Genomic DNA, 55228 nt, shown 5'->3' on the forward strand with positions numbered 1-55228 from the left:
GGGCCGGTGCCTTCGCGGTCGGGCCGGCGGAATGCGCCGGGCCTGCCGGTGCGGTACGGCTTGCCGCCGCCGGAGGGCGGTCCGCCCTTGCCGGCTCCCGAGCCCTTGCGCCCGGCGCCGCCGCGTGATGGTGGTCTTGTGGTCATCGCGTGCTCGTAACACCCTCGCCTCTCTCGGCAAAGCGCCACGAGGACGGGATGTCAGGCCGCGCGGCGCCCCGCCTCGATGGTGAGGCCGGTCCCGACCGAGCCGAACGTGTCGCCGTCGACGATGCGGGCCTTCGGCACGCCCGCCACCAGCGCGGCGCGCACATGCGGCAGGCCGGTGGAGCCGCCGGTGAGGAACAGGGCGTCGATATCGTCGGCCTGCAATCCCGCCTGTTTCAGGCAGCGCCCGATCCGCTCGGCGATCCGGCGGGAAAGCTCCTCCGTCTGTGCCACGAGCGCGGCATGGTCGAGGTCGGCCGAGAGTCCCGGCTCGACCCAGCCGAGGGCGACCCCGCCATGGCCCGCATCCGAGGCCGCGATCTTGGCGCCCTCGACTTCCATCGCCAGGGAATGGCCGCGCTCGGCCTCCACCACCGTGTAGAGCCGCCCGATCAGGTCCGGCCGGCGCGCATCGCGGCGGACCTCCTCGATCTCGCGCAGGGTCTTGGCGTTGTAGAGCCGGTTGATGCTCGACCAGGTGGCGAGGTCGTGGAAATAGCCGCTCGGTACGTCGAGGTCGCCCCGGTTCATCGGGCTGCCGAGGCCGAACAGCGGCATCACCGTCCCGAGGCTGAGGCGCCGGTCGAAATCGGTGCCGCCGATGCGCACGCCGTCATTGGCCAGGATGTCGCCGGACCGATCCACCTTGGCATGGCGCTCGGGCGAGAGCCGCACGATGGAGAAATCCGAGGTGCCGCCGCCGATATCGGCGATGAGGGCGATCTCCTCTCCCCTCACCTGCTGCTCGTAATCGAGCGCCGCCGCGATGGGCTCGTACTGGAACGAGACGTGGCGGAAGCCGATGCTCCCGGCGATCTCGCGCAGGGCGTCCTCGGCCCGGGCATCGCCCGCGGGATCGCCGTCGACGAAATGGACCGGCCGGCCATGCACCACGGTGTCGATGCCCGTCCCCGCCTGCGCTTCGGCCCGTGCCTTCACGGCGGCGAGGTAGCGGGCGATGACGTCGCGAAAGCGGATCCGCTCGCGCCCGACCGGCGTCGTCTCCTCGAGCAGGGAGGAGCCGAGCACCGATTTCAGGCTCCGCATCAGCCGTCCCGGCGTGCCCTCGACATACTCGGCCATGGCCGCGCGGCCGACGAGGGCCGCCTGGCCGGGGGGAAAGAAGATCGCGCTCGGAATCGTGACGTGGTCGCCCTCCAGCCGCAGCAAGGCGGGCCGCCCCTCGGTGACGAGGCCGAGCGTTGTGTTGGACGTGCCGAAATCGAGGCCGCAGGCCGCCATGAAGGTCTCCGGACGAAGGTCCGCTGGAATGGGGGCCGCCGACCTACAGGCTGCGCCGCGCCGGGTCCACCGGTCTCAGCGTCCGGAATCGCCGGCCCGGCTCGCCTTCAACGCAGGGCTTGCGGCCATGAGGTCTTCCCTGAACTGCGTAATCGCCTTGTGCTGCAACTCGCCCATCTCCGAATGCGCGCTTGCGACCGCAATCAGCATGTCCACGAGTTGCAGGCGCTCGTCGGGCGTCAGCGTCTCGCGCAGGAGTGGGAGCAATTCACCTGCCAGCAGTGGGAATGGTCTGCGTGCCTGGGTGTAGCTCCAGGCAACCTCGTACATCGCCGATATCGCCTCGACTTCGAGGGGATCTCTCATGAATTCGAGAATTCGCGACTTCTCCGCCGCGGTCACGGGACTTCCGGTCCGAGCGACCTGTAGCATCAGCGTCACGGCTGCGAGCCGGACGTCACGCACGCGCTCGATCGGAATGCCGATCAGCTTCGCCAGTGGCGAACGCGCCCGGCGCACCATTTCGTCGACGTTCGTGTCGGAGCCGCGTTTGCCGCTGATGATCCAGACGAGAATGCCCGCCGCGAGCAGAAGGAGCGCCACGATCCACACGATACGAATCCATCAGAAATCTATCTCTGGTTGCGTATCATGATGGACTGCGATGACAGCTTGCAAGAACAAAGCTTGACCATATTGTCGAGAAGAGTGGCCGTTGGGCCTGGTTCAGCCGTCCCTGGGATAACCGTCGGCGCGGGTGGCGGAGAAAATATCCCGCTCCGAGCAGCGCACCGGTGGCGGCGACGAGAAGTTCGTCGGTCTCCGGGACGCCGTCACGGCTATGGACGCTGTCGCGCAGCCATCCGAGCAACGCAGTGAAATCGCCTTCGGCGAGGTCGGCGAAGGTGCCGGGCAGGCTATCGCAGGCGGTGCGGAAGGCTTGCGCAGCGGCCATGGCGCCGAGCGTGTAGGCCACCTCGATATCGCCGAGGATCGTTGCCGATTCGAGGTCGTAGCGCAGGAGGATATGGGCCGGATATGTGACTTTGTCGGCATCGACCCGGATCAGGCCCGGCCCGGCCCGCGTGCAGAGGCGGTGCAGGTTCCCGGCCTCCCAGCCGGCTCCCTCCCCGCCGAAGGCCTCGCGCAGGCGCGGGGCGAGGCAGACGCAGAACTCGGCCCAGCGGCAGGCCTGCATCTCGACCCGGAGCGACTGGCTCTCGTGCAGGCTCATTCTCCTGGCATTGCCTCCGGCTGATGGTGCCTCTCTTTCGAGCGAGCGGGCTCGGGGAGCGGTGTCTCGGACAGCACGCGTCGGGCGAGCAAGTCTCGGGGGCGCCGTAAGGAGCGATTCGTGATGTCGCCGCACGATCGAGTTCCGCGCGTCGGTCTCGGTGATGCAACGGGCATGGTGCGGATCCGGCATTTGAAGAACCCATGCGATCGAGAGCTTACGGGATGCTCGATCCCGACGTGATTTCGGAGCCGATCTTCGCTCGGCGCGATTGCCAGGGCTTTGCTTTCCAATTCAAATAATGATCCGCATAATTCAGTTGAATTATGCGATATAATGTAAAAAATCGCAACCACTTAAAGCGTAGTTAAGTATTGTTCGGTCAGATATCGATCGAGTGGATAGTCCTCGCAGTTTCCCGCCGCCGAGGGGGGCGCTCGCCGGCTGGAGCCTCCAGCGTGCCCGTTCGGCGCGCGTGATGTTCGCGATTGGGATGAGGTCGATGTCGGGTTGTCCGGTTTTCGGAAGGGCGCCAGCCGGGGCGGTGCGGCCGGTGGAGCCGCTTTCGTTCGAGCGCATGTTCGAGACGCTCCCGGTCGGTGCGATGACCTGCAATCTCGACACGTTCGAGATCGACTATGCCAATCCGTGCTCCATCGCCCTGCTCGAATCGATCCGCGACACGCTGGGCTTCGACCCGGTGGACATCGTCGGCACGTCCATCGACGTATTTCACAAGAATCCGGCCTATCAGCGCGGCCTGCTCTCCGACGCCGCCCAGCTCCCGCACAAGGCCCGCATCTGCTTCGGCACCGAGTGGCTCGACCTGCACATCCACGCCCTGCCCGATTCCACGGGGCGGGTCAGCCGCGCGCTGCTGGTCTGGGCCATCGCCACCGCGGAAGTCGCCAAGGAGCAGGAGGAATATCGCCTGCAGCGGATGATCGACGACATGCCGGTGGCGGTGATGACGGTGGATCCCGTCAGCTTCAACATCACCTACCTCAACGAGACATCAATGCGGACGCTCGGGCAGATCAAGGACCTGCTGCCGATCAGGCCGTCGGAACTCCTCGGCGCCTCGATCGACGTCTTCCATCGCCATCCGGAACACCAGCGAAAGCTCCTGTCCGATCCGGCCAACCTGCCCCACCGGGCCAGGATCAAGCTCGGGTCAGAGGTGCTGGATCTCCAAGTGACGGCGGTGACCGGAACGGACGGCGCCTATCTCGGACCGATGCTGACCTGGTCGGTCATCACACAGCAGGTCGCGGCCGAGGCGCGCATCCAGCAACTCGCGCATTTCGATACCCTGACGGCGCTCGCCAACCGCAACACGTTCCGCGAACACCTGAATGCCCGCCTGTCCTCCCCCGATTGCCGGCTCGGCCTGCTCTTCATCGATCTCGATGGCTTCAAGTTCGTCAACGATTCCAACGGGCATCTCGTGGGCGACATCCTTCTGAGCCGCGTGGCGGACCGCCTCCGCGCCCATTGCGTGCGCCCCGGAACTCTGGTCGCGCGCCTGGGCGGAGACGAATTCGCCATCCTGATCGCGGATGCGGGCGTGGCGGAGGCCTCGGCCCTCGCCGAGGATCTGATCCGCGAGATCGTGAGACCCTATCAGGTCGAGGTCGATCGGCGCCTCGAGATCGGCGCCTCGATCGGCGTCGCGGCGGCCCCCGAACATGGAACGGACTCGGAACTGCTCCTGTCCCGTGCGGACATGGCGCTCTATGCCGCCAAGGCGGCCGGCAAGAAGACGTTCCGGGTCTTCACACCCGACATGGAGTTCCGCCTGTACGAGCGCGTGCGCCTCGAAGGCAAGCTGCGCGAGGCCCTCACCGAAGGCAAGGGCCTGTTCCTGTTCTACCAGTCCATCACCGATATCGAGACGGGCCGCATCACGGCCCGCGAGGGCCTGATCCGCTGGTACCACGAGCGGCGGGGATGGATTTCGCCGGTCGAGTTCGTCCCGGTCGCCGAGGAAAGCGGCCTGATCGACGAACTCGGAATCTGGGTGCTCAACCGCGCCTGCCAGGACGCCGCCGGCTGGGACGACGACGTCCGCGTCGCGGTCAACGTCTCGGCCAAGCAGCTCGGCAAGGGCACCCTCGCCACGAACATCCTCACGGCGCTGGTGCGCGCCGGCCTGGAGCCGAGCCGGCTCGAGATCGAGATCACCGAAAGCGCTCTCCTGGCCGACGAACTCGATTGCCTCGCCGACCTGCGGCGCGTGCGCGACCTCGGGGTCCGTGTGGCGCTGGACGATTTCGGGACCGGGTTCTCCTCCCTGGCGCACCTGCGCTCGTTCCATTTCGACAAGATCAAGATCGACGGCTCCTTCGTGCAGGACGCCATCCAGCGCCCGGATTGCGCGGCGATCGTCGGGGTGCTGGCCGATCTCGGCAAACGGCTCGGCGTGACGACGGTGGCCGAGGGCGTCGAGACGCAGGCCCATCTCGACCTCGTCAGGGCCGAAGGCTGCCGGGAGGTCCAGGGCTACCTGCTCGGCCGACCCGCGCCCTCCTCCCGCGATGTCCCGCTCGTCGCTGCGCTGAACCGGTTGCAGATCCAGGTATCCGACGTGGCCTGAGCCTCTGCCCCGGCCGGTCACGTCACGTCGCGTCCTCGCGGCGCTCCTTGCGCAGACGCTCCCAATGGGCGAGGCGGTCGCCGTAGCGGGTCTCCATGCCCCGGTCGGTGGGCTCGTAGAAGTGCTGGCGGCCGAGCTGTTCCGGCCAGTAATCCTGGCCGGAGAATGCGTCCGGCTCGTCGTGATCGTAGCGGTAGCCCTCGCCGTAGCCGATCTTGCGCATCAGCTTGGTCGAGCCGTTGAGGATGGTGCGGGGCGGCGGCAGCGAACCATGCTCCTTCGCCACCCGCGTCGCCGCCTTGTAGGCGGTGTAGACCGCGTTCGATTTGGGGGCGCAGGCGAGGTAGACCGTGACCTGGGCGAGCGCGAGTTCGCCCTCGGGCGAGCCCAGGAAGTCGAACGCGTCCTTGGCGGCGGTGGCCACCACCAGGGCCTGAGGGTCGGCGAGCCCGATATCCTCCACCGCCATCCGCACGAGGCGTCGGGCGATGAACAGGCGGTCCTCGCCCCCGTCGAGCATGCGGCAGAGATAGTAGAGTGCCGCATCCGGGTCCGAACCGCGCACGGTCTTATGCAGGGCGCTGATGAGGTTGTAATGGCCTTCCTGGCTCTTGTCGTAGATCGGCGCCCGGCGCTGGACGATCTCCTGCAGGGTGGCGGCGTCGAAGATCTCGTCCCGCTTGGCCGAGCGCCACACCTCCTCGGCGAGGGTGAGGCAGGCGCGCCCGTCGCCATCGGCCATGCGCACGAGGACGCCGCGCGCCTCTTCGTCCAGCGGCAGCGGCCGTTCCGTCAATTCCTCGGCGCGGACCAGCAGCTTGGCGATGGAGGCGTCGTCGAGGGAGCGGAACAGCAGCACGCGAGCCCGCGACAGGAGGGCGGCGTTGAGCTCGAAGGACGGATTCTCGGTGGTGGCGCCGACGAGCGTCACCGTGCCGTCCTCCATCACGGGAAGGAAAGCGTCGAGCTGGGCCCGGTTGAAGCGGTGGATCTCGTCCACGAAGAGCAGCGTCCCCTGCCCCATCGTCCGGCGCTGGCGCGCCGCCTCGAAGACCTTCTTCAGGTCGGCGATGCCGGAGAAGATCGCCGAGATCTGCTCGAATTTCAGGTCGGTCTCGTGGGCGAGAAGACGGGCCACCGTGGTCTTGCCGGTGCCGGGCGGCCCCCAGAACACCAGGGAGCCGAAGGACTTGGAATTGAGGAGCCGGGTCAGCGAGCCGTCCGGCCCGGTCAGGTGCTCCTGACCGACCACCTCCGCGAGGGAGCGCGGGCGCAGCCGGTCGGCGAGCGGGCGCGGCGCATCGTTCTGCAGGCCGGCGGAGGCGAAGAGATCGGACATCGGCGCATGAAGACGCGGGGCGGCGCGGACCGCAACACCTCATATCGCGTCGTCACCCGCGGAATGGCCGATCCGGAATGGCTGATCCGCGCCCATCGCCGTTCACGGCAATATTCGGGATACAGGAACGGCGCAAAAGGCGCCCTATCTCCGAGAGGAGTTCCCTGAACCGGAGCCCTGCGCCATGTCCGATCGCCCCGGCCCCTATTCCCGCCCCGGCCTCTCGCGCCGCGCCGCCCTGCTCGGGCTGACCGCTTCGTCCACGGGCGCCCTCGCCGCGACCGGCACCGATCCGGGCCCGCCGCGCGGGCGCGGATCGCTCGATTCCGACACCTGCATCCTGACGCCGCAATCAATCGAGGGACCGTACTATCTCGATCCGCACCTCGTGCGCTCCGACATCACCGAGGGTCGCAGCGGCGTGCCGTTGCGCCTGCGCCTGCGGGTGCTCGATGCGGGGGCCTGTACGCCGATCCCGGGCGCCCGCGTCGATGTCTGGCATGCCGACGCGCAGGGGCTCTATTCCGGCTACCAGGGTCAGGGCGACACGCGAAGGATCTCCACATTGGGACAGACCTTCCTGCGCGGGACCCAGGCCAGCGACGCGAACGGCTGGGCGAGTTTCGAGACGATCTATCCCGGCTGGTATCCCGGCCGGGCGACCCATGTGCATTTCAAGGTCTTCCTCGACGAGCGCAATCTGGTGACCGGTCAGATGTATCTCGTCGAGGCGATCAACGAGTTCGTCTACGGCAACATCCCGGCCTACGGGAAGCGCCGGCAGCCGCGCGAGACCCTCAATGCCACGGACAGGATCGCCCTGGACGAAGACCCGCAGCGTCTCGCCTTCTGCGCCATCAAGGAGGAGCGCGACCGCTACGTGGCGACCCTGTCGGTGGGGGTCGACCGCCGGGCCTCGCGGCGTTCCGGCGGCCTCGGCCTCATCGCGGGGGCCGGGTTCCTTCTACCCGCGCCGGTCAGAAGCCTTCTGGGCTTCGACGCGACCCCGACCTTTGCGGACAGGGTCGACGCGCTCGCGCCGGGCGCCAGGGCCCGGCCATAGGCTCTCAGCCGCCGAACACCGAGGTCAGCACTTCGCCGCCGCGGTTGATCGAGACTTCCCACATGCCCTGGCTCGCCCGCGTCATGCGTTCGAGGTCCTTCGTGGTGGTCACCGGCGCGCCGTTGATCGCCACGATGACGTCGCCGATCTGAAGGCCGGCGCGGGCGGCGATGGAGCCTTCGTCGACGGACGAGACCGCGACCCCCTCGCTGGCGAAGTCTTTCTGCAGCTCTTCCGCCACGGCCGGCGAGGTGTTGACGAGGGTGGCGCCGAGGAAGGGCGAGCGGGTGCGCACCTTCAGCGCGTCGCGCGGGCGCGTCTCGGGAGCCGAGGCGAGCTTGATCGAGACCGTGGACCGGGTCGTGCCGCGCAGGATGCCGAACTTCGCGGTGCCGGTGATGCCCTTCAGGGCGAAGCGGTAGCCGAAGGCCTCCGGATCGTCGACGACCTTGTCGTCCACCGTGAGGATCAGGTCGCCGCGCTTGAGGCCAGCCTCCTCAGCGGGGCTCTTCGGCTGCAGGCTCGCCACCAGGACGCCGGTCGGGTGGTCGAGCCCCATACTCTCGGCGATGTCGGCCGACACGCTCTGCACCCGCGCGCCGAGCCAGGGCCGGCGCACGGTGGTGGCCCCGCCCTTGGCCGTCTCCACTACGGCGCGCACCATGCTGGTGGGGATGGCGAAGCCGATGCCGTGGCTTCCCCCCGATTGCGAGAAGATCGCGGTGTTGATGCCGACGAGCTGCCCCTGGAGATCCACCAGGGCGCCGCCGGAATTGCCAGGATTGATCGCCGCATCGGTCTGGATGAAGAACTGGTAGTCGGAGGAACCGACCTGGGTCCGTGCCAAAGCCGAGACGATGCCCTGCGTGACCGTCTGGCCGACGCCGAACGGGTTGCCGATGGCCATGACGAAGTCGCCCACTTCGAGGGCGTCCGAATCGCCCATGGGCATCGGCACGAGGCCGCCGGACGGGCTCTTGATCTTGATGACGGCGAGATCGGTGCGGGGATCGCGCAGCACGATGGTCGCCTCGAACTCGCGCCGATCCGAGAGCGAGACGCGGACCTCGTTCATGTTGTCGATGACGTGGTTGTTGGTGATGACGAGGCCGGATTCATCGACGATGACGCCGGAGCCCAGGGATTTCTGCGCCCGCTCGCCCGGCATCCCGCGTCCGCGCCCGGAGCCCTGCTCGCCGAAGAAGCGGCGCATGAACTCGTCCATGGCACTGCGGGAGGTGCCGCGCTGCTCCACATGCGAGGCGTAGACGTTCACCACCGAGGGCGCCGCCCGCTTCACCACGGGGGCGAAGGAGAGATGGACCTCGCCCTTCGAGGACGGCACGGTCTTCGCGGGCGGCTTGGCCGGCATGGTCGCGTCCGGCGTCTTCATCATCTGCGCCCGAGCGGTCGGCGAGACGGCGATCGTCGCTGTGACGAGGCAGGCGAGCAGCGGCTGACGGAACATCGCGATCTCCAAGATTGCGCGCGCAGACGGCAGGGCCGCTGCGGAATCCGGGATATCTAGACGGGCCGGGGCGCCGGCGCGAGGGGTGTTCAGCTCCGCCGAACCGTCGCGGCGATGCGCCCGGCCCGGCGGGCGAGGCTGGCGATGCAGCTCAGCGAGGCATCCGCCGCCCGCTGCATCTCGTTGACCTGGAGGCGGATGGCGTCGGCGGGATTCTTCGCGGACGACAGCGCACCCCAATGCGCGAAGGTGGCGAGGCTCTCGTTGCGGAGATAGGCCGCCAGCGTGTCGTTCGCGGCGGTGATCTCGCTCAGGGCGGAAACGGCGACGACGCGCTGCTGCTGGGGAGCGACGGCCTGTGCCGAAGCAATCGCGCTCTCGATCTCGGCCGGCAGGAGGGAATCCGGCTGCGCGGTGCTCTCGTCCGGCGCCTTTTCCGTGTGGACGGCGTCCCCATCCTGCGCCTCGGCAGCGATGGTCCCGACGGCGGAGACCGGAACAGCCACCACGTCCTCAAGAGCCTCCGCTTGCGGAAGAGCGGGTTCCGGCGAGTGCGCATCGTCCGGGACGGCGTCGGCACCGATGGTGGACACCTCGTCCGCGGCCTGTCCGGACAGCAGCGCTTCCTGCGATACGCTCTCCATCAGCGCTTCGCCTACAGACGGTTCGACGGTATCGAGGGTCGATGGCACCGCCGTCCCGTCGTCCCCGGCCTGCAGGATCGTATCCTGCAGCTCCGCTGCGGCGTCGACATCCAGCGGGGCGGGTTGGGGGGCATCCGTCATCGAGGCGCTCGCTTCATTTCCGGCTATCCGGGCCGGGCGGCCGGGTCTGGTTCTCTCGCGATCGATGGAGCGTCCTTGTCGGCGTGTGGCCATGATCCGCGTCCCCTTCGTCCAACCTCCGCCGCGCCCGGCCTGACCCGGGCGAGCACGGTCTCGTCCTCCGACCCGTCTCACGGGTCTCGGCCTACGTCTCACGTGATCCCGACACCGAGTCGGGCCGCGCGAGACGGGGCAACCGGATCAGACGCCTTTCGTGGCGGTCTGCGCAAGGGCACCGAGATCCTTGGCCTGGCCCTGGATCGTGGCGATCTGCTTGCGCAGGAACTCACTCTGCAGCTCGAAAGCTTCCTTCAGGTCGCGGGTGCGCACGAGTTTCTGGGCGAAATCGAAGGTGGAGCTCGCATTCTCCTGAACCTGGTCGAGGCTCTTGGCGAACACGGCCTGAATCGTCTCATGCGCCGTCTTCGACGAGGACTGGACCTGCTCGGCGGACTTCACGACGGTCCCGAGCAGGCTGCTCACGGCCGTCCGAGCCTGATCCACGCTCTTCTCCGCGAAATCGCGCAATTCGGTGGGGATCTCGAAGCTCGGGGCGTTCATGTCGTTCCTCACTGCTGGTTGATCGCGCGCGATATGACGCGCCGCACCATCGATATGTTGCAGTGCAATATATAAGTCAAGATCGACTTAGAGACAATCTTCGCGCAATAGCCCAGGCTCCGGGAAAGCCCGCGCAGCCATCCGGACAGGTTCCGGAAGAGAGACGAACAGTCTAAGCAAACAGGGAGATGCCGGTCAAACGCTCGCCGACAGTAATGACGATTCGGCATCTGTGTTATGTATTTCCTCCGTCGAAGTCCGCGTCGCCGAGCGCGAACCGCCAAGGTTTCCGGCGGCCGGCGTTGCTGCCGGCCGTCCCGCGTCTATGACGCGGAAACGCTCGACCGTCGGAGGGGAAGGTTCCGCGCGATGCCCTCGTAGAGCGTGATCAGCGCGGCGGCATGCGCGGCGATGGTCAACGGCGCCTGCCAGTAATGCGCATGGGCGGCGCGCCCCAGCGCCTCCGCCTTCGTCGCGTCGAGGCGCCGAAACGCCGCCGCGAGGGTGTCCCGCTCCGGCGCCACGACATAGCCGGTGATGCCGTCGATCACCTTCTCGGCGGCGCCCGAGCGGTCCGAGGCGATGACGGGAAGCCCCGATGCCAAGGCCTCGTAGATGGTGAGCGGGCCGGTCTCGAACCAACGGGACGGTGCGGCCAGCGCCCGTGCCCGTTGGAGGAGAAGGGTGGACACTTCCTCCGGCGTTCGCCATCCGAGCATTTCCACATGCGGCTGCGCCCGCAACTCCGCCTCAAGCGGGCCGGTGCCGATGAAGAGCGCCGGCATGCCCGCATCCCGCGCCGCGTCGGCGACGAGATCGGCGCCCTTCTCGCGGGTGAGGCGGCCTACATAGGCGATGGCCTGCGCGCCAGCCGGATCGGCCCGCGGACCTTCCCCGACACGCACCGGATTGTCGACGCGGTGATGGGTGACGGACAGCGAGCCGAGCTTTCCATCCATGCGATGGATGCTGGCATCGCAGACATGGATCACGTCGAGATGACGTTCGTGCAGGGCGACGCGCTGGGCGATGCTGCGGCCGATGCGGATCGCCTTGTGCAGGCGGCTCTTCGGATCGCAGGGAGCGGCGATGCAGGACGCGGAAAGCGGTGTCAGGCCGCACGGGCGATTCTCGTCGAAGCGGTAATAGACGCCGTTGGGACAGGACAGAAAGTAATCGTGCAGCGTCACCACCACCGGGATGCCGCTGTCGAAGAGGACCGGAAAGATGCTCGGCGACAGGCTGCGGGTCCATTGATGCAGATGGATGACATCCGCCGGGCGCGGCAGTGCACCGAGTCCGGCACGTAAACGGGTCGCCGAATCCCGGCTCCACACGCCCGACAAAGCCGCTTCCAGGGCCGCACGGTTCCAGATGTCGGCATTGCCGAGACAGATCCGCCGGATCCTGGGATGGTCGAGGAGCGGGTCCGCCGGTCCCGCAATGGCCTGGATGAAGGTGACGTCGATCCCGGCTTCGGCGAGGCCGTGCGCGGATTCCACCGCGACCTTCTCGGCACCCCCGCTCGCCACGGCGAATTCTGCGAGGATCACGATATGCATGGCGTGCCCGAAACCTTGGCCGGCCCATGAACGGGTGCCGTCCATGCCGGGGAAGGAACTCTAGCCTCCATCGCCTCACGTCCGGTAAACGCGGCCCGGATTCCGGCAAACCGCCTTCGGCCGGCGAAAGAAGGGATCGGGCGCCCTCTCCTCGCGTTGGTCTCCATGAATGTGCCGTCCCCTGCGGCGGTCAGGCGAACCCGAGGAGAGACGCCATGGCGGATACACCGCAGACACCCAAGCCCGAGGCCGATGACGAGCGCCCGATGGACCCGGCACGCACCGGCGACAAGAAGCACCCCGAGAACCATCAGGACGAGATGAGCGAGCGTCTGGATGAGGCGCTGGAGGAGACTTTCCCGTCCAGCGATCCGGTCTCGGTGAAGATCACGAAGTAGCAGGCCGCGCCGGCCGACACGAGAGGCGTCGAGATGCGAGGCATCCCGGCGCCTTTGTTCGTCCGACCGCCCGGCGATTGCGGTCAGCGCGGATCAGACCTCGCGCGAGACCATCATCTTCTTGATTTCCGCGATGGCCTTTGCCGGGTTCAGGCTCTTCGGACAGGCATTGGCGCAGTTCATGATCGTGTGGCAGCGATAGAGCCGGAACGGGTCGTGCAGGGCGTCGAGGCGCTCGCCGGTATTCTCGTCGCGGCTGTCGATGAGCCAGCGATAGGCCTGGAGCAGGGCGGCCGGACCGAGGAAGCGGTCGCCGTTCCACCAGTAGCTCGGGCAGGAGGTGGTGCAGCAGGCGCACAGGATGCATTCGTAGAGCCCGTCGAGCTGGGCGCGATCCTCGGGCGTCTGCTTCCACTCGCCTTCGGGCGCGGGCGTTTCGGTCTGGAGCCAGGGCTCCACAGACGCGTGCTGGGCGAAGAAGTTGGTGAGGTCCGGCACCAGATCCTTCAGCACCGGCATGTGCGGGAGCGGATAGATCCGCACCGCGCCGGTCTTCTTGCCCTTGGCCTGCTCCTGGCACTCGTCGATGCCCATGGTGCAGGCGAGCGCGTTCTGGCCCTCGATGTTCATGGCGCAGGAGCCGCAGATGCCCTCACGGCAGGAGCGGCGGAACACCAGGGTCGAATCGACCTTGGCCTTGATCCAGAGCAGCGCGTCGAGGACCATCGGCCCGCAATCGTCGCGGTCGACCTGATAGACGTCGACCCGCGGATTGGCGCCGTCATCCGGGTTCCAGCGATAGATCCGGAATTCCTGGAGGTTGTTGCCCCCGGTCGGCCGGGGCCAGGTCTTGCCCTCAGTGATCTTGGAGTTCTTGGGAAGGGCGAATTCAGCCATGAGAAGGGCCTACTCTTTCCGGGCGAAATCGAGGGCGCGCAACCGAAGCCGCTCCGCCTCTATGGTCAGGATCGCGCCGGAGAGCAGGTCAGCCTCCGCGCGGGCGAGGGCCTGGACGACCAGGGGGCCGATCCGGGCGGATAAGGTCGTGTCGGTGCGGAGCTGGACGACGCTCGGGCTGGACGCGCCCGACATCGCCAGCAAGGTCCCGAAATCGAGATCGTTGGTGAGAACGATCCGGTCCTCGGTCCGCGCCCATTCGACGATGGCGTCATCGGCAGCATCCACGGCGCCGACATTCGACCAGTGGACCGCGTCGTGACCGGCTGTTTGCAGGCAGCCGACCCAATCCATCGATAGGTTCATGTCGATCACGAACCTCACGCCGCCGGCTCGAGGTCAATCTCGCGTTCCTGCGCCAGCCATGCGCCGAAGCGCATGGCCTCGAGCACGTCGTCCCGTTCCAGATAGGGATAGGCCGAGAGCAACTCGTCGATACCGACGCCCGATCCGAGATTGGCCAGGATCATCCCCACCGTCACCCGCATTCCACGGATGCAGGCCTTGCCGCCCATGACGGACGGGTTGCGCGTGATCCGGGGGAATGCGTTCATGAATGCGAATTCCTCGATCTCAGAATCTCAATACACCCGCGCCTTCGGTTCGATATACTGGATCTCGTTCGACATCGTGTAGGTGTGGACCGGGCGGTAATCGATGTTCACCTGCTGCGAGGTCTCGTCGAGCCAAGACAGGGTGTGCTTCATCCACTCCTTGTCGTCGCGGTCGGGGAAGTCCTCGCGGGCGTGCGCCCCGCGGCTTTCCTTGCGGTTGGCGGCGGATTCCATGGTGACGACGGCCTGACCGATCAGGTTGTCGAATTCCAGGGTCTCTAGCAGGTCGGTGTTCCAGATCAGCGAGCGGTCGGTGATCTTGATGTCGGCCTCGCCCTGCCAGACCTTGTGGATCAGGGCCTTGCCCTCCTCCAGCACCTCGCCGGTGCGGAAGACGGCGCAGTTGTTCTGCATGGTCTTCTGCATCTCGGCGCGGAGTTCGGCCGTGGGCGTGCCGCCATCGGCGTAGCGGAAGCGGTCGAGGCGCCCGAGCGCCTTGTCCGCCGAGTCCTTCGGCAGGTCCATCTGGCGGGCGCCCGGCTCGACGATCTCGGCGCAGCGCAGGCCCGCCGCGCGGCCGAACACCACGAGGTCGATGAGCGAGTTCGAGCCGAGGCGGTTGGCGCCATGCACCGAGACGCAGGCCGCCTCGCCGAGCGCCATCAGGCCCGGCACCACCGTGTCGGGGTTGCCGTTCTTCAGGGTCAGCACCTCGCCGTGATAGTTCGTCGGGATGCCGCCCATGTTGTAATGGACCGTCGGCAGGACCGGGATCGGCTCCTTGGTGACGTCGACGCCCGCGAAGATCTTGGCCGATTCCGAGATGCCCGGCAGGCGCTGGTGCAGGATCGCCGGGTCGAGATGGTCGAGATGCAGGTAGATGTGGTCGCTGGTCTTGCCGACGCCGCGTCCGGCCCGGATCTCCATGGTCATGGAGCGCGAGACGACGTCGCGCGAGGCGAGGTCCTTGGCGCTGGGAGCGTAGCGCTCCATGAAGCGCTCGCCCTCGGAATTCGTCAGGTAGCCGCCCTCACCGCGCGCGCCCTCGGTGATGAGGCAGCCGGCGCCGTAGATGCCGGTGGGGTGGAACTGCACGAATTCCATGTCCTGCAGGGGCAGGCCGGCGCGCAGCACCATGGCGTTGCCGTCGCCGGTACAGGTATGGGCCGAGGTGGCCGAGAAGTACGAGCGTCCGTAGCCGCCGGTGGCGAGGATCGTCATCTGGGCGCGGAAGCGATGGATCTCGCCCGACGCCTGGTCGATGGCGATGACGCCGAGGCAGCGGCCCTCCTCGTCCATGATTAAGTCGAGGGCGAAGTATTCGATGAAGAAGTTGGTGTGGTTCTTCACCGCCTGCCCGTAGAGGGTGTGCAGCATGGCGTGGCCGGTACGGTCGGCGGCGGCGCAGGTGCGCTGGGCGGTGCCCTTGCCGTAATCGGTGGTCATGCCGCCGAACGGGCGCTGATAGATCTTGCCTTCCTCGGTACGCGAGAACGGCACGCCCCAATGCTCCAGTTCGTAGACGGCGGCAGGCGCGTTGCGCACGAGATACTCGATGGCGTCCTGGTCGCCGAGCCAGTCCGACCCCTTCACGGTGTCGTACATGTGCCAGCGCCAATCGTCCGGGCCCATGTTGCCGAGCGAGGCCGAGATGCCGCCCTGTGCCGCCACGGTATGCGAACGGGTGGGGAACACCTTCGAGATGCAGGCGGTGCGCAGGCCGGCCTGGGAGCAGCCCACGGTGGCGCGCAGGCCAGCGCCGCCGGCGCCGACGATCACGACGTCGAACGTGTGGTCGATGATGGAATAGGCGGGCGCGCCGTTGCCGTTGGTTCCGTTGGTGGCCATGGGCAGATCCTTCGGTTTCTTGGGTGCGATCAGACCAGCTTGCCGAGGCTCACGCGCAGGATCGCGTAGAGGCAGGCAACGGCGACGACGACCGCATAGGCATTGTTGGCGAACAGGCTGGCGAGCTTCAGTCCCTTGGAGTGGACGTAATCCTCGATGATCACCTGCATGCCGATCCTCATGTGGAGCGTGACCGAGATCACGGCGAGGATCAGGACGAGCGCCACGAGCGGGTGCGACAACAGCGCGACCGCTTCCGGGTAGGGGCGGTTGGCCATCATCGCGACGATGACGACGAAGCCGAGCATCAGCGGGGCGTTGGCGGCGGCGGTGAGGCGCTGCTGCCAGAAATGCCCGGCCCCGTGGCCGGAGGCACCGAGGCCCTTCACCCGGGCGCGCGGGGTCCGCATGGTCACGTTCGTGTTCTGACGGTTGTCTGCCATGGCGATCGCTCCTCAGCGCAGGACGAGGGCGAGGGCCCAGATCAGGACGGTCAGGATGACGGAGCCGATGAGGGTGGCGCGGGCCAGCCCCATCCGCTGCTCGCGGTCGAAGCCGTAGCCGAAATCCCAGATGAAATGGCGCAGGCCACCCAGCATGTGATGCATCAGGATCCAGGTGTAGACGAACAGGACGAGCTTCCCGAGGATCGACCCGAAGAACCACGCGACCCAGCCATAGGCCGCCGGGCCGGAAGCGAGGGCCACGAGCCAGATCGCCACCAGGGCGGTGCCGCCGTAGAGGGCGGTGCCGGTGACGCGGTGGAACACCGACATCGCCATCGTCCAGGTCCAACGGTAGATCTGGAGGTGGGGCGAGAGCGGCTGGGCGACCGTGGGTCGGACGGTGGGTGCCATTCTGCGAAAGTCCTCGGCGTTGTGGTGCCAATGCCAGCAGCGATGCTGCTCAGATTGGACCGTCTCTAAAGGGGTAGGGCCCGAGCGCCAATGCGCAACGGCGGTCTATGTGCATTGCGGTGTGACACACCCGCTCATTCGTCATCCGGCCGGTCCTCACGGGAAGCGGCCCAGCGCGCGCCACCAGAGATAGTCGAGCGGCGCGATCACGAAGAGCGATGCGAGCCCCACCACGATTGTCAGGATGGTGGCCGATCGGAGGGGAACCCGGCCCAGATCCATCGCCATCACGATGGGCGGAGCCTGATAGGGCAGGAACAGGGTGGAGTATCCCACGACCTGGATCATCACCACGCTCGCAAGGTCCAGACCGCTGGCGCGCGACATCTCTCCGGCTAGGGCCGTGTAGAGGGCCGGGGCACCGTTGGCGGTGACGGCGACGGCGAAGATCGAGGCGATGACCGTCAGCACGCCGAAATTCTGCGCCGATGCCCCCGGCTCGAGCGGCGCGACGCCGAGCAGGACATGACCGAGTCGGGCGCCCAGCCCGGTCTCGTTGACGACCGCCACGAGACCGAGGAGTGCCGCCACGTAGAAGCAGGTCCGTAGGTTCACCGCGCCGAAGGCCTCCGCCGGTAATACGCCGACACGCGGCAGGAGACAGATCACGGCCGCCGTCAGTCCGATCCAGGCCGGGGCGATGTGATGCAGGCTGTCCGTCACCCAGAAAGCCAGCGTGAGGGCGAGGACGATGGTGAGCCGCCGCTCCTCCGGCGAGAAGGACGGCATCGTTCCCACCTCTTCAGCTGCCGTCGGATGCATCCGGTCGGGGAACAAGCGCACGATGGCCGCCACCAGGACGAGGCCCTTCACGCCAGCGAGGACCGGGGCGTGGAGGAGGAGATACGGCAGGTAGGCGAGATGCAATCCGTACTGCGTCTCGGCCGTGCCGGCCATGACGAGGTTGGGCACGTTGGCGGGGAGGATCGCCGCCGAGAGAAGCGGCGTTGCGAGTCCCACCGCGAGAACGGCGCCGTGCCGGCCCGGCCGCCCCGGTTCCAGGCCGAACGTGTCGCACAGGGCCAGGACCACCGGGATCAGCAGGGCGATACGCCCGAGATTCGAGGGCATGACGAAGGCGAGGAGGAAGGACAGGGTGACGATGGCCGCGACGAAGCCCGTATAGGAGCCCGACAGCCGGCCGGCGAGGCTGCGCGCGAGGCGGGTGCCGAGGCCTGTCCGGGTGATCGCGAGACCCACCACCATTCCGCTCAGGACGAGCCAGAAGGCCGACGACGAGAAGCCGGAAAACACCGTCGATGCGGGCGCGAGCTTCAGCAGCATGGCGGCCGCGAAGAACAGCATCGCCGTGACCACCTCGGCTACGATGCCGCTCGCCCACAGGCCCATGCAGACGACGAGCAACAGGGCGGTCACGAGAACCGTCTGTTCACCTGCGAGGATGGACGCCACCTGCATCTGCGGGACATGCTCCGCCGGAGCCGGGCAGCAATGGGGACCCGGTCTCACGGCGCGGACATTGATCTCGAATTGGAGTGGTTCGCAATTCGGATGTCGCCGACCGATCCTTCGCGAATGGCGAAGGATCGGCTGTGTGCGACGCGTCGCGGACGCGGTTCAGCGCACCCGCTTCTCCTGGTCCACGGCCACCCGGATGAGGTCGGCGAGAGACCGCACGCCGAGCTTCTGGCGCATGGCGGAGCAGGTGTTGAGGACGGTGCGGTACTTGATCGACAGGGTATCGGCGATGCCCTGATAGGAGGTGCCGCGGCTGAGGAGCGACAGGATTTCGCGCTCGCGGCCGCTGAGATCGGCCAGGGGCGAACGGCGGGCCCCCGCCTGCAGAACCGCGATCTCCACCGCGAGATCGTGATCGAGGTAGCTCCGACCCGCTCGCACCGCCTCGAAGGCCTTGAGGAATTCCGCGGTCCGCACGTCCTTGAAGACGTAGCCGATGGCGCCGCTCTCCAGGGCGCGCGACACGATGACCGGATCGTTGTGCATGCTGAAGGCGAGGATGCGGGTCTCCCGCGCCAGGGTGTGGATCCGCCGGATCAGCGACAGGCCGGACAGCCCCTCCCCCTGCAGGCTCAGGTCGGCGACGACCATTTCGGGGCGCAGGCGGTGAAAGATCCGATAGGCGGCCATGATGTCCGTCGCCTCGTGGATCGTCTCGATCCCGGCATCTTCCATCAGCCGACGGAAGCCGCGCAGGACCACGGGATGATCGTCCACCACGAGGACGGCCGTCATCGCCGAGCCTCACCGTCGCATGGCATCATCGGGCAGAAGGCCGTCACGGCGTCGCCTGCCCTTCGTTCTGGACCGCGTAGCGCTCGGTCAGCCTCGACAGGGCGCTCGTCCGGTCGGCCCCCTGCTGGCGCGTATTGTAATAGTGCTGGCACATCTCGCCGAAGAGCTGCTTGCGATGGGTCGCGGCGGCGACCTCTTCGAGCCCGTCGATGAGGTCGGCATAGGGCTCGGGCTTGCCGGCCTCCGCCAGCATCTGGCCGAGCTGGACGGTGCGGTTGGCGATCATCCGCGGGTCCTCGATGAACGAGTCCTTCGCGCGGGTCAGGCTGTGGCGAAGGTGCTCGGTCTGGGAGCCCACTTCAGGCGCCGGCTTGCCGATCTCGCGGCTGGCGAGCCAGCGGGCAGGCTCCATCGGGTCCGTATGCGAGAGCCAAGTCGGGACGTCCGCGTCGGATTTCGTCGCGACCACCACCTGATCCTCGGTGCTCACGGCCTGATCCTTTCCCTCCTCGCCCCTGTCGCAGGCGGAGAGGACGAGCGGGAGACACAGGATGGCGCAAGCGAGCCGGTTCATCGGACCGCCTCCGAGACCGCGCCGACGACGAGGCTGCGCGGCCCCTCGGCCACGGGGATGCGCGCCGTCTCCGTCAGGGATCGGAGGTCGATGACCGACACGGAATCCGAGAACCAGTTTGCCACATAGGCCGACACGCCATCGACGGCGATCCCTTCCGGGTAGCGTCCCACGGGGATCGTCGCCTTGAGGTCGAGGCTGGCCGCGTCGATCACCACCACCGTGCCGGCCTGCTGGTTCGTGACGAGGACGAGGCCGCCATCGGCGCTCGTCGCGACGCCGTAGGGCATCCCGCCGACCTTCACCGTCGCGATGACCGCCATCGTTCCGGTCTCAATGACACTGAGGTCGCCGCTGCGCACGTTCGCCACGTAGAGCCGGTCCTGGCGCGGATTCAGGCCGAGGGCGAACGGCCCCTCGCCCACCGGCACCGTCGCCAGGCGTTCCATCCGCGCGGTGTCGATGACGCTCACCTGCCGGCTCTCGCGATCGGCCACGTAGAGCCGGCCCTTGCGGTCGAGGACGAGGCCGGCCGGGTCCCTGCCCACGGCGCAGCTTCCTTCGACGGCGCCCGTCCCGGCGGAGACACGCACCAGGCGCCCGCCGGCCCAGTCGCCGACGAAGAGGCTCGCCCCATCCGCCGAGGCGACGATGCCGAAGGCCTGGCCCTGAAACGGCAGCCGCCGCAGGACGGCATTCGTGCGTCCGTCGACCACGTCGATCCCGGCATGGTCGGGCTGGGTCAGGTAGAGGCGGCCGTCCGGACCGGCGGCGACCTGTGCGATCCCCTGCCCGACCGCGACGGAGGCCGCGACGACGCCGGCCCCCGCCTCGATGCGGGTCAATGCCCCGGCGCCCTGGCTCGCCACGTAGACGGGCCCCGCCTCCACCGCAGGGATGGAGAGGACGAAGGCGAGGCCGGCGAGCAGGATCGGGCGCGTTGGGCTCATTGCTTCGCCTTGCCCTCCACGCGCGCCTTCAGCCCCTTGAGGCCGTTGTCGAAATAGCGGTTCATCGCCTCCTTGCCGGCGGCGTCGCTGAGTTCCTCCGGCGGCTCGTTGCCGGTATCGCCGCGATAGAAGCGGCCGAGCCATTCGACCTTCGAGCCCTCGCCATCGGGACTGACGGTGAGCGTCGCCGAGTAGGACGAGACCGGCAGCGCCTTCAGATCGGCATCGCCGAGGCGGTAGGAATAGCTGCGCTTGCCCGCATCCCACTCGTCGAGCCCCTCGTCGAGGGTGCCGCCGTTCTTGAGGGTCAGAGTGCGGCGGCCGCCCGAGGCGTTGCCGCCGGTGCCGACACTCTTCGCCACGTCCGGATGCCAGTTCGACATACCGGCGAAATCGCCGACCACGGCCCAGACCGCGTCGGGCTTCGCCGCGATGGTGACGGACTGGTCGACCTTCTGCGGCGTCGGGCCGTGAGCGAGGGCCGTGGTCGAGAGGAGGAGTGTGGCTGCCAGGGGAGCGAGAAGCGCGGGCGGCAGGGCAAGACGCATCGATCAGACCTTTTTTCCGATGAAGAAACGGCCGGCCCCGAGCAGCGGGGCGGCGAAGACGGCGAGGATCAGCGCGAGGGCGATCCCGCCGAACAGGGGGCGCAGGTCGAGGCTGCCGGGGAGAGGGCGCGGAGTCGCCGCGCGTGCCAGGGCGTCCGGCAGGCCCGAGGGTCCGTCGAGATGGGCGTAGGTCAGCCCCGTCGCCTGCGCGAGGGTCCTGAGGTAGGGCTCGCGGACGGAGGACAGGTGCTCGGTCCCGGTCGCGGCGCTGGCGCCGAAGGGGGCGTTGCGCGGGTTGTAGCCCTCGCGGCTCTCGGCATCGGCGGGGGGCGGCCCGAAGCGGTTCTCCTGCTGGACGTCGCCCGCCCCGTAGAACCCGATCTCGCGGCCGCGATCGTTGTAGCGCGGGATCGGCGACAGGCCGTAGGCCCCGGCCCCGACGATGAGGCCGCGTACCGCGCCGGGCTTGCCGTCGAAGGCGGGACCGCCGGTGCTGGGCAGGGGTGGCGCCTCCTGCCCGTCGGTGACGAAGACGAGGTCCGTGCCGAGATCGGCCGCCATCTCCACGGACCGGAACAGGCCGGCCGAGATCCGGCTGTCGCCCTCCCAGGCCATGCGCCAGTCGACGGCCTGGATGGCGCCGTCGAGGGGCGCGAAATCGGCGCAGACCTCGATCGGTGCGAAGAGCAGGAAGGGCCGCCGCTCGGTGAAGAGGGCGAGCGCCACCCGCGAGCCGCAGGGCAGCGCACCGACGAGATCGCGCAGGGCGGCCTTCGCTGTCTCCAGGCGGCTCACCGGCTTGCCGTCCGCCCCGGCATAATCGCGCACGTTCATGCTGCCGGTGATGTCGAGGACGGCCAGGACCTCGACCCCGTTCCGGGTGAGCGGCAGCGGGCGCGCCACGAAGGTCAGCGCCACGAGAGCGAGCGCGCCGGCGAGAAGCTGGAACCGCCGGTCGCGCAGGTTGCGGCGGACGAGGCTCGCGGCGTTCACGGCTCGCCCCGGGGCTGGCCGGGAATCTCTGTCCAGATCTTCTTCGGCTCGGCCTTCAGCTCGTCGCCGGTCTTGCGGTCGAATTCGGGGAAGTCGCGCAGCAGGCGGGAAGCGACGTCGAGGTTGAACTTCGCGTCCCACAGGTCCGGCCGGCCCTGGAGCGCCCGCCGGTAATCCTGCCGCGCCAGCGTGATGAGCGGCCCCGCCGGGTCGAGGTCGCCGCGCTCCAGGTGATCGAAGGCCTGCCGGAGACGGGCATTGGCCAGCGCATAACGGGCGCGCGCCGAGCGGTCGGTCTCGCCCAGCCGGTCGAGGGCCTCGATCAGCGGCTCGATCTCCTCCACCACGCCGCGCCGGGCGAGGTGCTGCACGCGGGCGAGCAGGACGGGAGGCGCCGCAGCGAGGGAGACCGGCACGTCCTTGCCGGAAGCGAGCGCCGCGATGGTGGCGTTGTCGCGCGCGACCCGCCAGGCCGCCGCGCCGAAGCCGAGGGCGATCAGCAGGAGCAGGATCGGGAGGACCACCAGGAGACGGGGACGGGCGCGGCGCAGGGCGCCGACCAGTCTGGCGCGGACCTTCCCTCTCCCCTCTGCGGGAGAGGGTGGACCTCGCGTCAGCGAGGGTCGGGAGAGGGGAGCGCGCTTTCCGGAGGGGTCGCTCCCTCTCCCGGTCGCTCCGCGACCACCCTCCCCCGCAGAGGGGGGAGGGTTGGCGGCGCGCGTCGATGCCGGTCCGGTAATCCTGCTCATGCGGCGAGCCTCGATGTCGCCGGCTCTACGACCGAGGCGTCGACACGCCCCCGTCTCCGCCGCAGGCTCGGATCCGCTTCCGCGAGCTTGCCCGCGACCAGAGCGAGAAGGCCGATCAGGCTCAGGCCGTAGGCCCATCTTGACAGGTCGCGGCGCGGACGCTGCTCGGTATAGGGGATCGGGTCGCGCTCCAGCCGCTCGATCTGGCCGATGGCGTCGGCCACCGCCTCGGCGCCCTCGGCCTCGAAGGCACGGTAGGGTGTGCCGAGGCTCTTGAAGAACAGGTCGAGATGGCGCTCGGGCGCGGCCTGGGGCGTGTCCTCGCCCGACGGCTTGTCGGAAATGGAGGGCGAGCCCTTGGTGCGCAGGAACAGCCAGTAGAGGTTCGGCCGGATGCGGGCGAATTCGGCGCGCAGCGCTCCCTGTACGCGCGGATCGATCACCGCCGCACCGTCCGAGACGATGAGCAGGGCGCGGGAGACGTTGGCGGCGTTCGCGCCGAACTGCGACAGCGCCATGGCGAGACCGCGCGCGACGTTGGTGTAGTCGAGGCCGGGCCGGTCGATGGCGGCGATGGCCGCGCGGACCGCTTCGTGACGGTCGGTCATCGGCACCACGAGCATGGGGGCGGTGGAGAAGGCGGTGACGGCGAACTGGTCGTGCGCGCGGCTGCCGACGAAGTCCGCGAGCAGCCGGCGCGAGGCCGCCGCCTTGGATTCCTCGGCTCCCGAGGGCTGACGTCCGGCGAAGGTCTCGTTCATGCTGCCCGACCGGTCGACGAGGATCGAGACCTGGGCGCCGATGCCGGTACGGGTGATGGTCTCGCCCTGCCGGTAGGGACCGGACAGGGCGACGACGAGGCCGCCGATGGCGAGGAAGCCGGCCGCGCGCAGGCTCCAGCCGATCGCCCGCGACAGGCCGTCGAGCGGCCCCGCCGCGATGCTGGAGACCCGGGTCAGCCGCTGGCTCGACACCGCCAGCGGCAGCAGGGCCAGGGGCAGCAGCCAGAGCAGCCAGGAATGTTCCGCGGAGACGCGCATCATGATGCGCGCTCGATGGCGGCGAGCCGCCGCGTCAGGGACACGAGGTCGGACGGGGCGAGGAGCCGCGTGCCCGCGGCGGGACCGGACCCGAAGAAGGTATGGCGCGACGCGTCGAGGAAGGCGGCGAGGCCGCGCTCCTCCGTTCGATAGGCCGGGTGGCGCGCGAGGAAGGTGGGGAGATCGTCGGCGAGCACGCGCCGGCCGTCGGTCTCGTCGAGGGCGCGGTGGAGGGCGAGGAGGCCTTCGCCATAGGCGGCATCGGGATCGGGGCGCTCGAACAGGGTACGGAGCCGGCGCAGGCACAGGGCGAAGGCCCGCCCGCCTCGTCCGGCGAAGGGCCACCAGGTCCGGTCCCAGGCGAGCCCGGCGAAGGCGACGAGCGCCATGGCGGCGAAGCCGGCCCCGCCGAGGACGAGCGGCTGCGGATCGAGGGCCGCCACGCGCCCGTCCGGCCGCATGTAGCTCTGGGGCTCCGCGCGCGCGGGCGGCTGCACCTCGCGCAGGGGCGAGATGTTGAACGACCAGGCCGGGACCTGGGCCTTGGCCGTGGTGGCGCCCCGGTCGCTCTCGCTCACGAAGGTGACGGTGAAGCCCGGGATCTCCAGCGCCCGCGCATCGAGGGCGGCGTAGAAGTTCTGGTAGGTGAGATCGAGGCGCACCCGGCGGCCGTCTCCCACCGAGGCGTCCGAGACCGCGATGTCCCGGAGGTCGAGCCAATAGGCCATGGCGCCGGGATGGGGCAGCGAGGCCGACTGGAGCGCGAAGCCGGGCTCGACGACGATGTCCACCTGGGCGCGCACCAGATCGCCGAGGAAGTAGCCGAAGGGGCGCGGCGTGCGCACCTCCACGGACCGCACCTGCGCCTGTGCGGCGACCGACGAGCAGAGGAGGAACAGGATCGGGGCGAGGCGACGCATGGGCTGACTCAACTCGCCAGCAGGTGGCGGCTGACCGCGTCCGGGTCGAAGCGGCCGGACAGGCGGAAGGGGGGACGTCCGTAGGCGGTCGCGATCCGGCGCAGGGTCGAGGCCCGCTCGGCCTCGCGGGCGATCCAGCGGCGGCGCAGGCTCGGACGCATGAAGACCACGCGGCGGCCGGCGCCTTCGAGGTCGTCGAGTTCCATCAGGCCCCATTCGGGGAGGCCTTCCTCCTCGGCGGCGTCGGCCACCACCACCGGCACGAGGTCGTGGCGCGCCAGGCTCGAGAAGGTGTTCGCGATGGCGGCGTCCGGCCAGCGGAAATCGGAGATCAGGAACACGATCTTGGGGCGTCCCACGAGGCGGCGGGCGGCCTCCTCCATCCCGTCCGCCCGGTCGACGGTGCAGGCGGCCCCGGCGAGGCGCGAGGCCACCTCAGCGGCAATGCTCCGGCGGCGGCTCGCCGGCAGGAGCACGTCCTCGCGAACGGTCGCGTCGCAGCCCATCAGGCCGAAAGCGTCGCCGATGCGCGTGGCCGAGGCGGCGAGACAGCCGCAGAGCGCCGAGACGAGTTCCATCCGGTCCGCCTCGCCGGAAAAGCGCATGGAGGCGGACAGGTCGACGAGCGCCCACACTTCGATGGACGTGCGGCTCTCGAAGCGGCGGACATAGGTGCCCTCGAACGGATCGCGCAGGGTGGCGCGCACGTCGATGCGGCGCGCATCCGGCATGCGCAGGAACGGCACCTGGTCGCGGAACGTGCCGAGGCCGCCGGCATCGCGGCCGCGATGCGCCCCGGCGACCGTGCCGGGCACGCGTCCGCGGGGACGGTAGACGATGTCCGGCATCGGTTCGGGCACCGTCACGGCGCGGGCACGGTGTCGAACACGGCCCGGCACAGTTCCGGCACGATGGTGCTGCGGCGCATCTCGTAGATGGGCTCGAGGAAGACGCGATGCGCCATCACTTCGGGGAAGATCGCGCGGATATCCTCGGGTACGAGCCAGTCGCGGCCCTCGAGCCAGGCGCGGACACGGGCGGCGCGCACGAGGAAGGCGACGCCGCGCGGCGAGGCCCCGCCCTGGATCAGCGCCGACATGTCGATGCCGGGCAGGCGGATGCCCGCCTCGTCCGGGCGCACCAGGGCCTCCCACAGGCCAACCACGTAGGCCTCGATGGCGGGGCTCGCCTGGATGCCGTGCTGGATCGCGGCGCCGATCCCGGCCATGGCGGCGTGATCGAGGACGCCGCTGTCGATGCCGGCGATGAGCGCGTCGGTGTCGTGGAAGCGCGGATCGAAGACGAGGGCGCGGCGGGCCTCCGCATCGCGCGGCGCATCGAGCCCGATCTCCATCATGAAGCGGTCGCGGGCGGCGGCTGGGAGCTCGAAGGTCTCTTCCCGCTCGACGCGATTGCGGTCAGCGAAGACCTGGAGATTGGGGAAGCGGTATTCGCGGTTGAAGGCGGTGAGGCTGCGCTCGGCCATCAGGCGCAGCAGCAGCGAGTGGACCTGCGGCCGCGCGCGGTTGATCTCGTTGAAGAAGAAGATCGACAGGTCCTCGGATTGCCGCAGGACCGGCCCGGGCTCGACGCGGGGACGCCCGTCATCGGCGAGGTAGATGTGGTAGACGAGGTCGGAGGGCATCATGTCCACCGTGCCCTCGATCCGCTCGTAGGCGCCGCCCAGCGCCCGCGCCACGGCGCGCAGCAGCGTGGTCTTGCCGACGCCGACATCGCCTTCGAGCAGCACGTGGCCGCGGGCGAAGAGCGCGATGGTGAGGAGCCGGATCGCGCGGTCCTGGCCAAGGACGGCGCCGCGCACGGTGCGTTCGAAGCGGCCGGCGGCCTCGCGCCAGTCGGTGAGCATCGCGTCGCCGGAGCGGATGTCGTTCATGGGGTTTGCCTTTGCGGACAGCGGCCGCGATCCCCGGACGGAGCGGTCCAGGCGCCAGGGGGGATCGCGGTCACCGTGAGGGCCGCCCGGGAGTGAGGGCGGCGACGACGTCAGTTGGCGGAAAGCTTCGTGACGTCGTATTCGAACTTGCCGGTCTTCTTGGCGGCTTCGATGCGCCTGGCGTTGCGCTCTTCCATCTGCTTGATCGAATCCGACTGCTTGGAGAGTTCTTTCGGATCGTGCTTCGGGTCGTATTTCGAGCCGGCGATCTTCTCGGGGAAGCCGGGCTTGGGCTCCCAGCAATTGCCGGCGGCCTTGCACTTGGTGCCGTCATAGGCGAGCGCGGGAACGGCGAGCAGCGCGCCCGCACCGATTGCCAGGGCCGTGATGAGTGTCCGCATGGTCGTCTCCTCTGGTTTTACTTGTTACGGCGTTCGCCGCTTCTCGCTCACCGCGCGATGTCCCCCGCGCGACGTGACTTCCTCGGACGCTCATTCCAGCGGCTTGCACTGGCCCTTCACGTCCGTGGGGAAGGTCTCGCCCTGCTTGTAGGGCGTGTAATTCTTCTTCTGCTCGTCGTTGAGCCAGACCGCGTCCTTGACCGGACCGGTATAGAGATGCCGGATCCAGGCGATGGTCTGCAGCATCTCGTCGGGCGTCAGGTTCTCGTTGTGCGGACCCATCATCCCGTTGGCGCCACCGAAGATCGTGGCGAACAGGCCCGCATCCTCGGTATTCGACGGATAGGTCCAGTAATTGTCGTTCAGGCCGGGCCCGAGCTTGCCCTCGGCGAGGTGGCCATGACAGCCCGAGCACGAGGTCGCGAACAGCGACTCGCCGTTACGCAGGCAGGACTTGTCGTCGATGTAGAGGTTCTTGCCGGTCTGGAAGAACTCCTTGACGGCCGGCGTGTCCCGGCCGCCTTCCTTGCCCTGCGAGACGTCGAGCTGTTCGCCGGTGACGGTGTTGCGGAAGGTGATGCCGGTGGAGGGGCCTGCGCTCGGCTGGGCGAGGGCCGCGACGCCTGCGGTGGCAAGGCCGAGCCCGAAGAGGCCGGCGATGACGCGGTTCGTGTGACGCATGGATTTGCTCTGCTTATCCCCGGACTTGCGGCCGGGGTGGGCGTACCGGTGCTCGGCGCACCGGCGACGCGGGACAGGGGTGAGGAGATCAGTTGGAGGCGGCGATGACGGGCACGCCGTCCTGGCGCAGGATCGCGTCGATCTGCGGCCGGGCCTTGGTGATCGCCGCGTCGAGGGCGGTCTTCAGAGCCTGGTCGTCGCGGCGCACGCCCATGGACTGGTCGAAGCTCTGGGGCATCTTCTGGCCGTCGCTGCGGACCGTATCGTCCGGCACCAGGGTCATGCGCAGGGGCTGGCTCGAATCCTTGACATAGCGGGCGACGTCGGGAGCGAAGGCCACGGCGACGTCAGCCTTGTTGGCGACGACTTCACTGACCATTCGGGCGGGATCGATCTGGGTGTAAGTGTTGCGGGCCGCGCGGAAGTTCACCAGCGAATAGAGGTAGGCCATATCCTCCTCGTAGCGGCCGATATCCTTCAGCATCGCCTCGCCGGGCGTGCCGAAGCCGACGACCATGTGGTCGATCGTCTTCAGCCGTGGGTCGGACCAGGTCTTGATGTCGAGGTCCCTGTCCGCGCGGGTGATGAAGACGTAGCCGCTCCGGTAATAGGGCTTGGTGGTGAGGACGCGCTGGTCGTCGCTGTCGAGGCCGACCACCACGTCGCAGAGCTTCTTGTCGAGGCTGTCGCGCACGAGATAGATCGCCGGCTTGTCGGACCAGACGAACTGCGCCTTGCGGCCCATGGCCTCGGCGACGGCGGAGACGATGCGGTTCTCGAGCCCGGTCCCGTCCTTCATCGAGAGCGGCGGCTGGTTGGCGGCGCAGACCCGGAGGACGCTGTCGTCCGAGGGGACGCTCGCTGCGGGCGTACCGGTCTGGGCGACGGATACGCCGCCGAGGGCCAGGACGACGGCCGCGGAAAGGGCTGCTGCGGAAAGCGCCGACGTGCGGCGTCCGGTGAAGAACGACATGGAGCGTTTCCGTTTCCTGAAATGGGGCGTCGAATTCTTGGACGAATTCTTGTGCGGGTTGCCGGTGCGCGGATGGCCTTCGGCACGAAGGCTCGCTCGGAAGACCGAAACTTGCGGAGCAGAAGCGCGGCCCGGGGTTTCTCGGAGACCTGGGCCCGACGATCCGGGCATGGCGTGCCCGCTCGAACGAGGTTCCGTGTCGCGGGTGACCCCGCCGGACCCGAAGGCCGGCGAGGCTTCCTTGGATGCGGGAAGACCTGGGTCTTACTTGGCAGCCGTCTGGTATTCGCCGACGCTCGGATCGTCGTAGGGACCCTTGCCGTTCAGCGAGAACACCATCACGCCGCCACCCATCTGGGTGTAGTTGGCGAGCTTCTTGAAGGCGCCGACCGCGCCGAGACCGGCCGTCGGATCCTGAAGGTCGAACACGAGGCCGACACCCGGCCAGCCGCCGACGCCGTAGTAGATGGCGACGTACTGGTCACCCTTGTGGGTGTAGGTGATCGGGTAGCCGATGGCGCCGGACGGCATCTTGAACTTCCAGAGAAGGTCTCCGTTGTCCGAGTTGCGCGCCTTGATGTAGCCGTCCAGCGTTCCGTAGAACACGAGACCGCCGGCGGTCGCCGTCGTTCCGCCCCACACGGCGAAGCGCTCCATCTTCTCCCATTTGAACTCGCCGGTGATGGCGTTGTAGCCCTTGATCTGGCCCAGACCTTCGTAGTTCTGGCGATCGCCCTTCGGGCCGGGATACATGTTCAGAGTGGCGCCGACGAAGAACTGACCGGCACGGTAGGGAAGCATGAAGGGCTCCCAATCCATGCAGATGTGGTTGATGCCCATGAAGAAGAGCTTGCGCTCGGGATCGTAGGAATCGTGGCCCTGGTTGTGATAGCCCATCGCCGAGGGACAGATGTCCTTGGCGAGGTGGTCCATCCGGGTTCCGTATTCGGGATCGCGCACCGGCTGACCGGTCTTCAGGTCCACCGACTTGAACACGTTGACCGTGTCGTCGATCTTGTTGGCCGAGACGAGCGAACCGTCGGTCCGGTCGAGGGTATAGACGATGCCGTTCCGGTCCGGATGGGTCAGGAGCTTGCGATCCTTGCCGTCCTTGTCCTTCTGGTTCGACAGCATCATCACGTTGACGCCAGCGTAATCCCACTCGTCGTGCGGGGTCTTCTGGTAGCCGAACTTGGCTTCACCGGTATCGGCGTCACGGCCGAAGATGGTCATCGTCCACTTGTTGTCGCCGGGACGCATGGTCTCGTTCCACGGCGCCGGGTTGCCGGTGCCGAAATAGATCAGGTTGGTGCCCGGATCGTAGGCGTACCAGCCCCAGTTGGTGCCGCCGCCGATCTTCCAGGCATCACCCTCCCAGGTGGCGGTGCCGAGGTTCTTCTGGCCGTAATGGGGGTTCTTGATGTTGAAGTCGGAGGCCAGCAGCAGGTCCTTGTCGGGACCGGTCGCATAGGCGCGCCAGACCTGGGAACCGGTCTTCACGTCGTAGGCGGTGAGGTAGCCGCGCACGCCGAGCTCGGCGCCCGAGGAGCCGATGATGACCTTGTCCTTGACGACGTAGGGAGCGATCGTGAGCGTCGAGCCGACCTTGATGTCGGAGTTCTCGACCTTCCACACGGTCTCGCCGGTCTCGGCGTTGAGCGCCATGACGTTGCCGTCGAGCAGCGTCTTGAGGATCAGTGCCGGGGTCTTGCCGTCGCCGGGCCAGTAGGCGAGGCCGCGGTTCACGAGATCGCAGCAGGCCACGGCGCGGGCGGCCGGGTTCTGCTTGGGCTTGTCCTGCCAGAGGATCTTGCCCGGATCGTCGAGGCCGAGTGCGAACGTGTTGTTCGGGAAGGAGGTGTGGATGTACATCTTGTTGTCGACGACGACGGGAGCGCCCTCGTGGCCGTTGAGCAGGCCGGTCGAGAACGTCCAGGAGACCTTGAGGTCCTTCACGTTCGTCGTGTTGATCTGCTTGAGCTTGCTGTAATTGTCCGAGTCGTAATTCTTACCCGGCATCACCCAGTTTTCATCGCTGTTCGACAGATCGATGAGCTTGTCGTTGGCTGAGGCGATCCCTGACAATCCGATCGGTGCCAGGGCCAAGACGGCCAGCACCGAGACTGAATTCAGTAACCTGTTCATTCTGCGTCTCCTGCCCTTCTGCCACGTGCTCGACCCGTGAGGGTCGGCCGCAGCCATTGCTTTCGCCGCTTCAGCAAGAAATCGGTCGATCGGTTTTTCTATAATCGTATTTATAAGACTAACCTGACGTTGGTCGCTCTTATAAAAGACTTATTACTGATCCATCGGCTAGCTATATAATCATTTGCTTTGCCTGATGTCTTTAGCCACTTCAACCTTTTTTTACAGGACGATTTGGCAATTGGTTCCATTCATTTATCCAGGCCGCTCAGCATTCGCAGTGCTGGACTCGACTTGGTCCACGCTCTGCGACAACGGGTCTTTGCCTGGAATGAGAAAGACTTCGCCGGCTCGCGATCCGTCGCGCCGATGCCCGTACGGCTGCCGAGACGAGTCACACGCCACGTAGGTTCGCGGCCGGTCCGTCGTCTTCGAATACGATCGCGGTTCAGGAAAAGCATCCTTTTCGCGTGAACCTAAGCTTTACTCGCCGTGGCTCGGCGCTAACATGGACAGGGGTAGGAAACAAAAACGAGAAACATCGATGATCAGAAGACGAAGCGCGCTCGTATTTTGCCTGATTGTCCTGCCGTCGATTGCCGAAGCCGCACGGTTGACGATGGATGACAAGGTGTCGCGCTGGCCGCGTGCCTCGACGGACGAGAAGATCGACTTCGCGACACGCATGGGCAACGCCTTTTCGAGCCTGAACGCCGAACTCGATAAGAACTACTTCATCCGCTGCCTCGAGGAGACGGCGAATATCGGCAATCCCGGTGAGATCAAGCTGGAATCGGCCGTGAAGATGTGCGTGTCCGTCAAGAAAGATCCGCCGGAATAGGCGGGCATCTCGGATGCCTCTGCCGGCATACGTGGCTGGATTTGGATCGTCGCTCCGCCGGACGTCTTCGCGATTGCAGATGCGTCTATCCGGAACGCAGTCTCGACATCACCCGAACCGCCCTCCTCCCGGGACCGGGAGGCGATTGCGCAGCATCAGCATTGGTTCACGACGCAGATGACCCAGGTCGCAACCGAGCGCGTCTCCGTCCCGATATCGAGGGACCGATCCGGCCCGATGCGGAGATCGGCCCGGGTCTGGACCTGCCTGCTCGGGCTCGCAGTGCCCTCGATCGCGGTGGCGTGGCACGGGCTTGCCTCTGCCGGCGAGGTGCGGATGGCCGCGCTCTACCCGCGTGACGGGCGCCGCGATCTCACCGGAGCCGACATCGCCCGGTATCCCGGTGCAGGTGTCCTGTTCTGCCACCGCCGGCCGGATGGAGTCCCGCAGAAGGCGGCAGCGGCCTGGCTCATCGGATCGCCTCGCCTCGTGGTGCTGAACGCCCACAACTTCCGCAACCGCCGCATGGAGGTGATGCGGGAGGTCGAGGATTGCTTCTTCCAGATCGGGGGGCGCAATTACAGTTTCGTACCCTCGAGCCTGCGTCTCGGCGCCGCCTCCGATGCCAAGGCGCTGCACATCACCGACGATTGGGCGCTGATCGACCTCGCCGAGCCCGTCCTGGGCGTTCCGCCGCAGCCGATGCCCGAGCCGCCGGCGCTGGCCACCGGCATCGCCGAGATACCCGTAGTGATGGTGTCGCCCGGCGGCCACGAAAATTATCGCGGACCGAGCAGTACCGAGACCTGCTCGATCCAGCAGATCGACCCGCCGACGGAGGATGACATCCGCCGCGCCCGGCACAATTGCAACGACGGTTTCGGCGGCTCCGGCTCGGGGCTGTTCGATCTGTCGGACCGTCTCGTGGCCATGCAGAGCGCGTCGCTGTCGATGAACTCGCGGCGCCCGTTCGACCTCGAATTCCACTACGGGTCGGCCCTCCTGTTCGAAGGCGCTCTCCTGGAGGCGATCAGGAAGGCGGTCGGGGCGGAGAGCGCGGCCTCGAAGACGCGCTGAGCGGGCCGGGCCGCCTCAATGGATCGTCGGTGCGGGTTCGGGCGCGACGGCGACGATCTCGGAGAACGGAAATTCGAGGACCGTCTCGCCGGATTCGTCGGTGACGACGAGGATCGCTCCCATCAGGCGCGCCTGAGCCTCTGCCTCGCGCATGGTCGCCTGGATCGTATCCCGCGCGACCTCCCAGGCATGGTCGGCATCCCGCAATTCGGTCCCGGTGGGGTCGGTGATGACCTCCTCGCCGATATGGGTGTGGAAGAAGAATCGGGGCATCGTCGCGACCGGCCGGGTTGGGGAACAGTCATCATCACCTGGAAGCCGCGGCCCGGCGGCGCAAGCCCTGCCTAGCTGGTCGAAGCCTCGGTTCGGCGTGTCAGGCGCTCGCGAGCCGCGAATGACGCAGCGAGTAGGACGTGTAGAGCACGAGGGCGGCGGCGATCCAGAACGCGAAGAGCAGGTAGGTGTCGCGTGGCAGCGCGGCGATGAGAGTGAGGCAGCAGCCGAGGCTCGCGACCGGCAGGAGCGGGAAGAACGGTACGCGGAACCCCCGCGGCAGGTCGGGCCGCGTCCGGCGCAGGATCACGACGCCGATGGAGACCGCGGCGAAGGCGACCAGCGTGCCCATGCTCGTGAGGTTGGCGAGCACGTCGAGGGGGACCAGGGCCGCGAGCACAGCGACGAACAGGGCCACGAAGAGGGTGTTCGCGTTCGGGTTCCGGGTTCGCGGATCGACCCGCTGGAACGCCCTCGGCAGCAATCCGTCGCGGCTCATGGCGAACAGGATGCGGGTCTGGCCGTACATCGTCACGAGCGTCACCGAGAAGATCGAGGCCACCGCGCCGATGGAGAGGACGAGGGCCGGCCAGGTCGTTCCGGTGGCGGTCCGGAGGATCACGGCCAATCCGGCATCCTGGCCCGCGAAGAGGGTCCAGGGCTGGGCTCCGATGCCGGCGAAGGCGACGAGGATGTAGATCGCACTGACGATGACGAGGGAGAGGACGATCCCCATCGGCAGCGTCCGGGACGGGTCGCGCACCTCCTCGCTCGCCGTGGAGATCGTATCGAGCCCGACATAGGAGAAGAAGATCGTCGAGGCGGCGGTGCTCACGCCGGCCCAGCCGAAGGGCGCGAAGGGCGTCAGGTTCTCCGGCTTGAACGCCGTCAGGGCGACGATCGCGAAGAAGACCAGCACCGCGAGCTTCACCAGGACGAGAACGGCATTGATCGCAGTCGATTCGGCCGTGCCGCGCAGGAGCAGCAGCGTGCACGAGGCGATGAGCACGATGGCCGGCAGGTTGACGTAGCCGCCGCGGCCGGGCGGCTGGCTGATCGCGGCGGGCATGGTCCAGCCTATCGTCGCGGCGAAGACCTCGTTGAGATACTGCCCCCACCCCACCGCGATGGCCGAGGCGGAGACGGCGTATTCGAGAAGCAGGCATGCGCCGACCAGGAAGGCCGCGAGCTCGCCGAGGATGGCGTAGGCGTAGGAATAGGACGAGCCCGACAGGGGAAGGGCCGAGGCCAGTTCGGCGTAGCAGAGCGCCGTGAGTCCCGCCGTGATTGCGGCCAGCACGAACGAGATCAGGATGGCGGGGCCGGCCTCCGGCACCGCGGCGCTCAGGATCACGAAGATGCCGGTGCCGACCGTGGCGCCGACGCCCAGCATGACGAGGCGGAACAGGCCGATGGAGCGTTCGAGGGGAGGAATACCGGCCTCGTGATCGGCGATGCCCGCTGCTTCCGCCGGATGCGCGATGGGCTTGCGTCGCAGCACCGCCCGGCGCCATCCGCCCCGTCTTCCGTCCGATCGGATCAGCGGCCACACTGCAACGAATCCCTACGGCAATTTGGACGATCCCATGCCGGTTTTCGACCGCAAGGGCTATGCCGTCCCGCAGGACGGATGATCTTGCCGGTCATCGGATCCGGCGCGCCCGTTGCGAAGACGCAGCCGGGATGGGGTGACCCTGGCGACGAGGCGCGCCGGCACAGGAAGGTGGGTCATCATGTCGGTTCAACTGAACGTCGTTCCGTTCGTCAGCGTCGACAAAATGATGAAGCTCGTCCTCGCGATCGGAATCGAGCGGTTCCTGTCGGAACTGGCGGCCACGATCGAGGAGGATTTCCGGCGCTGGCACGTCTTCGACAAGCAGCCGCGCGTGGCCTCCCACAGCGCCGATGGCGTGATCGAACTGATGCCGACCAGCGACGGCACCACCTACGGCTTCAAATACGTCAACGGGCACCCGAAGAACGCCCATAGCGGACGCCAGACCGTGGCCGCCTTCGGCGTGCTGGCCGATGTCGGCAACGGCTATCCGATGCTGCTCACCGAGATGACGATCCTCACCGCTCTGCGCACCGCCGCCATGTCGGCGGTCGCCGCCAGACACCTCGCTCCCAAGGGGGCGCGGACCATGGCGATCATCGGCAATGGCGCCCAGGCCGAGTTCCAGGCACTGGCCTTCAAGGCCCTGGTCGGCATCGATTCCCTGCGCCTCTACGACATCGACGCGTCCGCCAGCGCCAAGTGCCGGCGCAACCTCGGCCGGTTCGGCTTCGATATCCGTCTCTGCTCCGGCGCCGCCGACGCCGTGGAGGGGGCCGACATCGTCACGACGGCGACGGCGGACAAGCAATCCGCCACCATCCTCACCGACAACCTCGTCGGCCCGGGCATCCACATCAATGCAGTCGGCGGGGATTGTCCGGGCAAGACGGAACTGCATCCCGACATCCTCCGGCGGTCGGACATCTTCGTCGAATATGCCCCTCAGACCCGGCTCGAGGGTGAGATCCAGCAATTGCCCGCCGATCACCCCGTCACCGAACTCTGGCGGGTGATCGCCGGCGAGGCGACCGGGCGCCGCGACGGCCGGCAGATCACGCTGTTCGACTCCGTCGGCTTCGCGGTCGAGGATTTCTCGGCATTGCGATATCTCCGCTCGGTCCTCGCGGGCACCCGCTTCTTCGAGGATCTCGACCTGCTCGCCGACCCGGACGATCCCCGGGATCTGTTCGGGATGCTCCTGCGCGCCGGCCCCTGATCTGGCCCCGATCCTGCCGCTCTCGTCTTGCCTCTGCGGTCCCTGCCTCAAGGATGTCGTGCGCGGCGCCTACGATGACGTCCTACGATCGGAGGCCGAACCATGGACATGAACCGCTGCATCCTCATCGGCGTGCCGGTCCAGGACGGCACGCGCCGCCTCGGCTGCGACATGGGCCCGAGCGCCTACCGGGCGGCAGGATTGAGCGCGGCGCTGACCTCCCTCGGGCTCGCGGTCGAGGATCGGGGGAACCTCGCCCCGCCCGTCGGTCCGGCGATCGCCCATCCCAATCCGAGCATCGCCAACCTGGCCGAGTTCGCGCGCTGGACGTCGGCTCTCGCCGAGGCCGCCTATGAGGCGGGGCGCGACGGTCTGCCGATCTTCCTCGGCGGCGATCACAGCTTGTCGGCCGGTTCGATCTCGGGCATGAGCCGGCGTGCGGCCGAGGAGGGACGCGAGTTGCACGTGCTCTGGCTCGACGCCCACCCCGACCTCCACACCCTGGAGACCACGACCAGCGGCAACCTCCACGGCGTGCCGATGGCCTATGCGCTCGGCCTGCCGGGCTTCGGTCCCTACTTGCCGCCGCCGGTGGCGCCGGTGAAACCGCAGAACGTCTGCATGATCGGCCTGCGCAGCGTCGATCCAGCGGAGCGGCAGACGATCCGCGAGGCCGGGATCACCGTCCACGACATGCGCGCCATCGACGAGTTCGGAATCGGCATCCTGCTGCGTGCCTTCCTCGAACGGGTGGCCGCCGCCGGCGGATGGCTGCATGTCAGCCTCGACGTCGACTTCCTCGACCCCGGCATCGCGCCCGGCGTCGGCACCACGGTTCCGGGCGGCGCGACGTTCCGCGAGGCGCATCTCGCCATGGAGATGCTGCACGACAGCGGCCTCGTCCGCAGCCTCGACCTCGTGGAGCTCAATCCCTTCCTCGACGAGCGCGGTCGCACCGCGATCCTGATGACGGATCTGGCGGCGAGCCTGATGGGGCGACGCGTCCTCGACCGCCCGACGCGGAGTTTTTGATGGAGGTGGCACCACTCCGGATCTGTTTCTAGTGTTCGATTTTCAAGAGCCTGTTTGAGTCGTTTTTCCAAGGCTTTCCCTCATCCTGAGGTGCCGCGGAGCGGCCTCGAAGGAGCCTTCCAGGGATCGCTTTGGTGTCTGGAGTGCTCCTTCGAGGCCCTTTGCTGTTGCAAAGGGCACCTCAGGATGAGGGGGTCTGATAGGATGGTCGACTCTGGCAGGATTATCCGCTGAGAAGTCCGATCAAACGGCCTGTTGGAGACTGAAACGCGAAACGCCGGAGCCCCTTTCGAGGCCCCGGCGTCGCGAACGTCTTGAACGACCGAGCGCGGAAGCGTTCGACCCGCTGCTTTCAGAGCGAATAGTACATCGTGAACTCGACCGGATGCGGGGTCATCTCGTAGCGCATCACTTCCGTCATCTTGAGCTCGATGAACGAGTCGATCTGGTCGTCCGAGAACACGCCGCCGGCCTTCAGGAAGGCGCGGTCGCGGTCGAGGTTGGTCAGCGCCTCACGGAGCGAGCCGCAGACGGTCGGGATCTTCTTCAGCTCGCGCGGGGGCAGGTCGTAGAGATCCTTGTCCATGGCCGGGCCCGGGTCGATCTTGTTGATGATGCCGTCGAGACCGGCCATCAGCAGGGCCGAGAAGGCGAGGTAGGGGTTGGCCATCGGGTCGGGGAAGCGGACCTCGACGCGCTTGGCCTTCGGGTTCGTGGTCCACGGGATGCGACAGGAGGCCGAGCGGTTGCGGGCCGAATAGGCCAGCAGCACGGGGGCCTCGTAGCCCGGCACCAGACGCTTGTAGGAGTTGGTGGACGGGTTGGTGAAGGCGTTCAGCGCCTTGGCGTGCTTGATGATGCCGCCGATGTACCAGAGGCATTCCTGGCTGAGATCGGCGTACTTGTCGCCGGCGAAGATCGGCTTGCCGTCCTTCCAGATCGACTGGTGCACGTGCATGCCCGAGCCGTTGTCGCCGTAGACGGGCTTGGGCATGAAGGTCGCTGTCTTGCCGTAGCTCTGGGCCACGTTGTGGATCGCGTACTTGTAGATCTGCATGTGGTCGGCGAGCAGGGTCAGCGTGTCGAACTTCATGCCGAGCTCGTGCTGGGCGGAGGCGACCTCGTGATGGTGCTTCTCGACCTTCACGCCCATGGACTGCATGGCGGCCAGCATCTCGCCGCGCATGTCCTGCGCCGAATCCTGCGGCGGCACCGGGAAGTAGCCGCCCTTGGTGGCGACGCGGTGGCCGAGATTGCCGCCCTCGTAATCGGTGAAGCCGTTGGTGGGCAGTTCGACCGAGTCGAGCTGGAAGCCGGTATGGTACGGGTCGGAGCCGAACTTCACGTCGTCGAACACGAAGAACTCGGCCTCGGGGCCGACATAGATCGTGTCGCCGATACCGGTGGACTTGAGGAAGGCCTCGGCGAGCTTGGCGGTGCTGCGCGGGTCGCGCGAGTAAGGCAGGCCCGACGAGGGCTCGAGCACGTCGCAGACGATCGACATGGTGGAGGCCGAGAAGAACGGGTCCATGCAGGCGGTGGCCGGGTCCGGCATCAGCAACATGTCGGATTCGTTGATCGCCTTCCAGCCGGCGATCGACGACCCATCGAACATCGTGCCTTCGGCGAAGATCTCGTCATCGACGAGGGAGACGTCGAACGTGACGTGCTGCCACTTGCCCCGAGGATCGGTGAAACGGAAATCGACGTACTTGACGTCGTTGTCCTTGATTTCTTTGAGGACCTGATCGGCGGTCTTTGCCATCCCTGTGTCTCCTTCGAGGCTCGGCCTGTTTCGGCCGTGGTTTTGCCGCACCACGCGGTGGCGTGCCGCGGATTGGGAAGGGGCGTGCGCGAAGGGACTTAGCTTCTAGGGCGACGCGAGGCTAGAGCTGTGCCCGCCCGTATCGTGACAGGTCGGTGCCTTCTCCCCCATCGTGCCGTTCGACCTTCGCCGTGGGCCGGCCCAGGCCATGCCCGAACCTGTGCCGGGACTGGGCGTCAGATGGCGTCGGTGCCGGTCTCGCCAGTGCGGATGCGGATGGCTTCCTCGATCGTCGAGACGAAGATCTTGCCGTCACCGATGCGTCCCGTCTGGGCCGACTTGCGAATGGCTTCGACAGCGCCCTCGACGAGCGCATCGGAGAGGACGATCTCGAGCTTCACCTTGGGAAGGAAGTCGACCACGTACTCGGCGCCGCGGTAGAGCTCGGTATGGCCCTTCTGGCGACCGAAACCCTTGGCCTCGATCACGGTGATGCCCTGAAGGCCGACCTCCTGAAGGGCTTCCTTCACCTCGTCCAGCTTGAATGGCTTGATGATCGCTTCGATCTTCTTCATGCCGAACGGGCCTGACCTGAATGCTGCTCCGGGCCCTTTTCCTACCATCGTGGCCCGGCCTTCGCCACGCCGTTTTCCCCGAGACAGGCGTTAAATTGCCTATTCGGTAGGCATTGGATGCAAATCGTTTCAGCCAAGCTGGCTTGGCGCCTGAAATAGCGGCGCGGCATGAGCGGCGCACAGGCAGCAGAAGCCGGGCATGAGAAGCCGAGCCGGGGACAGGCCCGGTCACACCGACACGTCGAGGATGCGGAATGCCGACACACCGTTTGCTCACCGTCGAAGCGATGCGGCGGGTGGATGCCGCCGCCATTGCCGCGGGCACTCCCGGGATCGAGCTGATGCGCCGGGCCGGTGCGGCCGTGGCCGCGAGGGCGGCTACCCTCGCCGCGCCGTCGTCGCGGATCCTCGTCCTCTGCGGTCCCGGCAACAATGGCGGAGATGGGTTCGTCGCGGCCCAGCTCCTCGAACGGGACGGCTACGCCATCGATCTGGTCTGCATTGTGCCGGTCGAAACCCTGACGGGCGACGCCGCCCTGGCCGCCGCCGAATGGAAGGGACCCATCCTGTCCGAGGCCGAGCCCGAGGGGGCTGCCCTCGTCATCGACGCCCTGTTCGGTGCCGGCCTCTCGCGTGACATCGACGGGCCGGCGAAGACGATGATCGAGCGGGTCGCGGCGGCGGGCATTCCGGTCCTCGCCGTCGACGTTCCGAGCGGAATCGACGGCGATACCGGCGCCCTGCGCGGCATCGCCCTGGCGGCCCGCGAGACCGTGACCTTCGTCGCGCTCAAGCCGGGGCATTTGCTGCAGCCGGGCCGCAGCCATTGCGGCGATCTCCACGTGGCGGATATCGGCGTCGGCGAATCTGCACTCGAGGCCGGTCTCGCCGGGACGCCCGTGGTTTGGCGCAATGGACCCGACCTGTGGAAGGATCACTTTCCAAGGCTCGAAGCCGCCAGCCACAAATATACACGCGGCCACGTCCTCGCTTTGTCCGGCCCCGCCTACAAGACCGGGGCGATCCGTCTGGCGGCGCGCGCCGCCCTGCGCGTCGGCGCCGGCCTCGTCACCGTGGCCTCCCCGGCCGCCGCGATGGCCGAAAACGCTGCCCATCTCACCGCGATCATGCTGATGCCGTGCGAGACGGCGGACGATCTCGACGACCTTCTGGTGGACGAGCGCATAAACGTGATCCTCGCCGGACCGGGTCTCGGAAGCGGAGAGGCCACGCGCGAGCGGATCGCCGTGGCCGCTGGCGTCGGGCGCAGCCTCGTCCTCGATGCCGACGCGCTGACGAGCTTCAAGGGCGAGGCGGGCCAATTGGCGGACTTGATCGCCGATGGCGGCGGGCAGGCCGTGCTGACGCCGCATCAGGGAGAGTTCGGTCGCCTCTTCGCCGGCACGAACGCCATCGCGGACGATGCGAGCAAGCTCGAACGGACGCGGCGGGCCGCTGCCCTCGCCGGCGCCGTCGTGGTGCTGAAGGGCGCCGATACCATTATCGCCGCGCCCGACGGACGCGCCGCCATCAACGACCACGCCACGCCCCATCTCGGCACCGCCGGTTCCGGCGACGTCCTCGCCGGTCTCGCCGCCGGCCTGCTGGCGCAGGGCATGCCGGCCTTCGAGGCGGCCTGCGCGGCGGTGTGGCTGCACGGCGATGCCGGACTGCGGCACGGGCCGGGGCTCATCGCGGAGGACCTTCCGGAACTGATGCCGGAGGTTCTCGGCGCGCTCGTCTGAGCGAAGGCCGTCACGTCACCTCGAACGTGGTCCAAAATCCCGCATCGAACCGCTCCAGCACCGTCGAGCCGATGACCCAGCGGCCCGGATTGTCCGCTTTGAAGGCGATGCGGGCGATGCGGCCTTCGAGCAGCTGGAACGTGTCGAGCCAGTAGGGCTCCCAGCCGTCGTCGAGGGGATGGAGCAGCCGGAAGGCGTGGCCGTGCAGGTGGAGGGCCTGCGGGAAGGCGGTGTCGTTCCTGATCGCGAGGACCACGACCTGGCCGCGCTTCACAGTGAAGGAGGGAGCGGTGCCGGCCGCTCCGGAAATGCCGTTGATCGCCCAGACCCGGCTCGGATCGCCCGAATAGGCCGGTTCGGCGCCGGGCTTGTCCTTGTCGGGCTTGGCGCCGCCGGTGATCGCGATGTCGCGGCGGACGGCGTTCTGGAGCTTCACCTCCGCCGGGAGGAGCTTGTTCTCGCCGATGGGGCCGATCGGCGGTCGCTTCTCCGTCACCGGCTCGCCCTTGGCGGTGAAGGTCGCCAGGACGAGGCCGTTGCCGACCAGGGCGTTGAGGCTGACGCTCGCGCCGACCTCCGTCGGCATGTCGAGCATCAGGTCGTAGCGCGTGCCGGGGGGAAAGGGCAGCGTCGCCCGCAGGGGCTCGAACGTGTCGGTGGGCTGGCCGTCCACCGCCACCACGTAGACCTTTGCGCCCTCGAAGCGGATGCGGGTGCCGCGGGCATTGCAGACATTGCCCAGGCGCAGGCGGATTCGCGAGCCCGGACGGATGTCGATCGCCTCCGGGACCGGCTTGCCGTTGATGGTGACGAGGTTGCCGAGACGGCCCGAGGCGGCGGCGAAGGCGACCTGCCCGAACGGCAGCAGCGCGCCCGAATCCTCCAGCCGCCAGTCCTGCATCAGAAGCGCCATATCCTGGTCGAGGGCGGGCGGCGCCGTCTCCTCGACGATCAATGCCCCGGCGAGGCCGCGCCCCGACGGCTCGCTCGACCCGCCGACGAGGAGTGGCCGGATCAGGAAGGTGCCCGCATCGGGGGGCACGAACGAATAGGTGAAGTCTGCGCCCGGAGCGATCGGCGGTTGGGTCACACCGCCGACACCGTCCATGGGGTTCTGGTTGCGCACCCCGTGCCAGTGGAGGGAGAGCGGCTTGTCGGTCTTGTTCTCGACGCGCAGGCGGACGGTGTCGCCGAGCTTGGTGCGGAGCTGCGGAAGGCTCGTCTTGCCGTCAAAGGTCCAGACCGGCGTCTCCGCCGCGGGTTCCGGCTTGAGGCGGTTCGCGCCCGGGCCGGCGACGAGGAGGCGCGGCTCCGGCAGGGGCTCGGCGGGCTTGACCGAGGCGGGACCGGCCGGAGCCGGCACCGCCCTGGGCGCGCCCTTGCCCGATCCCGATTGCGCCGCGGCGTCGCGGATGAGGGCCGGTCCGGCGAGGCCGAGGGTCGCCACTCCGCAGAGCAGGGACCGGCGGGACAGGACGCACGTCTCCGACACGCGGCGGCCATTCGTCGGATCGGGATTCGGCATGTCACCTCGGGCAACGATGGTTTGGACGGGGATGGTTCGGGCAGGCGCTTGTAGACGGCGGGCCGGCGCATCGCCAACCGCGGCCGTGCGGGAGACGATCGGCGCCTTATTTTTTTGCTGCGGTCCCGCGCCCGCATGCTATAGGACCGCGCTCTGGCGGCTTGAGAAAGCGCGCCGGGCGTTGGCGCTTGCGGGCGTGGCGGAACTGGTAGACGCGCTGGATTTAGGTTCCAGTGACGAGAGTCGTGGGGGTTCGAGCCCCTCCGCCCGCACCAGCCTCCGTCGTCGGGAACGGATTGGCTCACAGCGATGGCCGGCCCGCTCTGCCGCTCGGAGTCGGCCTCCGGTCGGGCACGCTCCCTCAACGCCGCCTTCCGGCGTCGTGCCTTCGTGCGGCGGCGCCATCTGAGATTTTTGACCGATCACACGGACGACAGCGGGAAGACGACGATGCAGGTGACCGAGACACTCTCCCAGGGTCTGAAGCGCGAGTTTCAGGTTCTCCTGGCCGCCAATGAGCTCGAGGAGCGCCTGACGACCGAACTGTCCACGCTCAAGGACAAGGCCCAGATCAAGGGCTTCCGCCCCGGCAAGGTGCCCGTCGCCCATCTGCGCAAGCTCTACGGCCGCTCGGTGATGGCCGACGTGCTGCAGAACGCCGTCAACGAGGCCAACCAGAAGATCGTCACCGACAACAACCTCAAGCTCGCCCTCGAGCCGAAGATCGAGTTCCCCGGCGAGGCCTCGATCGTCGACCGCGCGCTGGCCGCCAAGGACGACGTGTCGTTCAACGTCGCCCTCGAGATCCTGCCGAGCTTCGAGCTCGCCGACCTCTCCGACGTCACCCTGACGAAGCAGGTCGCCAAGCCGAGCGACGAGGAGATTGACGAGGCGATCAACCGCATGGCGTCGTCGAACCGCGCCTTCACGCCGAAGGACGAGGGCGCCGAGGCCGCCACCGGCGACCGCGTCACCATCGATTTCGCCGGCAAGATCGACGGCGTCGCCTTCGACGGCGGCACCGGTGAGGGTGTCGACCTGGAGCTCGGCTCCGGCTCGTTCATCCCCGGTTTCGAGGACCAGCTGGTGGGCGCCAAGGTCGGCGAGTCGCGGGTGGTGAAGTCGACCTTCCCCGAGGCCTACGGTGCCGAGCACCTCGCCGGCAAGGATGCCGAGTTCGACGTCACCGTCACGGCGATCCAGGCTCCCGGCGAGACCAAGATCGACGACGAGCTCGCCAAGGGCTTCGGCATGGAATCGCTGGAGAAGCTGAAGGAGGCCGTCGCCGGTGCCCTCGGTGGCGATTTCGAGGCTCAGTCGCGCCGCAAGCTCAAGAAGGAGCTCCTCGACGCCCTCGACGACAAATACGCCTTCGATCTGCCCCCGAGCCTCGTCCATCAGGAATTTGCCGCCGTCTGGGCTCAGGTCGAGCAGGACCTGAAGACCCGCGGCAAGACCTTCGAGGACGAGGGCACCACCGAAGAGAAGGCGACCGCCGAGTACCGCAAGATCGCCGAGCGTCGCGTGCGGCTCGGCTTGGTGCTTGCGCAGGTGGGCGAGACCGCCGATATCAAGGTGAGCGACGACGAGGTGAACCAGGCCCTGATCGCCCGTGTCCGGCAATATCCCGGACAGGAGCAGCAGGTCTGGGACTTCTATCGGAAGAATGCACAGGCCCTGGCCGAGCTTCGCGCACCCCTGTTCGAGGAGAAGGTCGTCGACCATGTCCTCGCCCAGGTGAAGCTCGTCGAGGAGCCCGTCTCGAAGGACGCTTTGTTCGCCGACGAGGATGCCGATGCGGCCAGCGCCGGATCGACGGAATCCGAGGCGGCCGAATCCCAGGCTCCTTCGAACGAAGACCTGCCGGCCGTCGCCAAGGCCGACTGAGCTCGAGGCTCCGACGAGGGCGGCGGGCTCGGATGTAAAGGCGGCGTTCACCGCCGCCATAGTTCGCTGACACGTCCGTGCCGCGCGTGATTCGCGCGGCCGGATCCCTTGAAGCCTGGGGCACGAGAATGATGAGAGATCCGGTCGACTACTATAACAGCGCACTCGTGCCCATGGTGGTGGAGCAGTCGAGCCGCGGCGAGCGTGCGTTCGACATCTATTCCCGCCTCCTGCGCGAGCGCATCATCTTCCTCACCGGTCCGGTGGAGGATTACGGTGCCTCGCTGATCGTCGCTCAGCTGCTTTTCCTCGAAGCGGAAAACCCGAAGAAGGAAATCTCCTTCTACATCAACTCGCCCGGCGGCGTGGTGACCTCGGGCCTGTCGATCTACGACACGATGCAGTTCATCCGGTGCCCTGTGACAACGCTCTGCGTCGGTCAGGCCGCCTCGATGGGATCGCTGCTGCTCACCGCTGGCGAGCCCGGCCACCGCTTCGCGCTCCCGAACGCGCGGATCATGGTCCATCAGCCGTCCGGCGGGTTCCAGGGCCAGGCCACGGACATCCTGATCCATGCCCGCGAGATCGAGGCGCTGAAGAAGCGCCTCAACGAGATCTACGTGAAGCATACCGGCCGCGACTACGACACCATCGTCCAGGCTTTGGAGCGCGATAACTTCATGACCGCTGACGCGGCCAAGGAGTTTGGCCTGATCGACGAAGTCATCCAGAAGCGTCCCGAGCCGGCCGCTGCCTAGCTCCCACCGCGCCGTGGCCGTCCCGCGGCCCCGGCGCGTCCTTTCGAGGCAACCGATTCACGCGGCTTTGCCTTGATCCCGTCGCGGCAGCATGCTTGCATCGCGAGTCTGACCTACCGGCAGAAAGCGCGCAGGTGACTGTTTCTTTAGGCGGGCACCCTTAGATCTGAGAGATGCGCGTGCGCCCCGGGGCTGGCGTCGCACCCGCGAACGGAGACCGACATGAGCAAGACTGGCGGCAACGACTCGAAGAGCACGCTGTACTGCTCGTTTTGCGGCAAGAGCCAGCACGAGGTCCGCAAGCTGATCGCGGGCCCGACGGTGTTCATCTGCGACGAGTGTGTCGAACTGTGCATGGACATCATCCGCGAGGAATCGAAATCCTCCCTGGTGAAGTCGCGTGACGGGGTGCCGACCCCGAAGGAAATCCGCCGCGTCCTGGATGATTACGTCATCGGCCAGGATTTCGCGAAGAAGGTTCTCTCCGTCGCGGTTCACAACCACTACAAGCGCCTCGCCCACGCCTCGAAGCACAACGACGTCGAGCTGGCGAAATCGAACATCATGCTGATCGGGCCGACCGGTTCGGGCAAGACGCTGCTCGCGCAGACGCTGGCGCGCATCCTCGACGTGCCCTTCACCATGGCCGACGCGACGACCCTGACCGAGGCGGGCTATGTCGGCGAGGACGTCGAGAACATCATCCTGAAGCTGCTCCAGGCTTCCGACTACAATGTCGAGCGGGCCCAGCGCGGCATCGTCTACATCGACGAGATCGACAAGATCTCGCGGAAATCCGACAACCCGTCGATCACCCGTGACGTGTCGGGCGAGGGCGTGCAGCAGGCGCTTCTGAAGATCATGGAAGGCACCGTGGCCTCCGTGCCCCCGCAGGGCGGCCGAAAGCACCCGCAGCAGGAGTTCCTGCAGGTCGACACCACCAACATCCTGTTCATCTGCGGCGGTGCCTTCGCGGGCCTCGAGCGGATCATCTCGGCCCGTGGCAAGGGCACCTCGATCGGCTTCGGCGCCACCGTCCAGGCCCCGGACGACCGCCGCACCGGCGAGATCTTCCGCAACGTCGAACCGGAGGATCTGCTGAAGTTCGGCCTGATCCCCGAATTCGTCGGCCGTCTGCCCGTGCTGGCCACGCTGGAGGACCTCGACGAGGTCGCCCTCAAGCGCATCCTGCAGGAGCCGAAGAACGCCCTGGTTAAGCAGTACCAGCGCCTGTTCGAGATGGAGAACGTCGACCTCACCTTCCAAGAGGAGGCGCTGTCCATGGTGGCCCGCAAGGCCATCGAGCGGAAGACCGGCGCCCGCGGCCTGCGCTCGATCCTGGAGACGATCCTGCTTGAGACGATGTACGACCTGCCCGGCCTCGACTCGGTGGAGCAGGTGGTGATCGGTCCCGAAGTGGTGGAGGGCAAGTCACGTCCCCTCTACATCCACGGTGATCGCAACAAGGACGTTCCGGCGAGCGTCAGCGCCTGAGGGCGAAAAGCGGCGGCGATTTTTAGCCGCCGAACGGTCCGGGGAGAATTCTTGAAAAAGCCCTCCCCGGCTTCCATCTGAACTGTTAGCCGGGACGGCCGCACGCTCACCTTCTGAGGTGCGGTGTCCCGCCTCCAGCCTCACAGTTCAGCGATGTCTCCGACCCCGCTCGGCGGTTCGGTCGGCCCGTGGCAGGATGCTTGCTCATTTCGAGGAGCTAGAGCCCGGAGTCCATCAAGAGGAAGTCCGACATGACCCAATCTAAGTCTCGCCAGCCGGTCGTCCCGGGTTCGACGGGCTCCTACGCCGTTCTTCCCCTGCGCGACATCGTCGTCTTCCCTCACATGATAGTGCCGCTCTTCGTCGGCCGCGAGAAGTCGATCCGCGCCCTTGAAGAGGCCGTACGCACGGACCGCCATATCCTTCTCGCTACCCAGATCAACGCGAGCGACGATGATCCGTCGACGGATGCGATCTACAAGATCGGCACCCTCGCCAGCGTCCTGCAGCTGCTGAAGCTCCCCGACGGCACCGTGAAGGTGCTGGTAGAAGGTGCCGGCCGCGCCAAGATCACCCAGTTCAACAAATCGGATTCATTCTACGAGGCCGAGGTCGAGACCCTGACCGACGAACTCGGCGATGCCGTCGAGGCCGAGGCTCTCGCCCGCTCGGTGATCTCCGAGTTCGAGAACTACGTGAAACTCAACAAGAAGATTTCGCCCGAGGTCGTCTCGGCTGTGACGCAGATCGACGAGCCGTCAAAGCTCGCCGATACCGTCGGCTCGCATCTCGCGGTCAAGATCGCCGACAAGCAGGCGATCCTCGAAATCCCCACGGTGGCCGAGCGCCTAGAGCGCGTGCTGTCGTTGATGGAGAGCGAGATCTCCGTGCTGCAGGTGGAGAAGCGCATCCGGACCCGCGTGAAGCGGCAGATGGAGAAGACCCAGCGCGAATACTACCTCAATGAGCAGATGAAGGCGATCCAGAAGGAACTTGGAGATTCCGAGGACGGTAAGGACGAACTCGCCGAGCTCGAGGAAAAGATCGAAAAGACCAAGTTCTCGAAGGAGGCCCGCGAGAAAGCGACGGCCGAGCTCAAGAAGCTGCGTCAGATGTCGCCGATGTCGGCCGAGGCCACGGTCGTTCGCAACTACCTCGACTGGATGCTCGGCATCCCGTGGTCCAAGCGTTCGCGGATCAAGAAGGATCTGCTCGGCGCCCAGACCATGCTCGACCACGACCATTTCGGTCTGGAGAAGGTTAAGGAGCGCATCGTCGAGTACCTTGCCGTGCAGCAGCGCGCCAACAAGCTCACGGGCCCGATCCTCTGCCTCGTCGGCCCTCCCGGCGTCGGCAAAACCTCGCTCGGCAAGTCCATCGCCAAGGCGACGGGTCGCGAGTTCGTGCGCATGTCGCTGGGCGGCGTGCGTGACGAGGCCGAGATCCGCGGCCATCGTCGGACCTATATCGGTTCGATGCCCGGCAAGATCGTGCAGTCGATGCGCAAGGCCAAGACCTCCAACCCGCTCATCCTGCTCGATGAGATCGACAAGATGGGTCAGGATTTCCGCGGTGATCCGTCCGCGGCGCTCCTGGAGGTGCTCGACCCGGAGCAGAACGGTACGTTCAACGATCACTACCTCGAGGTCGATTACGACCTCTCGGACGTGATGTTCGTGACGACGGCGAACACGCTCAACATCCCTGCGCCCCTGATGGACCGCATGGAGGTGATCCGCATCGCCGGCTACACCGAGGAAGAGAAGCTTCAGATCGCGCGCAAGCACCTCATCCCGGGTGCCGTGAAGAAGCACGGCCTGACGGACAAGGAATGGGAGATCGACGATTCGGGGATCCTCATGCTCATCCGCCGTTACACGCGGGAAGCGGGCGTGCGTAATCTCGAGCGCGAGATCTCGAACCTGATCCGCAAGGCGGTGAAGGAGATCCTCATCACCAAGGTGAAGGCTGTCGCCGTCACCGAGGAGAACCTGCCGAACTTCCTCGGCGCGCCGAAATTCCGCTATGGCGAGATCGACGAGGAGGATCAGGTCGGCGTGGTGACGGGTCTTGCCTGGACCGAGGTCGGCGGCGAGTTGCTGACGATCGAAGGCGTCATGATGCCCGGCAAGGGCAAGATGACCGTGACGGGCAACCTGCGCGACGTGATGAAGGAGTCGATCTCGGCGGCGGCGAGCTACGTTCGTTCGCGGGCCATCGATTTCGGCATCGAGCCGCCGCTGTTCGAGCGTCGCGACATCCACGTCCACGTGCCGGAAGGGGCGACCCCGAAGGACGGGCCGTCGGCCGGGATCGGCATGGCCACCGCCATAATCTCGACCCTCACCGGCATCCCGGTGAAGAAGGATGTGGCGATGACCGGAGAGGTCACCCTGAGGGGCCGCGTGCTCCCCATCGGCGGTCTCAAGGAGAAGCTGCTGGCTGCCCTGCGCGGTGGCATCAAGACCGTCCTCATCCCCGAGGAGAACGCCAAGGACATCGCCGAGGTGCCCGACAGCGTCAAGAATGGGATGGAGATCATCCCGGTCTCGCGGATGGACCAGGTGCTGAAGCACGCCCTCGTGCGGGTGCCCGAGCCCATCGAGTGGGAGGAACCCCTCCCCGTCGCTCGCCGGCCGGTGGTCGGCGAGGACGAGCCGACGACCGTGATCGCCCACTGAGGGCGGACGCTTTCCCCCAATGAGAAGGCCCCGGAGCGCTGCTCCGGGGCCTTTTCGTATGAAGGATGTCCCTGCCCTTCGCCGAAGGGTTGCCATCCCGCCGACGCTTGGATTAACGATGCGGCGCGCGTCGGGCGGTTAGCTCAGTTGGTAGAGCGTCTCCTTTACACGGAGAGGGTCGGCGGTTCGAGCCCGTCACCGCCCACCACGATCCCTCCCCTGGCCTCCCTATCTCGGGCCGATCCCGCGAGACGAGCGATGACCGCGCGCGGCTTTCCAACTCCCTGGTTCGTCGTCGAGAAGACCGAGAGCTTCTGCGTCGAGGATAGTGATGGTTCGGCCGTGGCCTGGACCTATTTCTCGGACGATCCCGAAAGCCGGGAGGTCAAGGGTGTCATGACCCGCGAGGAGGCCCTGCGGATCGCCCGGGCCATCGCGATGATCCCCGAGATGCGCACGATCATCCGCAGCATTCAGGAAGGCCTCGCCGACTCCGATACCGCCGAGAGTTGATCGCCGGTTCTCAGCTTCCTGCGAGAACCAGGGCCCAGAAGCGCTTGTAGCGGGTGCCGGGCGCATCGACTCGGGCGACGCCCACGCGCTTGAGCTGGGGCATGAGCATGTTCTTGTTGTGCTCGGGAGAGGCCTTCCAGCGGGCGAGCACCTCGTCGAAGGTGTTGGAGCCGGCACTGAGGTTCTCGGCGGCGAAGGACCGGCCGAAACCGGCCAGGGCCATGCGGGAATTGAAAGTTCCGCCGATCTCGTGGCTGAGCCGACCGGCCTTGGCGTTGGATTCCGCCTGGTAGGACGCGGCGCGGATCAGGCTCGGATCGAGGGTGACTGGCCCGAGCCCATGCGAGGCGCGGTAGCGGGAGATCGCCGCCGCGGCCGCGCTCTCATCGAGGATGACAGCGCTCGTCAGGTTGTCGGCTTCGGGCAGGATCGTTGCCCCCGAGCAACCGGCCAACGCGAGGAACATTCCGGCGAGGGCGGCGGCGCGCAGCCAAGAGACGCGGGCCGAGGACGAGCGAGAGAACAGGAATGAGGACATCGATCGGGATCGGTTCGCTGCAGCGCGGTTCATCCGCCAGGGCATCCCGGTCGCATGGGGCGAAAACGCGGCAGACGCGCACGTAACGGTACTGCCTTGCCGTCCGTGGCCGATCTGCCACGCTCTGGTTGATCGAAGATCCGGTTCCTCAGATCCGCGTGCCGTGATCCCGTGGTGGCGAGCCGCAGCGCCATGCGGTGATGCGATAATCGGGATGGGTGCCGATCCATCGCGCCAGCTGCGGCTGAGCCACGCGGATGCAGCCCTTCGCGTCCTCGACATCCAGGGGAAGCCGCTTCGATTCGCAGGTATCCGGCGCATTCGACATGCAGGCCGTGAAATAGAGGAAGAAGAAGCCCGCCATCGTCCGCAAAGTCCTCGTCGCGAGAAACGTCGGGGATGAGGCTAATGCGCGAACGCCGCTTGTCGAGGGCTCTCGACACGATCACGGCAATCGAAGGGTGACGGATGAGGATTTCGGACGTGGGGTGGCGGCGAGTGGCGCGGGCGACGGGACTCGAACCCGCGACCTCCGGCGTGACAGGCCGGCACTCTAACCAACTGAGCTACGCCCGCATATGGGTAGTCAGGTATCGGGGACGTGGCGCGGGCGACGGGACTCGAACCCGCGACCTCCGGCGTGACAGGCCGGCACTCTAACCAACTGAGCTACGCCCGCACGGCGTCCCGCGCCGTCTCCGGCGGTGTCGGGGGTCTAGTTTCCGCACCCCGACCTGTCAAGCAACAGCGGGCAGCATTTCCGACGAAATCCTGTCCTGGCCGAGTACGGATCGGAATCGACGCCGGCGAGAGGCGAGCCGAGCCCGGACCCGGCATTGAAACCGCGTCTCTTTTCTGTCATACGCCCCCTCGCGTTGAACCGCCCGGCCGATAGGGCTGCCGTGGCGGTTCGTGCTGCTCCATCAGAAGCATCAACCGAGCGCACGCCTTCGACCTGTCACAGGGGCGGAGGGCATGCGCGTTCAGGAGAGCCAAATGCCCAAGCTGAAAACCAAGTCGGGCGCGAAGAAGCGCTTCAAGATCACCGGCACCGGCAAGGTCATGTACGCCCAGGCCGGCAAGCGCCACGGGATGATCAAGCGGACGACGAAGCAGATCCGCAACCTGCGCGGCACCACCACCCTGTTCGAGGGCGATGCTGCCAACGTGAAGAAGTATTTCCTGCCCAACAGCCGGTAATCCTTCGCCGCAGCCGATACTGATTTCGTAATCCAGGAGAGAACCCATGGCCCGCGTCAAGCGCGGCGTGACCAGTCACGCGAAGCACAAGAAAGTCCTCAAGGCCGCCCGTGGTTATTACGGCCGCCGCAAGAACACGATCCGGATCGCCAAGCAGGCGGTCGAGAAGGGCATGCAGTATGCCTACCGCGATCGTAAGAACAAGAAGCGCACGTTCCGCGCCCTCTGGATCCAGCGCCTCAACGCTGCCGTCCGCGAGCACGGCCTGACGTATTCGCGCTTCATCAACGGTCTGGCGAAGTCCGGCATCGAGGTGGACCGTAAGGCCTTGTCGGAACTCGCCATCCACGAGCCGGCGAGCTTCGCCGTCGTGGTCGAGAAGGCCAAGGCCGCTCTTCCGGACCTGGCCAAGGCCGCCTGAGGCGTCTTCAACGCGCCCTCTCACTCGTCGATGCGAAAGGCGCGGGCCGTGAGGTGCCGCGCCTTCGTCTTTTGCAGCGGATCGTCGGCCGGCGCGCTTGCATTGGCGGCGCCAACCCGCAAAAGCCTCGCGGGCGCCTGCGAACGATCCGAAGGCCGCATGCCAACCGGTGGGTTGAACCGATGACCGATCTCGACACCCTCGAAGGCGATCTGCTCGGGCAGGTCGGGAGCGCGTCCGACGAGGCCTCCCTCGACGCCGTGCGCGTCGCGGCCCTCGGCAAGAAGGGCTCGATCTCCGAACTGCTCAAGACCCTCGGTGGCATGACGCCCGAGGAGCGCAAGGAGCGCGGACCGCTGATCAACGGCCTGCGCGATCGTGTGCAGGGCGCCATCGCCACCCGCCGCGAGGCCTTGGCCGAGGCCGCCCTCGAAGCCCGCCTCTCGGCCGAGCGGATCGATATCACTCTGCCGGTGCGCGATGCGCCCGAGTCGCGCGGGCGCATCCATCCGATCAGCCAGGTGATGGACGAGATCACCGCGATCTTCGCCGATATGGGCTTCTCGGTGGCCGAAGGTCCCGACATCGAGACCGACGACTACAACTTCACCGCCCTCAACTTCCCGCCGGGCCATCCGGCGCGGGAGATGCACGACACGTTCTTCCTGGCCCCTGACCACAACGGCCAGCGCAAGGTGCTGCGCACCCATACCTCCCCGGTCCAGATCCGCACCATGCGCTCGCAGGAGCCGCCGATCCGCGTGATCTGCCCCGGCCGGACCTATCGCCACGATTCCGACCAGACCCATACGCCGATGTTCCATCAGGTTGAGGGGCTGGTGATCGACAAGACCGCCACCATCGCCAACCTGAAATGGGTGCTGGAGGAGTTCTGCCGCACCTTCTTCGAGGTCGATGCGGTGAAGATGCGCTTCCGCCCGTCGTTCTTCCCCTTCACCGAACCCTCCGCTGAGGTGGACATCCAGTGTTCGCGCAAAGGCGGCGAGATCCGCTTCGGCGAGGGCACCGACTGGCTCGAAATCCTCGGCTGCGGCATGGTCCATCCGAACGTGCTCAGGAATTGCGGCTACGACCCCGACTTCGTCCAGGGCTTCGCCTTCGGCATGGGGATCGACCGGATCGCCATGCTGAAATACGGCACGCCGGATCTGCGCCCGTTCTTCGAGGCGGATGTGCGCTGGCTGGAGCATTACGGCTTCCGCCCGCTGGACATCCCGAGCCTGGTGGCCGGGCTGACGAGCTAGGATCACGAGTAAAGGATCGCGCATGACCGAGCAGGAGATCCGACAGGTCGCCAACGAGGTGCTGCGGGAAACGCTCGGACCTCACGGGTTCGAGAGTGCCGATGTCCGTCCGGCGCCGGATTTCGACGGCGAGCCCTCGCTCTACGTGACGGCGCATTTCCGGCCGCAGGCAGGGGTGACCAGCGGAGAAGCATCGACCAGGGCGTTGTCGGCCCTGCGGAAGCGGCTCCTCGACAAGGGCGAGGAGCGGTTTCCGTACATTCGCTACGATTATCCCGATGACGAGGTGCTCGGCGATGACCCATCGGATGCGATGCCGGACCGGCACTGATGCCGAGACTCGGAAATCCGCTCGTTTACGATCTGCTCGAAACGTCCCGCGCTCTTGCGGACACGCGCGGTCGGGTGAACCTCCGCAAAGCGGCAATGCGCCGGGCGGTCAGTGGGGCCTACTACTCTGTCTTCCACGCTCTCTGCTTCATCTGCGCGAGCGAGCTGATCGGATGGAACCAAGAAAACGAAGTCCTCGAACCAATTTATCGTCTGCTCGATCATGGAACCGCGAAGAAGCGTCTCTACAGCCGGGATGCCAACCTCATCGGACCATCCGTCACCGATATCGGCAATAACTTCCTGAGTTTGCAGGAGGCCCGAAACGCCGCTGACTATTCTCCGCCTGCTCTGAAGGTTCGCCATGACGAGACGTTGCGCTACATCGAACTTGCGGAACGGACCGTGACGTTGATCGAATCTCTCACGACGCTAGACCGCAAGAAGCTTGCGGTTCTCCTGATCGCCAGAACCCGGCCCCTCTGAGCCGAAGAGACGAACCCATGAAATTCACCCTCTCCTGGCTCAAGGAACACCTCGATACCGAGGCGCCCCTCGATACCGTCTCCGAGACGCTGACGCGTATCGGCCTCGAAGTCGAAGGCATCGAGGACAAGGCGGCGGCGCTGGCACCCTACGTCGTCGCCCACGTGCTCACGGCCGAGCAGCATCCCAATGCCGATCGCCTGCGCGTCTGCACCGTGGATGCCGGCGACGGGCAGCCTTTGCAGGTCGTCTGCGGGGCGCCGAATGCGCGAGCCGGGATGAAATCGGTCTTCGCGCCGCCTGGCACCTACGTGCCGGGCAAGAACATCACGTTGTCGGTGGGCAGCATCCGGGGCGTGGAGAGCCGAGGCATGCTGTGCTCGGGTGCCGAGCTCGGCCTCGGCGATGATCACGACGGCATCCTCGATCTGCCTGCGGATGCGCCGACGGGTCAGCCCTATGCGCTCTATGCCAAGCTCGACGATCCGGTCATCGAGATCAACCTCACGCCGAACCGTCCCGACTGCACTTCGATCCACGGCATCGCCCGTGATCTCGCGGCCGCCGGGGTCGGCACGCTGAAGCGCGAGGCGATGCCGCCGGTGCGCGGCGAGGGCGACGGCCCGCTTCCGGTCGCCCTCGAATTCGAGCCCGCGGACAAGGGGTTGTGCCCCTATTTCGCCCTGCGCCTCGTGCGCGGCGTGAAGAACGGCCCCTCGCCCGAATGGATGCAAGCACGCCTGCGCGCCATCGGCCTGCGCCCGATCAACGCGCTCGTCGACATCACCAACTACCTCACCTTCGACCGCGGGCGTCCGCTCCACGTCTTCGATGCGGCCAAGGTGAAGGGCGCGCTCACCGTGCGCCGCGCCCGCGACGGCGAGAGCCTGAAGGCACTCGACGGCAAGACCTACGCCCTCGATGACGGAATCGTCGTGATCGCCGACGAGAACGGTCCGGAATCCATCGGCGGCATCATCGGCGGCGAAGCGTCGGGCTGCGATGCCGAGACCGTGGACGTGCTCATCGAATCCGCTCTTTGGGACCCGGTGAACATCGCTCAGAGCGGACGGCGCCTCGGAATCATCACCGATGCGCGCTACCGGTTCGAGCGCGGTGTCGATCCCGTCTTCGCCCTGCCGGGGCTCGACCTCGCCACCCGCCTGGTCCTCGACATCTGCGGCGGCACGCCGAGCC

The 55228-nt window shown here is 67.1% G+C and carries 54 protein-coding genes, 4 tRNA genes and 1 pseudogene (1 of these 59 cut by a window edge); 21 read left to right on the plus strand and 38 right to left on the minus strand.

Annotated features, from left to right (window positions below):
- Positions 1 to 200: 200 nt before the first annotated feature.
- The 3 genes and pseudogenes from ACFQ4G_RS07615 to ACFQ4G_RS07625 form a co-directional block, all read right to left on the minus strand.
- Entirely contained in the window at positions 201 to 1448 is a 1248-nt protein-coding gene (locus ACFQ4G_RS07615) for an Hsp70 family protein (protein WP_238205308.1), read from the minus strand.
- 75 nt (positions 1449 to 1523) lie between these two features.
- On the minus strand, positions 1524 to 2060 hold the full coding sequence (locus ACFQ4G_RS07620; protein WP_238205310.1) for a tellurite resistance TerB family protein: 537 nt from the start codon (positions 2058 to 2060) through the stop codon (positions 1524 to 1526).
- 133 nt (positions 2061 to 2193) lie between these two features.
- A pseudogene (locus tag ACFQ4G_RS07625) lies at positions 2194 to 2759 on the minus strand (carboxypeptidase M32); the annotation flags it as partial.
- Positions 2760 to 3259: 500 nt separating this feature from the next.
- Between ACFQ4G_RS07625 and ACFQ4G_RS07630 the strand changes: the two are divergent.
- Entirely contained in the window at positions 3260 to 5278 is a 2019-nt protein-coding gene (locus ACFQ4G_RS07630; protein WP_238205312.1) for a putative bifunctional diguanylate cyclase/phosphodiesterase, read from the plus strand.
- 22 nt (positions 5279 to 5300) lie between these two features.
- Here ACFQ4G_RS07630 and ACFQ4G_RS07635 read toward each other — a convergent pair whose 3' ends face one another.
- Complete coding sequence (locus tag ACFQ4G_RS07635) at positions 5301 to 6617, minus strand: replication-associated recombination protein A (protein WP_238205313.1); 1317 nt, start codon at positions 6615 to 6617, stop codon at positions 5301 to 5303.
- A 184-nt stretch (positions 6618 to 6801) separates the two neighbouring features.
- Between ACFQ4G_RS07635 and ACFQ4G_RS07640 the strand changes: the two genes are divergently transcribed.
- Entirely contained in the window at positions 6802 to 7680 is an 879-nt protein-coding gene (locus ACFQ4G_RS07640) for an intradiol ring-cleavage dioxygenase (protein WP_238205314.1), read from the plus strand.
- A 4-nt stretch (positions 7681 to 7684) separates the two neighbouring features.
- Here the strand turns inward: ACFQ4G_RS07640 and ACFQ4G_RS07645 are convergent, their stop codons facing one another.
- From ACFQ4G_RS07645 to ACFQ4G_RS07660, 4 genes are all read right to left on the minus strand, one after another.
- The gene (locus tag ACFQ4G_RS07645; RefSeq protein ID WP_238205315.1) at positions 7685 to 9148 is read right to left on the minus strand and encodes a DegQ family serine endoprotease; all 1464 of its coding nucleotides are present in this window, start codon (positions 9146 to 9148) and stop codon (positions 7685 to 7687) included.
- An 89-nt stretch (positions 9149 to 9237) separates the two neighbouring features.
- Positions 9238 to 9933 (minus strand): hypothetical protein, encoded by a 696-nt coding sequence (locus ACFQ4G_RS07650; protein ID WP_238205316.1) that lies wholly within the window; start codon positions 9931 to 9933, stop codon positions 9238 to 9240.
- Positions 9934 to 10173: 240 nt separating this feature from the next.
- Positions 10174 to 10533 carry a phasin gene (locus ACFQ4G_RS07655; RefSeq protein ID WP_238205317.1) on the minus strand — a complete coding sequence of 120 codons (360 nt, stop codon included), beginning with the start codon at positions 10531 to 10533 and terminating at the stop codon, positions 10174 to 10176.
- Positions 10534 to 10856: 323 nt separating this feature from the next.
- Positions 10857 to 12095, minus strand: a complete 1239-nt coding sequence (locus ACFQ4G_RS07660) for a glycosyltransferase (RefSeq protein WP_238205318.1) — start codon at positions 12093 to 12095, stop codon at positions 10857 to 10859.
- A gap of 215 nt (positions 12096 to 12310) precedes the next feature.
- Between ACFQ4G_RS07660 and ACFQ4G_RS07665 the strand changes: the two genes are divergently transcribed.
- The gene (locus ACFQ4G_RS07665; protein WP_238205563.1) at positions 12311 to 12493 is read left to right on the plus strand and encodes a hypothetical protein; all 183 of its coding nucleotides are present in this window, start codon (positions 12311 to 12313) and stop codon (positions 12491 to 12493) included.
- Positions 12494 to 12586: 93 nt separating this feature from the next.
- Here ACFQ4G_RS07665 and ACFQ4G_RS07670 read toward each other — a convergent pair whose 3' ends face one another.
- The 21 genes from ACFQ4G_RS07670 to ACFQ4G_RS07770 all read right to left on the minus strand — a co-directional run bounded on the left by ACFQ4G_RS07670 (position 12587) and on the right by ACFQ4G_RS07770 (position 30851).
- Positions 12587 to 13390, minus strand: coding sequence for a succinate dehydrogenase iron-sulfur subunit (locus ACFQ4G_RS07670; protein ID WP_238205319.1), 804 nt, complete (start codon positions 13388 to 13390; stop codon positions 12587 to 12589).
- Between the two features lie 9 nt (positions 13391 to 13399).
- Positions 13400 to 13774, minus strand: coding sequence for a DUF5615 family PIN-like protein (locus ACFQ4G_RS07675; RefSeq protein WP_379040018.1), 375 nt, complete (start codon positions 13772 to 13774; stop codon positions 13400 to 13402).
- Entirely contained in the window at positions 13771 to 14004 is a 234-nt protein-coding gene (locus tag ACFQ4G_RS07680) for a DUF433 domain-containing protein (RefSeq protein ID WP_238205321.1), read from the minus strand. The genes ACFQ4G_RS07675 and ACFQ4G_RS07680 overlap by 4 nt, the downstream gene beginning before the upstream one ends.
- Positions 14005 to 14031: 27 nt before the next feature.
- Positions 14032 to 15852, minus strand: coding sequence for a succinate dehydrogenase flavoprotein subunit (gene sdhA / locus ACFQ4G_RS07685; protein WP_238205330.1), 1821 nt, complete (start codon positions 15850 to 15852; stop codon positions 14032 to 14034).
- Positions 15853 to 15881: 29 nt separating this feature from the next.
- Complete coding sequence (gene sdhD, locus ACFQ4G_RS07690) at positions 15882 to 16295, minus strand: succinate dehydrogenase, hydrophobic membrane anchor protein (RefSeq protein WP_238205332.1); 414 nt, start codon at positions 16293 to 16295, stop codon at positions 15882 to 15884.
- A gap of 12 nt (positions 16296 to 16307) precedes the next feature.
- Positions 16308 to 16709 carry a succinate dehydrogenase, cytochrome b556 subunit gene (gene sdhC, locus ACFQ4G_RS07695; protein ID WP_238205334.1) on the minus strand — a complete coding sequence of 134 codons (402 nt, stop codon included), beginning with the start codon at positions 16707 to 16709 and terminating at the stop codon, positions 16308 to 16310.
- Positions 16710 to 16865: 156 nt separating this feature from the next.
- A complete protein-coding gene (locus ACFQ4G_RS07700; protein WP_238205335.1) occupies positions 16866 to 18188 on the minus strand; it encodes an SLC13 family permease in 1323 nt (440 codons plus the stop codon).
- A gap of 159 nt (positions 18189 to 18347) precedes the next feature.
- The gene (locus ACFQ4G_RS07705; protein WP_238205337.1) at positions 18348 to 18983 is read right to left on the minus strand and encodes a response regulator; all 636 of its coding nucleotides are present in this window, start codon (positions 18981 to 18983) and stop codon (positions 18348 to 18350) included.
- Between the two features lie 43 nt (positions 18984 to 19026).
- Positions 19027 to 19557: a hypothetical protein gene (locus ACFQ4G_RS07710; RefSeq protein WP_238205339.1), complete on the minus strand. Its 531-nt coding sequence runs from the start codon at positions 19555 to 19557 to the stop codon at positions 19027 to 19029.
- A complete protein-coding gene (locus tag ACFQ4G_RS07715) occupies positions 19554 to 20507 on the minus strand; it encodes a YncE family protein (protein ID WP_238205341.1) in 954 nt (317 codons plus the stop codon). The genes ACFQ4G_RS07710 and ACFQ4G_RS07715 overlap by 4 nt, the downstream gene beginning before the upstream one ends.
- The gene (locus ACFQ4G_RS07720) at positions 20504 to 21055 is read right to left on the minus strand and encodes an SRPBCC family protein (protein ID WP_238205343.1); all 552 of its coding nucleotides are present in this window, start codon (positions 21053 to 21055) and stop codon (positions 20504 to 20506) included. The genes ACFQ4G_RS07715 and ACFQ4G_RS07720 overlap by 4 nt, the downstream gene beginning before the upstream one ends.
- 3 nt (positions 21056 to 21058) lie before the next feature.
- Positions 21059 to 22048 (minus strand): vWA domain-containing protein, encoded by a 990-nt coding sequence (locus ACFQ4G_RS07725; RefSeq protein WP_238205345.1) that lies wholly within the window; start codon positions 22046 to 22048, stop codon positions 21059 to 21061.
- Positions 22045 to 22611 carry an MxaK protein gene (locus tag ACFQ4G_RS07730; RefSeq protein WP_379040063.1) on the minus strand — a complete coding sequence of 189 codons (567 nt, stop codon included), beginning with the start codon at positions 22609 to 22611 and terminating at the stop codon, positions 22045 to 22047. The genes ACFQ4G_RS07725 and ACFQ4G_RS07730 overlap by 4 nt, the downstream gene beginning before the upstream one ends.
- Before the next feature lie 182 nt (positions 22612 to 22793).
- A complete protein-coding gene (locus ACFQ4G_RS07735) occupies positions 22794 to 23837 on the minus strand; it encodes a vWA domain-containing protein (RefSeq protein WP_238205550.1) in 1044 nt (347 codons plus the stop codon).
- On the minus strand, positions 23837 to 24757 hold the full coding sequence (locus tag ACFQ4G_RS07740; protein ID WP_238205347.1) for a nonribosomal peptide synthetase MxaA: 921 nt from the start codon (positions 24755 to 24757) through the stop codon (positions 23837 to 23839). Before ACFQ4G_RS07740 ends, ACFQ4G_RS07735 begins: the two co-directional genes overlap by 1 nt.
- Positions 24758 to 24765: 8 nt before the next feature.
- A complete protein-coding gene (locus ACFQ4G_RS07745; protein WP_238205552.1) occupies positions 24766 to 25605 on the minus strand; it encodes a DUF58 domain-containing protein in 840 nt (279 codons plus the stop codon).
- Between the two features lie 14 nt (positions 25606 to 25619).
- Positions 25620 to 26651 carry an AAA family ATPase gene (locus ACFQ4G_RS07750; RefSeq protein WP_238205349.1) on the minus strand — a complete coding sequence of 344 codons (1032 nt, stop codon included), beginning with the start codon at positions 26649 to 26651 and terminating at the stop codon, positions 25620 to 25622.
- Between the two features lie 110 nt (positions 26652 to 26761).
- Positions 26762 to 27052, minus strand: coding sequence for a methanol dehydrogenase [cytochrome c] subunit (locus ACFQ4G_RS07755; RefSeq protein WP_238205351.1), 291 nt, complete (start codon positions 27050 to 27052; stop codon positions 26762 to 26764).
- Positions 27053 to 27142: 90 nt separating this feature from the next.
- The gene (moxG, locus tag ACFQ4G_RS07760; protein ID WP_238205353.1) at positions 27143 to 27733 is read right to left on the minus strand and encodes a cytochrome c(L), periplasmic; all 591 of its coding nucleotides are present in this window, start codon (positions 27731 to 27733) and stop codon (positions 27143 to 27145) included.
- Positions 27734 to 27821: 88 nt separating this feature from the next.
- Positions 27822 to 28706, minus strand: coding sequence for a methanol oxidation system protein MoxJ (gene moxJ / locus ACFQ4G_RS07765; RefSeq protein ID WP_238205354.1), 885 nt, complete (start codon positions 28704 to 28706; stop codon positions 27822 to 27824).
- A gap of 264 nt (positions 28707 to 28970) precedes the next feature.
- The gene (locus tag ACFQ4G_RS07770) at positions 28971 to 30851 is read right to left on the minus strand and encodes a methanol/ethanol family PQQ-dependent dehydrogenase (RefSeq protein ID WP_238205356.1); all 1881 of its coding nucleotides are present in this window, start codon (positions 30849 to 30851) and stop codon (positions 28971 to 28973) included.
- Positions 30852 to 31395: 544 nt separating this feature from the next.
- Between ACFQ4G_RS07770 and ACFQ4G_RS07775 the strand changes: the two genes are divergently transcribed.
- Complete coding sequence (locus ACFQ4G_RS07775) at positions 31396 to 31692, plus strand: hypothetical protein (RefSeq protein ID WP_238205358.1); 297 nt, start codon at positions 31396 to 31398, stop codon at positions 31690 to 31692.
- Positions 31693 to 32028: 336 nt separating this feature from the next.
- Positions 32029 to 32769 carry a serine protease gene (locus tag ACFQ4G_RS07780; RefSeq protein WP_238205554.1) on the plus strand — a complete coding sequence of 247 codons (741 nt, stop codon included), beginning with the start codon at positions 32029 to 32031 and terminating at the stop codon, positions 32767 to 32769.
- A 15-nt stretch (positions 32770 to 32784) separates the two neighbouring features.
- Here the strand turns inward: ACFQ4G_RS07780 and ACFQ4G_RS07785 are convergent, their stop codons facing one another.
- Positions 32785 to 33042 (minus strand): DUF6894 family protein, encoded by a 258-nt coding sequence (locus ACFQ4G_RS07785; protein ID WP_238205360.1) that lies wholly within the window; start codon positions 33040 to 33042, stop codon positions 32785 to 32787.
- Positions 33043 to 33142: 100 nt separating this feature from the next.
- A complete protein-coding gene (locus ACFQ4G_RS07790; RefSeq protein WP_238205361.1) occupies positions 33143 to 34543 on the minus strand; it encodes an amino acid permease in 1401 nt (466 codons plus the stop codon).
- Positions 34544 to 34775: 232 nt separating this feature from the next.
- On the opposite strand from ACFQ4G_RS07790, the gene ACFQ4G_RS07795 reads away from it, so the two are divergent.
- Positions 34776 to 35816, plus strand: a complete 1041-nt coding sequence (locus ACFQ4G_RS07795) for an ornithine cyclodeaminase (RefSeq protein ID WP_238205363.1) — start codon at positions 34776 to 34778, stop codon at positions 35814 to 35816.
- Between the two features lie 102 nt (positions 35817 to 35918).
- Complete coding sequence (gene rocF / locus ACFQ4G_RS07800; RefSeq protein ID WP_238205365.1) at positions 35919 to 36848, plus strand: arginase; 930 nt, start codon at positions 35919 to 35921, stop codon at positions 36846 to 36848.
- Between the two features lie 352 nt (positions 36849 to 37200).
- Here rocF and glnA read toward each other — a convergent pair whose 3' ends face one another.
- Both glnA and ACFQ4G_RS07810 read right to left on the minus strand, forming a co-directional pair.
- Positions 37201 to 38613, minus strand: coding sequence for a type I glutamate--ammonia ligase (gene glnA, locus ACFQ4G_RS07805; RefSeq protein ID WP_238205367.1), 1413 nt, complete (start codon positions 38611 to 38613; stop codon positions 37201 to 37203).
- Between the two features lie 236 nt (positions 38614 to 38849).
- Complete coding sequence (locus tag ACFQ4G_RS07810) at positions 38850 to 39188, minus strand: P-II family nitrogen regulator (protein ID WP_003600526.1); 339 nt, start codon at positions 39186 to 39188, stop codon at positions 38850 to 38852.
- A 254-nt stretch (positions 39189 to 39442) separates the two neighbouring features.
- Between ACFQ4G_RS07810 and ACFQ4G_RS07815 the strand changes: the two genes are divergently transcribed.
- Positions 39443 to 40933: an NAD(P)H-hydrate dehydratase gene (locus ACFQ4G_RS07815; protein WP_238205370.1), complete on the plus strand. Its 1491-nt coding sequence runs from the start codon at positions 39443 to 39445 to the stop codon at positions 40931 to 40933.
- 10 nt (positions 40934 to 40943) lie between these two features.
- Here ACFQ4G_RS07815 and ACFQ4G_RS07820 read toward each other — a convergent pair whose 3' ends face one another.
- A complete protein-coding gene (locus tag ACFQ4G_RS07820) occupies positions 40944 to 42458 on the minus strand; it encodes a multicopper oxidase family protein (protein ID WP_238205371.1) in 1515 nt (504 codons plus the stop codon).
- 190 nt (positions 42459 to 42648) lie between these two features.
- On the opposite strand from ACFQ4G_RS07820, the gene ACFQ4G_RS07825 reads away from it, so the two are divergent.
- The 7 genes from ACFQ4G_RS07825 (at position 42649) to ACFQ4G_RS07855 (ending at position 49791) form a co-directional block, all read left to right on the plus strand.
- Positions 42649 to 42733: transfer RNA gene (locus tag ACFQ4G_RS07825), tRNA-Leu, on the plus strand.
- 175 nt (positions 42734 to 42908) lie between these two features.
- A complete protein-coding gene (gene tig / locus ACFQ4G_RS07830; protein WP_238205556.1) occupies positions 42909 to 44345 on the plus strand; it encodes a trigger factor in 1437 nt (478 codons plus the stop codon).
- Between the two features lie 131 nt (positions 44346 to 44476).
- A complete protein-coding gene (locus ACFQ4G_RS07835; RefSeq protein ID WP_026176059.1) occupies positions 44477 to 45103 on the plus strand; it encodes an ATP-dependent Clp protease proteolytic subunit in 627 nt (208 codons plus the stop codon).
- A 222-nt stretch (positions 45104 to 45325) separates the two neighbouring features.
- Positions 45326 to 46597, plus strand: coding sequence for an ATP-dependent Clp protease ATP-binding subunit ClpX (gene clpX, locus ACFQ4G_RS07840; protein WP_019904739.1), 1272 nt, complete (start codon positions 45326 to 45328; stop codon positions 46595 to 46597).
- A gap of 251 nt (positions 46598 to 46848) precedes the next feature.
- A complete protein-coding gene (gene lon / locus ACFQ4G_RS07845; protein WP_238205373.1) occupies positions 46849 to 49278 on the plus strand; it encodes an endopeptidase La in 2430 nt (809 codons plus the stop codon).
- 132 nt (positions 49279 to 49410) lie between these two features.
- A tRNA-Val gene (locus ACFQ4G_RS07850) sits at positions 49411 to 49486 on the plus strand.
- A 50-nt stretch (positions 49487 to 49536) separates the two neighbouring features.
- Positions 49537 to 49791, plus strand: a complete 255-nt coding sequence (locus ACFQ4G_RS07855) for a hypothetical protein (RefSeq protein ID WP_238205374.1) — start codon at positions 49537 to 49539, stop codon at positions 49789 to 49791.
- Positions 49792 to 49801: 10 nt separating this feature from the next.
- On the opposite strand, the gene ACFQ4G_RS07860 is transcribed toward ACFQ4G_RS07855, so the two are convergent.
- The 4 genes from ACFQ4G_RS07860 to ACFQ4G_RS07875 form a co-directional block, all read right to left on the minus strand.
- Positions 49802 to 50257 (minus strand): CAP domain-containing protein, encoded by a 456-nt coding sequence (locus tag ACFQ4G_RS07860; RefSeq protein WP_379040067.1) that lies wholly within the window; start codon positions 50255 to 50257, stop codon positions 49802 to 49804.
- 220 nt (positions 50258 to 50477) lie between these two features.
- Entirely contained in the window at positions 50478 to 50693 is a 216-nt protein-coding gene (locus tag ACFQ4G_RS07865; RefSeq protein WP_238205376.1) for a hypothetical protein, read from the minus strand.
- Positions 50694 to 50828: 135 nt separating this feature from the next.
- Positions 50829 to 50905: transfer RNA gene (locus ACFQ4G_RS07870), tRNA-Asp, on the minus strand.
- 26 nt (positions 50906 to 50931) lie between these two features.
- Positions 50932 to 51008: transfer RNA gene (locus ACFQ4G_RS07875), tRNA-Asp, on the minus strand.
- 317 nt (positions 51009 to 51325) lie between these two features.
- On the opposite strand from ACFQ4G_RS07875, the gene rpmI reads away from it, so the two are divergent.
- The 6 genes from rpmI to pheT form a co-directional block, all read left to right on the plus strand.
- Positions 51326 to 51529, plus strand: a complete 204-nt coding sequence (rpmI, locus tag ACFQ4G_RS07880; RefSeq protein ID WP_018044555.1) for a 50S ribosomal protein L35 — start codon at positions 51326 to 51328, stop codon at positions 51527 to 51529.
- Between the two features lie 46 nt (positions 51530 to 51575).
- Positions 51576 to 51950, plus strand: a complete 375-nt coding sequence (gene rplT / locus ACFQ4G_RS07885) for a 50S ribosomal protein L20 (RefSeq protein WP_018044556.1) — start codon at positions 51576 to 51578, stop codon at positions 51948 to 51950.
- 182 nt (positions 51951 to 52132) lie between these two features.
- On the plus strand, positions 52133 to 53215 hold the full coding sequence (gene pheS, locus ACFQ4G_RS07890) for a phenylalanine--tRNA ligase subunit alpha (RefSeq protein ID WP_238205377.1): 1083 nt from the start codon (positions 52133 to 52135) through the stop codon (positions 53213 to 53215).
- Positions 53216 to 53237: 22 nt separating this feature from the next.
- Positions 53238 to 53546: a hypothetical protein gene (locus tag ACFQ4G_RS07895; RefSeq protein ID WP_238205379.1), complete on the plus strand. Its 309-nt coding sequence runs from the start codon at positions 53238 to 53240 to the stop codon at positions 53544 to 53546.
- Positions 53546 to 54031 (plus strand): hypothetical protein, encoded by a 486-nt coding sequence (locus ACFQ4G_RS07900; protein ID WP_238205381.1) that lies wholly within the window; start codon positions 53546 to 53548, stop codon positions 54029 to 54031. The genes ACFQ4G_RS07895 and ACFQ4G_RS07900 overlap by 1 nt, the downstream gene beginning before the upstream one ends.
- Before the next feature lie 17 nt (positions 54032 to 54048).
- A protein-coding gene (pheT, locus tag ACFQ4G_RS07905; protein ID WP_238205383.1) for a phenylalanine--tRNA ligase subunit beta crosses the window boundary here: on the plus strand, positions 54049 to 55228 show its start. 1244 nt of this gene lie beyond the right edge of the window; the window shows 1180 of its 2424 coding nt (coding positions 1-1180); its start codon is at positions 54049 to 54051; the stop codon falls past the right edge of the window.

Origin of the sequence: Methylobacterium marchantiae (genome assembly GCF_042679825.1) — a bacterium.
GTDB classification, from domain to species: Bacteria; Pseudomonadota; Alphaproteobacteria; order Rhizobiales; family Beijerinckiaceae; genus Methylobacterium; species Methylobacterium marchantiae.

Coding starts and splice junctions, on each gene's coding strand:
- ACFQ4G_RS07750 (WP_238205349.1), bottom strand. CDS start 26,651: ATGAACGACATCCGCTCCGGCGACGCGATGCTCACCGACTGGCGCGAG.
- ACFQ4G_RS07630 (WP_238205312.1), top strand. CDS start 3,260: ATGTTCGAGACGCTCCCGGTCGGTGCGATGACCTGCAATCTCGACACG.
- ACFQ4G_RS07780 (WP_238205554.1), top strand. CDS start 32,029: ATGGCCGCGCTCTACCCGCGTGACGGGCGCCGCGATCTCACCGGAGCC.
- ACFQ4G_RS07865 (WP_238205376.1), bottom strand. CDS start 50,693: ATGGCGGGCTTCTTCTTCCTCTATTTCACGGCCTGCATGTCGAATGCG.
- ACFQ4G_RS07660 (WP_238205318.1), bottom strand. CDS start 12,095: ATGCATATCGTGATCCTCGCAGAATTCGCCGTGGCGAGCGGGGGTGCC.
- ACFQ4G_RS07635 (WP_238205313.1), bottom strand. CDS start 6,617: ATGTCCGATCTCTTCGCCTCCGCCGGCCTGCAGAACGATGCGCCGCGC.
- ACFQ4G_RS07665 (WP_238205563.1), top strand. CDS start 12,311: ATGGCGGATACACCGCAGACACCCAAGCCCGAGGCCGATGACGAGCGC.
- rplT (WP_018044556.1), top strand. CDS start 51,576: ATGGCCCGCGTCAAGCGCGGCGTGACCAGTCACGCGAAGCACAAGAAA.
- pheS (WP_238205377.1), top strand. CDS start 52,133: ATGACCGATCTCGACACCCTCGAAGGCGATCTGCTCGGGCAGGTCGGG.
- sdhA (WP_238205330.1), bottom strand. CDS start 15,852: ATGGCCACCAACGGAACCAACGGCAACGGCGCGCCCGCCTATTCCATC.
- ACFQ4G_RS07680 (WP_238205321.1), bottom strand. CDS start 14,004: ATGAACGCATTCCCCCGGATCACGCGCAACCCGTCCGTCATGGGCGGC.
- glnA (WP_238205367.1), bottom strand. CDS start 38,613: ATGGCAAAGACCGCCGATCAGGTCCTCAAAGAAATCAAGGACAACGAC.
- ACFQ4G_RS07650 (WP_238205316.1), bottom strand. CDS start 9,933: ATGACGGATGCCCCCCAACCCGCCCCGCTGGATGTCGACGCCGCAGCG.
- rpmI (WP_018044555.1), top strand. CDS start 51,326: ATGCCCAAGCTGAAAACCAAGTCGGGCGCGAAGAAGCGCTTCAAGATC.
- ACFQ4G_RS07785 (WP_238205360.1), bottom strand. CDS start 33,042: ATGCCCCGATTCTTCTTCCACACCCATATCGGCGAGGAGGTCATCACC.
- moxG (WP_238205353.1), bottom strand. CDS start 27,733: ATGCGTCACACGAACCGCGTCATCGCCGGCCTCTTCGGGCTCGGCCTT.
- lon (WP_238205373.1), top strand. CDS start 46,849: ATGACCCAATCTAAGTCTCGCCAGCCGGTCGTCCCGGGTTCGACGGGC.
- ACFQ4G_RS07895 (WP_238205379.1), top strand. CDS start 53,238: ATGACCGAGCAGGAGATCCGACAGGTCGCCAACGAGGTGCTGCGGGAA.
- ACFQ4G_RS07820 (WP_238205371.1), bottom strand. CDS start 42,458: ATGCCGAATCCCGATCCGACGAATGGCCGCCGCGTGTCGGAGACGTGC.
- clpX (WP_019904739.1), top strand. CDS start 45,326: ATGAGCAAGACTGGCGGCAACGACTCGAAGAGCACGCTGTACTGCTCG.
- ACFQ4G_RS07615 (WP_238205308.1), bottom strand. CDS start 1,448: ATGGCGGCCTGCGGCCTCGATTTCGGCACGTCCAACACAACGCTCGGC.
- sdhD (WP_238205332.1), bottom strand. CDS start 16,295: ATGGCAGACAACCGTCAGAACACGAACGTGACCATGCGGACCCCGCGC.
- ACFQ4G_RS07655 (WP_238205317.1), bottom strand. CDS start 10,533: ATGAACGCCCCGAGCTTCGAGATCCCCACCGAATTGCGCGATTTCGCG.
- sdhC (WP_238205334.1), bottom strand. CDS start 16,709: ATGGCACCCACCGTCCGACCCACGGTCGCCCAGCCGCTCTCGCCCCAC.
- ACFQ4G_RS07855 (WP_238205374.1), top strand. CDS start 49,537: ATGACCGCGCGCGGCTTTCCAACTCCCTGGTTCGTCGTCGAGAAGACC.
- ACFQ4G_RS07860 (WP_379040067.1), bottom strand. CDS start 50,257: ATGTTCCTCGCGTTGGCCGGTTGCTCGGGGGCAACGATCCTGCCCGAA.
- tig (WP_238205556.1), top strand. CDS start 42,909: ATGCAGGTGACCGAGACACTCTCCCAGGGTCTGAAGCGCGAGTTTCAG.
- ACFQ4G_RS07645 (WP_238205315.1), bottom strand. CDS start 9,148: ATGTTCCGTCAGCCGCTGCTCGCCTGCCTCGTCACAGCGACGATCGCC.
- ACFQ4G_RS07795 (WP_238205363.1), top strand. CDS start 34,776: ATGTCGGTTCAACTGAACGTCGTTCCGTTCGTCAGCGTCGACAAAATG.
- ACFQ4G_RS07705 (WP_238205337.1), bottom strand. CDS start 18,983: ATGACGGCCGTCCTCGTGGTGGACGATCATCCCGTGGTCCTGCGCGGC.
- ACFQ4G_RS07700 (WP_238205335.1), bottom strand. CDS start 18,188: ATGCAGGTGGCGTCCATCCTCGCAGGTGAACAGACGGTTCTCGTGACC.
- ACFQ4G_RS07815 (WP_238205370.1), top strand. CDS start 39,443: ATGCCGACACACCGTTTGCTCACCGTCGAAGCGATGCGGCGGGTGGAT.
- ACFQ4G_RS07735 (WP_238205550.1), bottom strand. CDS start 23,837: ATGCGCGTCTCCGCGGAACATTCCTGGCTGCTCTGGCTGCTGCCCCTG.
- moxJ (WP_238205354.1), bottom strand. CDS start 28,706: ATGTCGTTCTTCACCGGACGCCGCACGTCGGCGCTTTCCGCAGCAGCC.
- ACFQ4G_RS07745 (WP_238205552.1), bottom strand. CDS start 25,605: ATGCCGGACATCGTCTACCGTCCCCGCGGACGCGTGCCCGGCACGGTC.
- ACFQ4G_RS07810 (WP_003600526.1), bottom strand. CDS start 39,188: ATGAAGAAGATCGAAGCGATCATCAAGCCATTCAAGCTGGACGAGGTG.
- ACFQ4G_RS07670 (WP_238205319.1), bottom strand. CDS start 13,390: ATGGCTGAATTCGCCCTTCCCAAGAACTCCAAGATCACTGAGGGCAAG.
- ACFQ4G_RS07715 (WP_238205341.1), bottom strand. CDS start 20,507: ATGAGCCCAACGCGCCCGATCCTGCTCGCCGGCCTCGCCTTCGTCCTC.
- rocF (WP_238205365.1), top strand. CDS start 35,919: ATGGACATGAACCGCTGCATCCTCATCGGCGTGCCGGTCCAGGACGGC.
- ACFQ4G_RS07640 (WP_238205314.1), top strand. CDS start 6,802: ATGTCCGATCGCCCCGGCCCCTATTCCCGCCCCGGCCTCTCGCGCCGC.
- ACFQ4G_RS07770 (WP_238205356.1), bottom strand. CDS start 30,851: ATGAACAGGTTACTGAATTCAGTCTCGGTGCTGGCCGTCTTGGCCCTG.
- ACFQ4G_RS07900 (WP_238205381.1), top strand. CDS start 53,546: ATGCCGAGACTCGGAAATCCGCTCGTTTACGATCTGCTCGAAACGTCC.
- ACFQ4G_RS07720 (WP_238205343.1), bottom strand. CDS start 21,055: ATGCGTCTTGCCCTGCCGCCCGCGCTTCTCGCTCCCCTGGCAGCCACA.
- ACFQ4G_RS07775 (WP_238205358.1), top strand. CDS start 31,396: ATGATCAGAAGACGAAGCGCGCTCGTATTTTGCCTGATTGTCCTGCCG.
- ACFQ4G_RS07710 (WP_238205339.1), bottom strand. CDS start 19,557: ATGAACCGGCTCGCTTGCGCCATCCTGTGTCTCCCGCTCGTCCTCTCC.
- ACFQ4G_RS07835 (WP_026176059.1), top strand. CDS start 44,477: ATGAGAGATCCGGTCGACTACTATAACAGCGCACTCGTGCCCATGGTG.
- ACFQ4G_RS07740 (WP_238205347.1), bottom strand. CDS start 24,757: ATGCGTCGCCTCGCCCCGATCCTGTTCCTCCTCTGCTCGTCGGTCGCC.
- ACFQ4G_RS07755 (WP_238205351.1), bottom strand. CDS start 27,052: ATGCGGACACTCATCACGGCCCTGGCAATCGGTGCGGGCGCGCTGCTC.